Consider the following 57,671-nt stretch of genomic DNA (forward strand, 5'->3'; position numbering starts at 1 on the left):
TACTGATGCTATAATAAGTAATAATACAACACATATAGGTAGTTTTCTTAACAGGTTATTATGTAGAGATATTAACTATGTTTATAATATAATACTTAGAAAGTTACTGATGAATGTCAAATTGTTCAAAGTTTCTATTTGGGGTGAATCACTTCGAATAAATATTATGTTATTTATGATTTTACTAATAACAAAAAAAAATATTATGAAGAAGATTTTAATTAAAAATAAAAATATAGCTTTTGGCTTTAAATGTTCTATACTTAGTGCAATTTTTGGATTACTTTTAAATGATTCTGGAGTTGTTATAGCAGCTTTAATACTTTTATTAAATGTAACTGCATTAACGTACCTAACAATATTACAAATATATCAGAATTTGAGGACGTGACATAATGGAATATAGAAATCTTGGAAAAACTAATATTAAGGTATCAAGAATATGTTTTGGTTCTTTAACAATTGGACCACTTCAAGCTAATTTACCTATTGAAGAAGGTGCTAATATAATAAAATATGCCTATGAATGTGGGATTAATTTTCTAGATACAGCTGAATTATATAATAATTATGAATATATTAAAGAGGCTCTAAAAACTATACCAAGAGAAAAGTATATTATAGCAACAAAATCTTATTCCTATTCAAGAGAAACAGCAGAAAGAAGTCTTTTAAACGCACTAGAGAAATTAGAAACTGATTATATTGATATTTTTCTATTACATGAGCAAGAGAGTGAATATACAATTCGAGGTCATTATGAAGCAGTTGAATATTTTTTAAAAGCTAAAGAAAAGGGACTGATAAGAGCTTTTGGTATTTCAACACATAGAATAAGAGGGGTATTAGATTCATTGAAATTCGAAGAAATTGAAGTCATACACCCTATAATTAATAAGTTTGGTTTAGGAATACAAGATGGGAATTCAGAAGAAATGATTGATGCTATAAAGAAAGCATATGATAAAGGTGTTGGTATATATGGAATGAAACCTTTAGGTGGTGGACATTTGATAAATCGAGTAGAAGAAGCTTTTGAATACGTTAAAGATATACCATATCTTCATTCAATAGCTGTAGGTATGCAATCGATTGATGAAGTTGATGCAAATGTTAACTTATTAGAAGAAGGAAATATACCAAAGTTTTTAAAGGAGAGACTGAGTAAAAAGACTAGGAAACTTATAGTTCAGGATTGGTGTATAGGGTGTAAAAAATGCGTTGAAACATGTAGACATGGTGGAATTAAAATTTTAGATGGTAAAGCTAGTGCAGTTGCGAGTAAATGTATATTTTGTGGGTATTGTGCAGCAGTATGTCCAGAGTTTTGTATAAAAGTAATATGAATGGAGGTATATATGAAAAGGATACTAGGGCTTGATGTTGGTGATAAAACTATTGGAGTAGCAGTTAGTGACCTTTTGTGTTTAACTGCGCAAGGCATAAAAACAATTAGAAGGAAAAGTATTAAGAGTGATTTAAATGAATTAGAAGAAATTATTAATCATTACGGAGTTAGTGAGATAGTAATTGGCTTACCTAAAAATATGAATAATTCATTGGGCTCGCAAAGTGAAAAAGTTATTAAATTTGCAGAAAAAATAAAAGAAAGATTTAGAGTTAATATAATATTTGAAGATGAAAGGTTAACAACTGTAATTGCTGAAAAGACACTAATTAATGCTGATGTAAGCAGAAAAAAAAGAAAAAATGTTATAGATAAATTAGCTGCTGTTTTTATTCTTCAATCTTATTTAGATAAAATAAAATAGGAAGGTGATAATATGACAGATAAACACGAGACAATAATACTTATTGATGATGATGGCAATGAAATAGAATTTGAGGTAATAGCTACATTTGATATTGAAGATAGAGAATATGCTGTTTTGCTTCCTGTTAATGAAGAAGAGGAAGAAGCTTATATATTAAAAATTGAATATGACGAAGATGGCAATATGATTTTAGTAAATATAGAAGATAAAGCAGAGTTTGATGATGCTGCAGCTGTATATGAGGCTATTATAGATGAGATAATTTAAATTTATATTAAAATTATATTAAACTAGTGACATTTTTAATTAACATATTTGTTGACTTTTCCATAATATAGTTATAGACTAATATATAGAATAGGAAAAGCAGGTGAAGTGATGGAAAATTTGATAGAAAGTTTAAGAGAACAATTGAAGGAAAAAGGTTATAAATTAACAACCCAAAGAAGAATTATACTTGATGTAATTTTAGAAAACCAGGGAAAACATTTAAGTCCAGAGGAAATATATGAAAAAGTTAGAGGAAAATTTCCTGAGATAGGTTTAGCTACTGTTTACAGAACTTTACAATTGTTTGAGGAGTTAAATATAATTTATAAATTGAATTTTAATGATGGTTGTAGTAGATATGAACTAAATACTAATAGTGGTGATCACCAACATCATCATTTAATCTGTTTAAGCTGTGGTAAAGTTATAGAAGTTCAACTAGATCTTTTAGAAACATTAGAGGAAGAGATTGAAAAGAGTGGAGAGTTTAAAATCGTAGACCATAACTTGAAGTTTTTTGGGTACTGTAAAGATTGTAAAAAATAAATCCCATAAAGGGATTTATTTTTTCATTAAGATTGAAGAGTAATTAAAGTAAATATATTTTTTTTGGTTAAAATATCTATTGAACGTAATATGATTATTATAGCATATGAGTTAATGCTTTTATATAAGAAACATAAACGAGGAGTGTGATAAGGTGTCGAAAAAGACGTTAAACAAGTTAAAGATTATTCCATTGGGCGGACTTTTTGAAATAGGTAAGAATATAACAGTAATAGAGTATAATGATGATATTATAGTTATTGATTGTGGACTAATATTTCCAGAAGACGAAATGTTAGGAATAGATGTAGTAATACCTGACATAACTTATCTCTTGAAAAATAGAGAGAAAGTAAGAGGTATAGTTTTAACACATGGACATGAAGATCATATAGGAGCTTTACCTTATATATTAAAAAAGATTAACGTTCCTATTTATGGTACGAAATTAACTTTAGGACTTGTAGAGTACAAGTTAAGGGAGCATAATATAAAAAATGTAAAGTTAAACGTTGTAAAACCAGGTAAATCAGTAAAACTGGGATGTTTCAATATAGAATTTATAAGAAATAATCATAGTATTCCAGATTCAGTTTCTTTAGCAATACATACTCCTGTAGGAATTGTGGTACATACTGGAGATTTTAAAATAGACTATACACCTATAAATGGAGAGGTTATAGATTTACATAAATTTGCAGAGTTAGGACGAAAAGGTGTATTAGTTTTAATGGCTGAAAGCACGAATGTAGAAAGACCAGGTTATACGATGTCTGAAAAAACTGTTGGGGATACTTTTAATGATATTTTTATGAAAGCAAAACAAAGAATAATTGTAGCTACTTTTGCATCAAATATACATCGAATACAGCAGATTATCAATGCAGCAATTATGTTTAATAGAAAAGTAGCTGTATCTGGTAGGAGTATGGTTAATGTAGTTAATGTTGCAAAAGATCTTGGATATTTAGATTTACCAGATGGTGTATTAATAGATATTAATGAAATAGATAAGTATCCAGATAATGAGATAGTAGTTATAACAACAGGTAGCCAAGGAGAGCCGATGTCAGCTTTATCAAGAATAGCATCTTCTGAACATAAAAAAATGGAACTAATGCCTGGAGATTTAGTAATAATTTCAGCAACACCAATACCTGGTAATGAGAAAATGGTAGCAAAAGTAATAAATCAGCTTTTCAAAAAAGGTGCTGATGTGATCTATGAAGCACTAGCCGATGTTCATGTGTCAGGGCATGCTTGTCAAGAAGAGTTGAAATTAATACATACTTTATTGAAGCCAAAGTTTTTTATTCCAGTACATGGTGAATATAGACATCTTAAGCAGCATGCTCAATTAGCAGAAGAATTAGGAATGCCAAGAGAGAATATTTTTATTGCGGAAAACGGTTCAGTAATTGAATTTACAAAAGATAAAGGAAAATTTGGGCAGCAAGTAACTGCAGGAAATATTTTAGTTGATGGTCTTGGAATAGGTGATGTTGGTAATATAGTACTTAGAGATAGAAAACATCTATCTGAAGATGGATTGATCGTAGTAGTAGTAACAATTAGTAAAGAAAATGGTAAGGTAATAGCAGGCCCAGATATAGTTTCAAGAGGTTTTGTTTATGTAAGAGAATCTGAAGACTTGATGGAAGAAGCTAAAGAAAGAATTAGAGCTGTTCTAGCTGAATGTGAGAAAAATCATATTACTGACTGGGCTACTTTAAAAGCTAATATTAAAGATGAGTTAAGAAACTTTTTATATAGTAAAATTAAACGAAATCCTATGATTTTACCTATTATAATGGAAGTCTAATGTCGTGGCTTATTGCTGCGACATTTTGCTAATTTAGTATATAGGAGTGGGAACTTTGATTAGTAGATTTATTTTATATTTAGTTTTACTATTTATTGGTTTTATTATAGGTGCGAGAGGTTTTGTTAACAATAAAAACAAAATAGTTATACAGAAATTACAGTATGTAAGTCTGCTTTTACTATTGTTATTTATGGGAATAAGAATTGGAATGGATGAAAAAGTATTGAATAATTTATTCAGTTTAGGTATTAAAGCTTTTGTTCTATCATCACTATCTGTTATTTTTAGTATTATCTTTGTGAAATTGGTTAAAGGGTTTATTTATAATTCTATTACTAAAGGGGAATCAGAAAGTGAGCTATAGTATAATAGTAGTAATAGTATTGGGAATTTTTATCGGACGCTTTGGATTAACAAACAGTTTTTTTAGTTATACGGATTGGATAATAGATTTAGGATTGTGTTTATTGCTATTTTTAGTAGGTATAGAAATTGGCTTAAACAAGGAATCGTTAACAAGAGTAAAAAAAATTGGGTTTAAAATACTTTTAGTACCTATTATGATAATTCTAGGAAGTATATTAGGAAGTATATTAGGAGGTATAGTAATTGGAATGCCTTATAATGAAGCTGGGGCAGTAGGTGCGGGATTTGGATGGTATAGTTTATCATCTGTGTTACTATCTAGTTACTCGACTGAACTTGGAGCTTTAGCATTTATGTCTAATGTGATAAGAGAAATTATAGCATTTATATCAATACCTTTTATTGCAAAATATGTTGGGGATTTGGAAAGTATTGCACCTGCAGGTGCAACTGCTATGGACACATCACTACCAATAATCACAAAGTCAACTAATTCAAGTGTTTCAATAATTGCATTTGTTACAGGAGTGATTTTATCTTCGGCTGTACCAGCTTTAGTTCCAATACTAATAAACTTTTAGATATTTTAATTTTGTATAATAACAGATAATATTTTTATACATATAATGAATTGTATAGTAAAATTTACTTTCGAAGGAGTGGTTTTATGAATGTTTATGACGCAGCGCATAATTTAGCTAGAGCAATTAAAAATTCAGATGAATATAAAGAATATCTGAGAAAGCAAGAAAAAGTTTTTGCAAATGAAAAAACAAAAGAAATGGTTATAGATTTTAGAAAAAAAACTATGGAAATTCAAATGGAGCAGATGACAGGTAAAGAAGTGTCAAAAGAAAGATTAGAACAACTTAAAAGATTAGAAGAGATAATTATGAATAATCCTGTTATACATGAATTTTTTATGGCAGAAATGAGATTTGGGCAAATGATGAGTGATATTTATAAAATTTTAGGAGAATCTATAAATATAGATTTGGGAATTGAAAATAGCAAAAGATAACAAAGGAGGTTTCTGATGAATACAAGATTTTTAACTAAAGCAAGTGTAATTGCTGCTTTATATGTTATACTTGTAGCATTAGAAATACCATTTGGTACACTTGCTTTTGGACCTATACAAATAAGAATAGCAGAAGCGTTAGTATTATTACCGTTAGTAGAAACAGCTGCAATACCTGGAGTTTTTATTGGATGTTTAATTGCAAATTTAATACTAACTTTTACTTCAGGTTTTGGACTAATAGATATTATAGGTGGAAGTTTAGTTACATTAATTGCAGCGTTTTTAACGAGTAAAATGCCTAATAAATTTCTTGGAATTTTACCTCCAGTCGTTTTGAATGGGATAATTGTTTCGTTATGGGTTTCTTATTTTTTCAACGTACCTTATTGGCCTACTGTTGCAGCAATTGCTCTAGGAGAATTGATTGCTGTAGGATTGTTTGGAAACATTATTTTATATATTTATGAAAGAACAATAAAACAAAAATTTATATAAAGCGGTTTATCCGCTTTTTTTAGTAAATAAAAATAGAGATTTTTTAATAAATTACTATTACACCTTGTAAAAAGAAGCGTAAAATTATATAATTAAAAGAGCAAAATAAAGGGGGACAGGCTATGGCTAAAACCCTAATTAAAAGTAGAAATAAAGGGATTAAAATAGGTTTAGTATTATTTATTTTAGCTATTTTTATAACTACAATTGTGTTTTTTATTTATATTAAAGAACAAATGAGACCTGTAGGTATTGAAGGTGATTTTTATGATGTTACTATAAAAATTCCTTCAGGTAGTACTACTGCAAAAATTGCAGAAATACTAGAAGAAAATTCATTAATAAGAAATAAATATATTTTTAGAATTATTGTTAGAATGAAAAAAGTTGATGGAAAGTTAAAGGCTGGCGAATATTCACTAAATAATAAAATGGATTTGTATCAGATTATAGATGTTTTAGTTAAAGGTAATCCTAAAGAGACTATAACATTTACAATACCAGAAGGATATGAATTATCGTTGATTGCAGAAAAGCTTAGCAAATTAAATTTAGTTAATAAAGAAAGATTTTTAGAACTTTGTAATAATGTTTCATTATTTAAGAAGAAGTTTGATTTTCTTAATGAACTTCCAGAAGGGTCAAATTTAGAAGGTTATCTATTTCCTGATACATATGAAGTTTATAAAGATGCCAAAGAAGAAGAGATTATTAAAAAAATGTTAGCTAGATTTGACCAAGTTTATAATGATAAAATTAAAGATAAAGCGAAAAAACTAAATTTAACGATGAATGAAGTAATTACTTTAGCATCAATTATAGAAAGAGAAGCTAAATTGGATAGCGAAAGACCTTTAATATCAGCTGTGTTTCATAACAGATTAAAAAAAGGTTGGTTATTGCAATCATGTGCAACTGTTCAATATGCATTAGGGGAAAGAAAAGAAAAACTAACTTACGATGACCTAAAGATTGATTCTAAGTACAATACTTATTTGTATAAAGGTCTTCCACCAGGCCCTATTGCATCACCTGGTATAAAATCAATAGAAGCAGCTGTAGAACCAGCTAATGTTGATTATTTGTTTTTTGTAGTTAATAAAGATGGAAGTCATACTTTTTCTAGAAGTTTTAATGAACATATAAATGCTAAAAATAAAAATAAGTAATAAATTTTAAGATTGGAGAAAATAATACGTGGTATATTAACCACGTATTATTTGTGTAATATTAATGTAAGGGGAGATAGTTTTGTGCAGTATAAATATGGATTACATACAAGAATATATTAGAAGTGTTCTACCTAAAAGTTCAGAAATTTTAAAAACAATTGAGGATTATGCTAAGAAAAATAATGTACCAATAATACATCCTGAAGTTGCACAGTTTATTAGAGTAATAATACAGATAAAAAATCCTAGAAGAATCTTGGAAATTGGTACGGCTATAGGTTATTCTGCTATAGTGATGGCAGAAGCTTCTAAAAGAGATTGTGAAATAATAACAATTGAAAGAAGAGAGGATATGGTGAAGTTGGCAAAAGAGAACTTTGAAAGAGCTGATTTAAATAATAGAATAAGAATATTACATGGTGAAGCTCAGGAAATTTTACCTAGCATAAAAGATAAATTTGATTTAATTTTTCTAGATGCAGCTAAAGGTAAATATATGGAATTTCTACCTTATTGTATAGAAAATCTAAATTGTGGAGGAGTTATAATTTCAGATAATGTACTTTTTAAAGGAATGGTTGCTAATGACGATTTAGTAATAAGAAGGAAGAAAACAATTGTTAGAAGAATGAGAGAGTATTTAAAATACATATGTAATACTTCAATTTTAGAAACGAGTATTATACCTATTGGCGATGGTATTGCTTTGACAATTAAAAAAGATGGGAGGTAACGTAATGAAAAAGCCGGAATTACTAGCACCAGCTGGCGATTTAGAGAAACTTAAGATGGCAATAATTTATGGTGCAGATGCTGTTTATCTTGGAGGAGAAAGGTTTGGATTAAGGGCTGGAGCTAGAAATTTTAATATTGAACAATTGAAACAAGGCTTAGAATTTGCTCATAAGAGAGGAAAAAAAGTCTATGTAACATTAAATATAATACCACATAATGAAGATTTTAAAGGTTTAAAAGAATATATTAAAGATTTATACAAACTGGAAGTAGATGCAGTAATTGTATCAGATCCAGGTGTATTTAGTATTGTGAAGGATGTAGCTCCTGAACTTGAAATTCATTTAAGTACTCAAGCAAATACGACAAATTACCATACAGCAAATTACTGGTATAAGCAAGGAATTAAAAGAATTGTTGTAGCAAGAGAGCTATCTTTAAAGGAAATTAAAGAAATAATTAATGAAACACCTGATGACTTAGAAATAGAAGCTTTTGTTCATGGGGCTATGTGTATATCTTATTCTGGTAGATGTTTGTTAAGTAATTATATGATATTTAGAGATGCAAATAGAGGAGAGTGTGCTCATCCTTGTAGATGGAAATACTACATTATGGAAGAAAAGAGACCAGGTGAGTATTTTCCGGTTTTTGAAGATGAAAGAGGAACCTATATTTTTAATTCAAAAGATTTATGTATGCTAAAGCATATTCCTGAATTGATAAATGCTGGAATTACTAGTTTTAAGATAGAAGGGCGAATGAAGAGTGCTTATTATGTAGCAACTGTTGTAAGGTCTTATAGGATGGTTATTGATAAATATCTTGCTGATCCTAAAAATTATGTTTATAATGATAAATGGTTGGATGAAATTAAGAAGGCAAGTCATAGAGATTTTACAACAGGGTTCTATTTTGGAAAACCAACCAGTGAAGAACAAGTATATGGAAGTAGTTCATATATAAGAACTTATGATTTTACAGGATTGATTCTTGATTATGATAAAGACTTAGGAATTGCAACTGTCGAACAGCGAAATAGAATGTTTGTTGGTGATGAAATAGAAATTTTTGGTCCTAATAAGGAACATTTTACGCAAATAATTGAAAAAATGTGGGATGAGAATGGTGAGCAGATTGAAGTAGCACCACACCCACAACAAATAGTAAAAATAAAAATGAAACAACCAGTAGAGCCCTGGGATATAATAAGAAAATCAAGAAAGGAATGATAAATTTGAAAAGACCAATTTTGATAGGTATTACAGGTGGAACTGGCTCGGGCAAGAGTACAGTAGCTCAGGAGATTTTTAATTCTTTACCAGAAAAGAATATTGTGATTATTGAACAGGATTCATATTATAAGGATCAAAGCCATTTAACTTTTGAAGAAAGAATAAAAACAAATTATGATCATCCATTAGCTTTTGATAATGATTTGTTAATTAAACACTTAAATGATTTACTTGAGGGCAAATCAATTGAGAAACCAATTTATGATTTTGAGGCACACAATAGAAAAAAAGAGACAGTGAGAGTAGAACCTAAAGATATAATAATATTAGAAGGAATTCTAATACTAGATGATGAAAGAATAAGAAATCTACTAGATATAAAGATATTTGTTGATACAGATGCAGATATTAGAATTATTAGACGAATTACAAGGGATATAAAAGAACGAGGTAGAACGCTAGAATCTGTAATCGAACAATACTTAACAACAGTAAGACCAGCACATATGCAGTTTATTGAACCTAGTAAAAAATATGCTGATATAATTATACCTGAGGGAGGGTATAATAAAGTAGCTATAGATTTAATGGTTACAAAAATTAAATCAATAATAGCACAAAAACAAAAATTATAACTTATACCTCCAATAGATAATGGAAATACTTATATTAGTTATCTATTGGAGGTATTTTTATGAAGTGGAAAAGAAAATTAATATTTTTTTATTGTACTGTATTGTTTATTTTTGGATTAATTGTTGTCAGGTTATTTTATATTCAAATTATTAAAGGAGAAGAATATAAAAAAGCTGCAATAAGACAGAGAACTATGGAAGTTCAGATCAAACCTTCTAGAGGTATGATTTTTGATAGAAATTTAATACCTTTAACAAATAAAGATAAAATTAGAACTATGTTTATATTTAAAAATATATACAGTGAGAAAGAATTATCAAAAATATTAGAAACTTTAGTTGATAAAAATATTATTGAAAAATATACAATGTTAAGCAAGAGTGATGTAATTGAAATTCCACTAGATAGTGAAGTTAGTGAATTAAAAGATTTAAAAGGAATTTATATTGAAGATAAAATCAAAAGATACGATAAGACAAATATATTGTCACATGTTATTGGTTATATTAATAAGAGTGAAAATAAGGGAGAAAGTGGTATTGAAAGAGCTTTTGATAATATATTGAAATTAGATGATTCATATGGAAAAGTAGCTTTAGTTGTTGATGGGAAAAAGAAAGTAATACCGGGAATTGGGTTGATAGATACACTAAAGAAAACAAGTAAAAAAGCTACTAGTGTAAAACTAACAATTGATTATAATATTCAAAAAATTGTAGAGAAAGTGATGGATTCAGAAAATAAAAATGGAGCTGTAATAGTTGCTGATGTGAAAAGTGGAGATATTTTAGCTATGGTTAGCAGACCTAATTTTAATCAAGATAATGTTGCAAAATACTTTAATAGTAGCAATATGGAATTATATAATAAAGCAATACAAGTATCTTATCCTCCTGGTTCTCTATTTAAAATAATAGTACTTGCAGCAGCATTACAAAGTGGAAAGATTGATTTAAATAAAAAATATTTTTGCAAGGGTTATGAAGAAGTAGGCAATATCAAAATAGCTTGCCATTCATATAAAGAAGGTGGGCATGGGGAACTAAATTTAGAAGAAGCATTTTACAAATCGTGCAACTCTGTTTTTATTCAAATAGGAAAGACAGTAGGAGCTAAAAAGATAATTCAGACTGCAAGAAAATTTGGTTTCGGAGAGTTAGTTGATGTTGGACTTTTAGAAGAAGTAAAGGGCAATTTACCAGGAGGTGATGACATACTTGGACCGGCAATAGGAAATATATCAATAGGACAAGGGAGTATTGAAGTCACTCCACTTCAGATAACTAATATGATTATTACAATAGCTAATAATGGCATTATGAAAGATATGTCTATTGTAGATAGTTTAGTAACTGAGAATGGATATATTATAAAAAAAATGAAAAGGAATAAACCAAAAAGAGTTTTAGAACCTTACTACGCAAAACTCATACAGGAGTATATGGAAAAGGTGGTTACTTTAGGCACAGCTAAAAATATTTCGATGGATGAAATTGGAGGTGCTGCAGGTAAAACGGGTTCAGCTCAAGCTGTTTATAATAAAAAGAAAACTATACATGCCTGGTTTGCTGGTTATTTTCCAAAAAAGAATCCTAAATATGCAATTACTGTTTTAATAGAAAACGGTATTTCAGGAGGAAAAACTGCAGCTCCAATATTTGAAAAAATAGCTAAGGAAATACAAAAAATTGAATAGATGTACTAGCACACCTTCACTAAAAAAATCATATAATCTAGTAGGACCTTTTATGGAGGTGTGCTTTTTTGATGTTTACGACTTTATTGGCCGTTTTAGGAGTACTTCTTAAACCAGTTGCTTTATATGTTGGTTATATAACTAATACAAATTCTTTTCCGAATCCTTTAAGTCCTGAAGAAGAAGACAAGTATTTGAGATTATACGAACAAGGTGATGAGAAAGCTAAGAATATTTTGATAGAGAGAAATTTAAGATTAGTTGCTCATATAGTAAAAAAATATCATAATACAGGTAAGGAAATTGATGATTTAATATCGATAGGAACAATAGGTTTAATAAAAGCAATTACTACATTTGATAGAAAAAAAGGAACAAGATTAGCAACATATGCTGCAAAATGTATAGATAATGAAATATTGATGTGCATACGTTCATCAAAGAAAATTAAATCTGAGGTTTCGCTGCAAGATCCTATAGGAATGGATAAAGAAGGTAATGAAATTTCATTAATAGATATATTAGGTACTGATCCTGATGAAGTTGTTGATAAAGTAGATTTAAAAATGCAGGTAAATAAGCTTTATAAGAAAATGGATAAAATATTGAAAGCTAGAGAACGAAAAATTATTGAGTTAAGATATGGCTTATTAAATGGATGTTGTAAAACTCAAAGAGAAATTGCAAAAATGCTAGGGATATCAAGGTCATATGTATCAAGAATAGAAAAAAGAGCAATAAAAAAATTAAGTAGAGCATTTAATTATAATGAATAAACACTGTATGCAAAGATACAGTGTTTATTTACTTTCTAATAAATTTTTTCTAAAACATATTCAACTACTTTTGCAGGTAAGATTCGTTTCAGCAATGCTACACATTTATATTTGATTCCAACAACAATTCTAATAGGTGGATTTTTGCTATTTAAGATTTTTGAAAATGCTTTTACTACGATTTCTGGACCTGGACCATTTAATTCATCTCTTATCATAGTTTCAACAGCTTTTTTATGTCTTTCTTTATATGCTGGATTAATTAAAGCAGCTTTGGCTGTTTTTCTTGAAGAAGTAAAATTTGTTCTTATGTCACCTGGATCAATCATAGAAACTTTAATACCAAAAGGTTTAACTTCCATACGAAGACATTCGGTCATTGCTTCTACTGCATATTTAGTTGCACTATACATAGATTGAAAAGGAAGTGCAATAAACCCTGCTACAGAACTTATATTTACAATTAGACCTTTATTTTGCTTTCTCATTATAGGTAATACATGTCTTATAACTGACATCATTCCAAAAAAATTTGTATCAAATATTTCATGTGCTTCGTCGTTAGATATATCCTCGACAGCACCACCTAGAGCGTAGCCTGCACAGTTAAGAAGTATGTTTATTTGTCCTTCATTTTTTACTATGTAATCTATAGCTTCTTTAATAGATTTTTCTTGTGTTACATCTAAAGGTATCATTTGGATTGTTCCTTCTCTATTTTCAGGAAGTAAATCAGGGAATATAGCTTTTCTAGAAGTACCATAAACTATATACCCATGATTTTTTAAATATTCAGCACATGCTTTACCCATACCTGAAGAAGCCCCCACTATAAGTGCAACTTTTCCATATATGTATTTCACAAAACCCCCTCCTTTATTTTGTACACAATAAGTATTCTATAATTAGAAAAAAAATCCTTTTTTCTTCGTGCACAATTTTGTGCAAAAAATTTTACTAACTGGAAGGAAAAACTTACAATTTATAGAATATTATATTTAATAATTTTAGGAGGGATGGAAATGAGTGTAGTTGAAGAAAAAATAAGTAAGAAAGTAGATTCATCTTATTTAAGTTTAGCTGATTTTTATGACATACCAGATAAAGATATTATGGGGAGAGCTAGAGAGTTTAAGTTATTTCAGGAGGATATGTATAATAAAAGGCACTTAAACTATAGAAGAATATCATTAACTGGTTCGGGACCAGTGATGAAAATTATCGATCCATATACTGGCGAAGAAAGAGAAATGATATATTTAGCTTCAAATGATTATTTAAATTTAACAAAACATCCTAAAGTAGTTGAAGCGGGTAAGAAAGCGTTATTAAAATATGGAGCAGGTGCTGGAAGTGTACCATTATTAGGAGGAACTTTAGATTTACATATTGAACTTGAAAAAAAGGTAGCTAAATTTAAAGGTTGTGAAGCAGCTATACTTTATACTTCTGGTTTTGGTTCAAATGCAGGTACATTATTGTCCTTATTAGGAGAGAAGGATATTGCAATATTAGATTTGTATGTGCATGCAAGTATTATAGATGGTTGTAAGAATACTAATGTAAAATTCTTTAAACATAATGATATGAATTCACTTGAAAAGGTATTAAAACGAGTTAAAGATAAATATAGAACAAAGTTAGTAATAGTAGATGGTGTTTATTCTATGGACGGAGATATAGCACGTTTAGATCAAATTGTCGAAATTGCTCATACTTATGGTGCATATGTGATGGTTGATGAAGCTCATGCAACGGGTGTTATAGGTGAAAATGGTAGAGGTACTCCTGAATATTTTCATATAGAAGGTAAAGTGGATATAGTAGCAGGAACTTTTAGTAAGGCTTTAGGTGGTGTAGGTGGTTTTATTGCTAGTAATAAAGAATTAATTGAATTACTACATTATTATTCAAGAACTTATATGTTTTCAACAGCTCCTACACCTCAAGTAACAGGGTCATTAATAGCTGCTTTAGATGTAATTGAAAACGAACCATCTCTTAGAGAAAATTTGTGGAAAAATATCAGGTATATGAGAAAAAGTCTATTAGATTTAGGTTTTGATATTGGTAATGCCGAAACTGCTATATTTCCAATTATCATAGGAGATGACTACAAAGTAAAAGAAATGTGTAGAATGTGTCATGAGGCTGGAATATATGTAAATCCAGTTTTATATCCAGCAGTTCCTAAAAGGCTTGCAAGATTGAGAATAAGTATTATGGCTCAACATACAAAAGAACAATTAGATTATACTTTAGATGTATTAGAAACAGCAGGTAAGAAATTAGAAATAATTTAAGAGGGAAGTTTAACTTCTCCTCTTTTTTTATGTAAGTTTTTAAGGTCAATAGCTTTCTTTAAAAATATAAGTGAATATGTTATATTAGACTTAATGGAAAGAGGTGATTTAATGAGTAAGCTTTTACCAGACTTATATGTAAATACTATATTTGATATTGATTTAAAAACATTAAAAGCTAAAGGTATTGATTCAATTATAGTCGATATCGATAATACTCTTGTGTCATGGGAGACTGAATATGCATCAGAGGAAGTAGTTGATTGGTTTAAAAGAATAAAAGAACTAGGTTTCAAATGCTGCATTATTTCAAACAATACTAAAGATAGAGTTGTTAAATTTAATAGAAATTTAGAAGTTTATGCAATTCACAGAGCTGTTAAACCAAGAAAAAAACCATTTTTGAAAGCGATAAAACTGATGAATACCAAACCTAGTAAAACAGTTGTTATTGGAGACCAAATTTTTACTGATATTTTAGGGGGAAATAGATTAGGAGCTTATACAATTTTAGTAGTACCGATTAGCAAGAAGGAATTTTTTTGGACTAGAATTATTCGCAAGTTAGAGAGAAGAATCTTAAGGAAAATTGAGAAGGTGAGTTGATGATGAAAATTAATTCTCTAACAAGACTTTATTGTTTAATTGGAAATCCTATTAGTAAGAGCTTATCACCTAGCATACATAATTATTTATTTGATAAGGAGAAAGAAAATGCTGTTTATATGGCATTCAATATAGAAAAAAAAGATTTAGAAAATACAATTAATGGTTTTAAAGCAATAAATGTAAAAGGGTTTAATGTAACAATACCGTATAAAATAGATATTATAAATTTTCTTGATCAGTTAAGTTATGAATCTGAATTAATAGGTGCTGTAAATACTGTTAAAATTGATAATGGAAAATTAGTAGGATATAATACAGATGGATTAGGTTTTTTAAAGACATTAGAAGAAAGGAATATTTCATTAAAAGGTAAGAATGTTTTGATTTTAGGTGCAGGTGGTGCAGCTCAATCGATATCATTAACAGTTGCAAATGAAGGAGTTAAAAGCTTAACTATATTAAATAGAACAGTTAGTAAAAGTAAAAAACTTGTTGAGAAAATTAAGAATAGATTTCCTGAAATAGAAAGCAGTTACGGTAGTCTAAATGAAAAATATATAGATTTAAAAAAGTTTGATATACTAATAAATTGTACTTCAATAGGAATGTATCCAGAAGTTGATAAAATGCCAATAGAAATAAATAGATTTAATAAAAATGTTATTGTATATGATATAATATACAAACCATTAGAAACAAAACTTATTAAATCAGCGAAAAAAGAAGGTATGATTGCTATTGGTGGTTTAGATATGTTGATTTATCAAGCTCTACTAAGTGATGAGATATGGCTTGGTAGAAAGCTAGATATAGAAAAAACAAAAAATATACTTAAAAGAAGGATTTTGTTAGAAAATGTAGAAGATATATAGTAATTTTTGTGATAAAATACATCATAAGGATTTTAGCTACTAAAATAGAAGGTGAAATTAATGAGTAGAAGTAAATTTCGTTTAGGTGAATTGCTAATTTCAGCAAGGAAAATAACAGAAGAACAGTTGAAATATGTTTTAGAAGAACAAAAAAAAACAGGAAAAAAGTTAGGAGAATTGCTAGTTGAAAAGGGATATATAAAAGAGGAAGAAATAATAGAAGTACTTGAATACCAGCTTGGAATTCCTCATATGGATTTAGATAAATACTTTATAGATCCTGAAATACCTAAAATAATACCTGAAAAATTAGCTAGACGACATACTCTAATTCCTATAAGAAAAGATGGAAATAAACTTATAGTAGCGATGGCCGATCCACTAAATATTTTTGCTATTGATGATATAAAGATTGCAACTGGGTTAGATGTAGAGCCAGTTATTTCAACTAGAAAGAACATACTGAGTTCAATAGAACAATACTATGGTAAAGAAATAGCAGAAAAAGCTGTAGAAGATTTTAAGAAACAGTATAACGTTGATGATATTAATGGAATTGATGAGGAAATTATTAATCAAATAAATAACGCCCCAGTAGTTAGATTAATTAATTCAATAATTAAGCAAGCAGTTAATAGTCGAGCAAGTGATATACATATTGAACCATTTGAAAATAGATTAAGAATAAGATTCAGAATAGATGGCCAATTGCAAGAAATTATGTCACCATCGATATCTACACATTCTGCTATAGTAACAAGAATAAAAATTATGGGGAAAATGAATATTGCTGAAAAAAGGGTACCACAGGATGGTAGGGTAGAAATAAATATTGATGGAAGAGATATAGATTTACGAATTTCAACAATGCCAACAGTTTATGGAGAAAAAGTAGTAATAAGGCTTTTAGATAGAGGGAATTTTCTGCTTAATAAAGAACAATTGGGATTTATTAATGAGAATTTATTACGTTTTAATAAAATAGTTAAAAATCCAAACGGTATTATCTTAGTTACTGGACCTACAGGAAGCGGTAAGACGACAACATTATATGCTTTATTAAGAGAACTAAATTCGATGGATAAAAATATTATTACTTTAGAAGATCCTGTTGAATACAAGCTAGATGGAATAAATCAAGTTCAAATAAATAATAAAGCAGGACTTACATTTGCAACTGGATTACGCTCAATATTAAGGCAGGATCCAGATATTATTATGGTTGGGGAAATTAGAGATGAAGAGACAGCAAGGTTAGCAGTTAGAGCAGCAATAACAGGTCATTTAGTAATAAGTACAATGCATACTAATGATGCTCCGTCTACGATAGCAAGACTTATTGACATGGGTATAGAACCATATTTGATTTCTTCGTCGCTTGTTGGAGTTGTTTCTCAAAGATTGGTAAGAAAAATATGTGATAATTGCAAAATATCTTATACACCTGATCAGATTGAAATAAAAAGTCTTAATATAGACGAAAAGACTAGACTTTTTAAAGGAAAAGGGTGTAGTCAATGTTATAATACAGGATATAAAGGAAGAACTGCGATACATGAAATTATGATTATAGATAAGGAGATAAGAAAGCTTATTGATGAAAAAGCTAGTAATGATATTTTAAGGTTGAATTCATCAAAAAATGGTATGATCACACTTAGAGAAAATTGCAGATCATTAGTTTTAGATGGTATTACAACTTTTGAAGAATTAATGAGAGTAACATATACTATAGAATAGGTGATGATATGAATATTTCAGAGTTATAAAAAAAAACTATTGAATTAAGAGCTTCAGATTTACATATTACAGTAGGTTATCCACCTGTTATGAGGATTAATGGGAAACTTGTAAAATATGGAGAAGAGACATTAACTCCAGAAAAAAATCTTAGTCTTGTAAAACAGATTCTTGATGAAGAAAAATTTAAACAATTAGAAATAAAAGGGGAAATAGATACTTCTTACTCAGTAGCAGGTCTGGGAAGATTTAGAATTAATGTATATAAGCAAAGAGGTACATATGGAATGGCGATACGTGCTGTATCGCTAAAAATTCCTACAATTGAAGAGCTTGGGTTACCTACAATTGTAAAGGAATTATCGAGAAAACAAAGAGGATTAATATTAGTAACGGGACCTACTGGTAGTGGTAAGTCAACTACATTAGCTTCTATGATAGATTGTATAAACAGAGAAAGAAGTTGTCATATTTTGACATTAGAAGACCCTATTGAATATTTGCATAAACATAATAAAAGTATTATAAATCAAAGAGAAATTGGCAGCGATTCTAGAAGTTTTGCTAGCGCTTTAAGAGCTGCGTTAAGACAAGACCCCGATGTGATATTAGTAGGTGAAATGAGAGATTTAGAAACTATTTCGATTGCTATTACAGCTGCAGAAACAGGACATCTTGTACTGTCAACTTTACATACAATAGGAGCATCTAAAACTATTGACAGAATTATAGATGTTTTTCCTCCGCACCAGCAACAACAAATAAAAATACAGTTGTCTGCTGTATTGGAAGGTATAATATCACAACAATTAATACCTAGAATAGATAATGAAGGAAGAGTATTAGCATTAGAGATAATGATCGCGACGCCTGCGATAAGGAATTTGATTAGAGAAGGAAAAACATATCAGATACAAACAGCAATACAGACAGGAATGAAATTTGGTATGCAGACAATGGATAATTCACTTATAAACCTTTTTAGACAGGGGTTAATAAGTAAAAATACAGCGTTAGATTATGCAGTTGATAGGGAATTTATAAGTAGATTTATAGGATTTTGATAACATTTAGGTTAGGGGTGAATATATGCCCGTCTATAGATATAAAGCAGTGACCTTTGATGGTAAGAAGATACAAGGACAATATAATGCAAGTTCAAAGATAGAAGTTATTAATATGTTAAAATCAGATAACATTTATCCGATTGAGATTGATGAAGTAATAGGCAGTAAGGATATAAAAGATTTAAAAATATTTAATAGAATAAAAATCAAAGATATTGCTGTATTTTGTAGACAATTTTATACAATGTTAAATTCAGGGGTTACTATTGTAAATTGTTTAGAAGTGCTTAGAAATCAGGCTGAAAATAAAAAATTGAAAAAGACTTTAGGACAAGTTTTTGAGTCAGTTCAAAAAGGAATGACATTATCTGAGTCCTTAAAAAGTCATAAAGAAGTATTTCCAGAATTATTGATAAATATGGTTGAAGCAGGAGAAGTAAGTGGTAATCTAGATACGATAATGGATAGAATGGCTACCCATTATGAAAAAGAGAATAAAATTAGTAATAAAATAAAAAGCGCAATGATATATCCAATAATCTTAAGTATTGTAGCAACAGTAGTAGTAGTTTTTTTATTGACAGTAGTAATGCCTACATTTGTATCAATGTTTCAACAAAGTGGTGCAACGTTACCTGCTCCAACGCTTATTTTATTAGGGATTAGTGATATAATAAAAAACTATTGGTATCTAATTATAACATTAATTATAATTTTAATATATTTCTTTAAAAAGTATTATGAAACTGAAAAAGGAAGATTATATATTGATAATTTGAAACTTAAAATTCCTATTTTAAATAACCTAATAAGAAAAATTACTACAAGCAGGTTTACAAGGACATTATCAACATTATTAGCTAGTGGAGTTCCTTTAATAAAGGCTTTAGAAATAGTTTCAAAAATAGTTGGCAATAGAGTAGTAGAAGAAGGTCTAAATAGAGTTAAAGACGAAGTTAGAAGAGGATTGGATTTAGCATCACCTATAGAAAAAATGGGGATTTTTCCACCTATGGTTGTATCTATGATAAAAATTGGTGAAGAATCAGGTTCACTTGATGAAATTTTGGACAAGACTGCAAATTTTTATGATGATGAGGTAGAGGCTTCTCTACAGAAATTGACTTCACTAATAGAACCGATAATGATTATTATTATGGCCTTAATAGTAGGATTTATAGTAATTTCAATGGTACTACCTATGTTTGATATGATTAATACTGTAAGGTTTTAGTGAAAGGAGGTGAAATAAAATGATAAAAGCTATAAATAAAAGATTAAGAAATAAAAAGGGATTTACTTTGATAGAGTTAGTTGTAGTTGTAGCTGTACTAGGTATTATATCAGCTCTGGTAATACCAAGATTTACAAATATAACGGATAGTGCTAAAGCTAATGTAGATGAACAAAACAGAAAATTATTGCAAAATGCGATTGAGTTATATGCAGCAGAAAATGGGAACTATCCAAGTAGTGATGAAGATATTGATAAGCTTATCAGTGATTATCTAGATCAAGTACCTGAAGTACAATCAGCTGATAATAAAGCTTTCTTTTTTAACAAGAATACAAATAGAGTAGAAATTAAAGCTGATGATTTTAGTGATGATGATTATTTGAAAATTGAGTAAACTAACATGACAATTAAAAGATAGGTGTTATTATGATTGTAGTATTTGCAATTGGCCTAATTATAGGTTCATTTCTTAATGTATGCATATATAGAATACCAAAAGGAGAATCAATAGTTTATCCGCCTTCTCATTGTACAAGCTGTAATACAAGGCTAAAAGTGTTTGATTTGATACCTGTATTTAGTTATTTGTTAAATAAGGGTAGGTGTAGATACTGTGGGGAGTATATTTCCCTACAGTATCCATTTATAGAATTACTTAATGGACTAATTTATTTATTGCTATTTTATAAATTTGGGGTATGTTTTGATTTGATTAGATATTTATTTTTAACAAGTTTACTTATAATAATTGGTTTTATAGACTATAAACACAAAATCATTCCTGATAGTGTTTTATTGTTTGGCTTTTTTACTACACTTATTTTTAAATTATTATATTATTCTAAAGTGGAATTATTAAATAGTATTTTAGGACTATTGATTGGTGGTTTGATATTTTTAATTATTGCGATTGTATCTCATGGAGGAATGGGTGGCGGAGATATTAAACTTATTGCGTTATTAGGATTTTTCTTTGGTTGGGAACATTTACTTTTATTAATGTTCTTGTCTTTCGTAATTGGTGCATTTTTCTCGATCGTGCTGTTATTGCTAAGAATTAAAGATAGGAAAGATTTTATACCATTTGGACCGTTTATTTCTATTGCTGCTATTATTACTATATTTTATGGTGATATTTTAATTTCATATTATATAAATTACTTTTTAAATTATATGGGGTGAAAATATTGTTTACTAAAGAAGTTATTTCAATGGATATAGGAACAAGATATATTAAGATTGCTATAGGCAAAGAGAAAAATGGCTCCATTATTATTAAAAATGCTTTTAAACTTGATACACCTACAAATTCTATTAAAGATGGCAATATATTAGATTTAAATTCTATTAAGAGTTTAATAAGCAAAAAAATACTAGAAGAAAAGGTTAAAGCCAAAAGAGTAATTGTTACAGTGCAAAGTTCATCTATAATAAAAAGAGAATTAGTATTACCTAAAGTTAAAGAAGAAGAGCTTAATTCTATTGTCAATATTGAAATTGAACAATATTTACCTATTATGTTAAGTGATTATTTAATAGATTATAAAGTATTAGAGGAGTTTGAGGAAGATAATGTAAAGAAAGTTAGGATACTAGTTGTTATTGCCCCAAAAGCTTTAGTTGAAAGATATTTAAAACTTATAAAAGAACTGAATTTGAAACCATATGTTTTGGATGTTAATTCAAATGTAATTTCTAAGTTGTTTAGTTCAGATATGTTAATAAATAGCGAAAATTACAGTTTTGATAAGACTGTTGCAGTTATAGATTTAGGCAATGAGCAAATCAATGTAAATATTATATCAAGAGGAATTTTGTCGTTTAGTAGACTAATAAATAATGGTGGAAGAGAATTGGATATAAATATTGCAAATTCATTTAATTTAAATCTTATTGAAGCTGAGAAAAGAAAAATTGAAACAATAGATTTGTTTGAAAATGAAATAGATATGACGTCTACACAGGTTCTTAATAACGTCGCTAGAAATACTATAGATATTTGGATAGAAGAAATTGATAAAATATTTAATTACTATACAAGCAGAAGTTTAGGAAATAAAATAGATTGTATATATTTATATGGGGGTAGCTCTAATATAAAAGGTATAGAAGATTACTTTGCCAAAAAATTAAATATAATTACTAAAAAGATTTCAGATGTAGGCTTAGTGAATGTAAATAATGAGATAAATGATAAAGAAATTTCGATTTTCTTAAATAGTGTAAGTGCTATTATTAGAAGATAGTAGGTGAGTTAATGAAAGATATAAATTTATTTTCTTATTATGTTAATAATAAGTGGATTTACAAAAAAAGGTTCTTTTATATAAGTATAATTGCTGCAATAATATTTATCTTATTAACTACTACAACTTTAATTAATGTGTATAGAATTAAAAGCTTAAGAAACGAAATAAAAATGTTGGAAAGCTATTTGGAATCTGAAGACATTAAAGAAAAACTAGCTGAAATAGAAAAGAGAAACAATAGATTTAAAATCATGAAACAATATTATAATACTTTAGTCGATATCAACAAGAAATTAAAAGAGCAAGACATTATAAATACTGATTTTTTAGAAAAAATTACTTCTACGTTACCTAAGGATGTATATTTAAATGTTATGAATATAAGTTTAGATAATCTACAAATACAAGGAGTTGCAGATTCTAGAATTTCTATTGCCAAGTTACAACATAACTTAAGAGAACTTGGTTTATTTAGTAAAGTAGTGATAATAAATATAAATGAAGAAAGAGGACAAAATAGATATATTTTTTCGCTAAAATGTGTTTTAAAGGGAAGTGAAGGTTAATGAAACTAAGCAAAAGAGAAAAGCACCTTCTAATAATATTACTTTTTACTATTTTGATAGCTATATATTACAAAATAGTCATTAGTGATCAATTAAAGAAGATAAATGATTTAGAGCAAACTGCAAAAATTTATAGAACTAAAGTAAAAAATGTAAAAATAGAGCTGGAAAATGAAGTGAATCAGGATGTTGAATATAAAATACTCAATGAAAAAATTATAAATTTATCTAGTATGCTGTTACCTGAGATGTTTCAAGAAAAAATTATAATTAGCATTGATGAGATGATAAAAAAATCAAATATTAGTGGGAATATATTAAATTTTAGTGGTCCTAATATTGATACTGTTAGTGAAGAAAGAGAGAATAGAGAAGATGAAGAATATTTAATAAAGAAACTGGTAGAAGAATATTATGATTTAAGCAAAAAAATAAATAAAAATAGAAAAGAAGAAAATGAAAATACTAAAGCTGATGTTGAAACTAAAGAAAATAGAGTAGAAAAGATGACAATGGACATTTTTTATACTGGTAGATACGAAAACTTAGTAAAGTTTATTGATTTAATACAAAATTATGATAAAAAATTGCTTATTAAAAATTTGAATATTATAAGAAATTCAGACAATGAAATTTCAGGGAATATAAAAATTGACTTTTTTGCTGTACCTTTATTGAATCTAGTTTATGATGATTTTACAGTTTGGAATTTTGAAGATAACTATGGAAAGCAAAATCCTTTTTATTCAAGTAAAGTTAATACTGGAATAGGAAAAGCTAACGAATCTAATGAGATATCTTATGATTTTGCAATGAATGTTAAGCCATATAATTCAGATTTACCAACAGTTACATTAGGTAAAACTAATGATTCTCAAAGGAAAACTTATGTATATGCTGATAATCCTTTAGTTGAAGATGTAGAAATTTATTTTTCAGAATCAGAAGGAAAATATTTTTTCAAATATAAGACGAATAGAGACAAATATCCTAACGATTTTAATAAATGGGTTGAATTCATTCCATTGAGTAACTCAATAAATATTATTATATATACACATAAAAGAAATTCTGAAAATGATATGTCTGGAGTAAATATTAAATTATATAATGAGACGGATAAACGTGTTTTTATTAGAATTACTGGTGACGATCTATATAGACCAAGAGTCAATGTAGTAGGTGAATCTGGATTAGTAGATGTTGTGAGGGATTAATATGTGGCTTAAAAATGGGATAAATAAAGAAGCAGGTCTAACTTTAATAGAAGTGTTAATAACTATATCAATTCTTGGTATAATAATTATTCCATTATCTTCATTTTTCATAACTTCAGCAAAAATTAATAAAGAATCAGGAGATAAATTTAAAGCTACATTAATAGCCCAGAAATTTATGGAAGATATTAAATTATCAGATAGTATAATGGAAGGACAAACGCAATACAATATTGAAAATTATAATGTTATAGTAAATATAACTAATATTACAGATTTCTCAGAATATGAAAGCAGTAGTTTCTATGATACTATTGATTATGATATCAAAATCCAAATAGATAAAGATAATGAGAATTATATTTCAATATATGATAAGAATGATAACTTATTAGCAAAAGATTATATTAATGTACAAGCTAAAATAGATATTGAAATGATAGATTCATTTATAACTGTTAAAATTTTTGACAACAACACTTTATTAAGTACTATAAATTTGAATAATTATGGCAATGAAGGGGAGTTGATTCTGGAAATATTAGGAGAAATGAATTTTGTAATAAATAGTAAGAATCAAACAGAAAATGATTTGATTTTATATTTTTGTAAAAGTGATGATTTAACTTCAAATTATACTTTTTATAATTTGGGTGGGAAGGTAACTAGATATGAAAATATTTTAATATTAAATAATGAAAGTGAAAGTAACTTAAAAGGACTATATCAAGTTGATGTAGAAGTAAGAAAAGATGGATATACATTAGAAAGAATTAAAGGCTATAAGTTACTTGATAATTAGGAAGTGAAACTATGTTTAAATATATAGCTAACAACAAAGGTTCGACTTTAGTATTTTTAATGATAATTATGACGGTATTAATTCTACTTGGTGTTACTATACTGACTATTTCAGTAACTAATTTCAAATTTAAAATGACTAATAGTAAAGTAAAAAAGAATTTTTATATGACAGAAGCAGGATTAGATGAAGTTTACATTATAACAAAAAATTTAATTATAGAAGCTATTGGAGAAGGAAATAAATCAGTAGAGGATTTTATAAAAAATTTAGACCTAGGGGAAGGGAGTATATACATAAAAGAAGATGGAACGATTGATTTAGAAACTTTAAATCAAGCACAAAATGAGTTATTCAAGGATGCTTATAAAACATATGTATTAAACAATATTAAAAATAGATTAGAGAATTCTAATAATTATACACTTGAATCAGATGGTACTAAACCGCAAATTCGTATATTGAACGATATTTTTAGCTTTTCTGAGGACAAGCTTGAACTAGATATAGAATCTACTTTTATAAAGGATGAAATTGAGAAAAAAATAAAAATTTCATTGATTATAAATACACCAAATTACAATGAGCCTATTTATATTACATCAACAGTAAATGAAATACCTATTAATACAGTTTGGGAAAAAGTTATTTCTTCTGATGGTAATATGTTAATTGACAGTGGAAATGTAAAAATTAACGGAGATATATTTGTAAAGGGCATAAATAAAAGTGGTGGAATAACATTGGAAGGCTCTGATGTAACTCTTAATGTTAATGGGAATATAATTACAGATTACAACTTTAAAATAAATTCATCAAACAACAATATTGAGCTTAATGGTAATATTTTTGCAAAAAATTTTATAATTAGTGAAGATACCAATAATACAGTAGTAAGTCAGGATGAGGGCTCTTTTTATCTAATGGATGACTTGGAATTAAATGGTAACAATTGTATAGTAGATATTAAAGGTAATTTTTATGGTATATCTGACAGTTCAGATGCTTCAGATTCAGATCAATCAAGTAGCATTGTTATAAATACGAATGACATTGGAAATGGTTCAAGACTGAATATTAATGGTAACGTTATAATACATGGTTCATCTTTTATAAATACTTATGGTGGAAAGTATCAAACTGGAGAATCAATATCTATAAAAGGAAATTATATAGCTTATACATATCCTTTACAAGAGTTAGGAGATAGAGGGGAAGATAAAGAGAGTTTGAAAAGTAATAATGTAGTTTTTGAATATTATGACCCTTTAGTATTAGTAGATAGATTTGTAAATGGAGAAAAGTTATTAGTTCAGGATAAAAGTGACTATATTAAGTTCTATAATGATGAATATCAACAATCAAGTAGTTTAAATTTAGGAGAAGGTATAACATTAGATGAATCTAAAAGTTTAATTCATACAGGAGCTCTAGTATATGACGGTAAGATTATTCCTAGTAATATAAAAGTTGAAGATCAAGGAGTTATAAATGAAAAGCGTGCTACATTTGATTTGTATGTAAATAAAATGGGTGATGAATCCATCCAATTAGAAAAAATTACGGTGAATGATCAAATAGATTATACAAAGATAATAAATAAAATTGAATATAATTCAGAAAAAAAAGAGTTAATTATCCTAGATAAAGATAATGAGGATTTTGCAATAATAGGACCTAATGGAGATGAGTCTGTTTTACCAGAAAGTATAACTAAGGTTTTAATAGATAATGGTTCAGTTAAAGGAATAATAATAACCAATGGTGATCTTTATTTATTAGGTGAAATTGACTTTATAGGCTCAATTATAACAACTGATAATATTTATATTTATAATAATGGTATAAAAAAATTTAATCACAATACTAATATTGTTTCAAAGTTAATTTATGAAAATAATATTACAAATATATTTAAAAATAATTCAAACAATAAAATAGCTTTAGAGAGTGATATAAATATTAATAAAACAGAGAAGGGAAATGGTATACAAGTTGCAGATTTAATAGAAGTTAGCAATTGGAAACTTATAAGATAAATGATAGGTGATTAGTATATGAGACTGATAAATAGAAAAGGGTTTACAGTTTTAGAACTCTTGATTTCATTAGCGTTTGCTAGTTTATTAATACTAATGATATCTACATTATTTTTAACGAATATCAATTCTTATAATAAAGAGGATGTTATTTTAGAACTTCAATATCAAGGGCAAATAGTTTTAAATTATTTTTCAGATAGAGTTATGGAGGCTAAGGGGATTATAGAAATAGTAGATATAAATAATATTGATTCATTAAATAGAGATTCCGAAATTAACATCAAAAAAGTTATATTTAGAACTAATGATAATGGAGTTATTTTTGAAGTTAAGTCTAATAATAAGTTTTTTTACGGTGAAGGTCTTGCTGGTTCAGCAACAACAGAAATTGCTGATTATATAGAGTCAATTATTTTAAAACCTTTGCCAATAGGGAAAAAATTTTCAGAAGCTGATGGTACAGAAATAACAGTAAATTTAAGAAAAGGAAATATTATTGAAAGCTATAATACTAAAGTGTTTTTTAGAAATAAGAATTAACGGGTGGCGATAATATGTTTAAGAAATTAATTACATCTTTCTTAGTAATTACTGTGATTTTCAATTTAGTAATAGTTGATAAATATACATTTGCAGAATTTAAAGAAGAAGTAAAAGCACCAATCAATTTAATAAGAAATTTAGATAAAAATCAATATCAAATAGGAGAAGAATTTATTATTAGCTATACGATACAACCTCAAAATTTATCAATCGATAATGTGTATCCAGAATATTACCTCAAGGACAAAGAGATAGTTTTAGTCATGGATGTTTCGGGTAGTATGAAAGATAAGATTAATATGAATCAAAGTAAAGAAATAATAGAAATAAGAGAGCACATTGAAAAGATAACAAATATTTTAGAAACAAAAAGAATAGCAAGTATACCAGTTACTTTCATAAGAAGGAATGCAGTAGATATAGAAAATATGCTGAAAAGTATAGAAGAGAATTTAGAATCCATCAAAAGAAATGTAGGGAAAGTAAAAGTTAATAACAAAAAAATAAATAAAGAAATAGAGGACATAGATAATAATATTGCCAGCATAAGAAATAATTTAAAAGAAATAGAAGTTAATAAAAAAGTTATAAAAAATATAAGAAAGATAAGAAATAGTATAAGAAATATAATGGAAAGTATAAATAAAGTAAAAAAATTTTTAAAAATTAATAAAACAACAAGAATAGAAGCGATGAAGTTTGTAACAAAGCGTTTTTTAGAAAAATTAAAAGATGATGATAGAGTAAAAGTTAGTTTAATACCTTATGATACAAGAGCTTGGGATTCAAGTTATGAAGGTAAAGAATTTGCAGACTTATCTAATAATAAGCATTATAATGAATTAATTAAAGATATAGATAGTTTACAACCTTATGGCGGTACTAATATAGGTGACGGTTTAAGGAAAGCTTATTATAAACTAAAAAATTCAACTAACAAAAGTGCTAGAAAGTATTTAATACTGATGACTGATGGGGAGCCTACAGCTTATAGTTTTAAGAATCGTATGTATTATTTTGGTGATGGTAATAATTACTATACTTGGGGTGGCAGTATTGCTGATTATTGGGATTTAAAGTATGCAAAATTAGTTGGAGAAAAATTGATAAGAAAAGGCGGATTAGAGATCAAATCGTTTATGATAGGTTTTAGTAATGATACAAATCTAGTTAAGCTAAAACAAATAGCTGATAGTTCAGGTGGATACTTTAAAAAGGCAGAAGATGGAGATGTATTAGATGAAGTATATCAATCTTTAGCAGACGAAATTTGTAGTGACTTGCCAATACATAATGTATTTTTTAAAGAAACGATACCAGATGGGTTTGAGATATTAAGTGCATCAGAAGGATTAAAAGTTGAAGATAATACTGTAATTGGTAATATTGGAAGTATAACATATAAATTAGATAAAGAGCGAAAAGAGTTCATAGCTGAGCCAATATATTTTTGGATAAAAGTAAAAGCAAATAAAGTAGGAAAATATCAATTGGGAAATATAGAAGGTGAAAATAAATCATATGTTAGCTATAAAGATATAGATGGAAAGGAAAGAATTAGGTATTTTCCCGTAATTGATATATCAGTTTATGAGACAGAACCTCCTATTTTAGATGCAGAATTAATTTTTGAAACTGATTCTGTAAATAAAGTATTAAATATTTCAGTAAATGAGCCATCTTTTATTGAAGTATTGTACAATGATGAAGTCATAAATACTATTGATTGTAGAGAAGATTCTTTTGAAATTGATGAAATAAAAGAATTTATGATAAATTTACAACAAGATATTCAAAACAACAGTTTGATTATAACAGCTACAGATTTATCAGGAAATAAGGTTATAGAGACAGTGCCTTATTTATGTTTAGATTCAATAAATTTAGAGGAGTATGAGCATAATGATTTAGAAAGACCTGTTTGGCTAGGGTTATCAACAGAAGAGAATTCAATTATAGAAGAAATTCTAATAAATGGGGTTAAGGTTCAGGAAAATAAAGTTACTGATAAAGGGGTTTATGCAGCTAATGTTGTTTTAATAGATGGATTGAATGAGATTTTAGTGAAAGCGAGGAATCAATATAATAATATAATTTATAAAACTTTTAGAATAGATGTTGACGCAAAATCACCTCTAATAGATACTGAGTTAAAGGATTTCAAATTAATAACTAATTTTGATGAAAAAGTTGAAAAGGTATGGCTTGAATCCGATTTAAACAATGATGAAGTTATTTCTGAAGATGAGATTTTCGATAATAGTAACATCAATATCCTATATAATGAAATTAATACAAAAGCGGAGATTACATTGACTGAAAAATTTTCTAATAAGCAAATAAAAATAAAGGCTAAAGATTTAAATGGTAATATTGGATTTATAACTCTAAATTTACCTAAATTGAATAGAATTATAGGCCATGGGATTCTAGTAAATGGTGTTCAATTAAAGAAATATGAAGACAATAGTATTAATATTGTGAATGGTTATGAAGTTAAATTTGGTATTATTTTTAGGATAGATAGTGAAGCAGATACTTTAACTTTACATTTAAATAAAGATAGGATTAATAAAGTTAAGTTACTAGGGGAACTTAAATTTGATATATATATAATTAATGAAGGTTCTATTGTACGTAAAGTAACAATAAATCAACAGGATATAAATATACAATCTAGTGATAATGAAATAATTGTGAATATTGACTTGGGAAAGTATAGTGATATTTTTGAAAGTAAATTATTATTGGTATATACATTTAGACCTTTAGTTGAGAATTTAGATACAGAAGGCCTTAGTATTTTAAATAGATTTTCTATAAATGATAGTGTAAAAGATTTAGAGATTAATATAAAACCTTTACCTAAAATCGAGTAAAGTTAGGTAGGTGTAATAATTGATTTTTAACTCAAAAGAAATTAAAGGTTTAACTGTCATAGAATTGCTAGTTGTGCTTACTTTAATATCTTTAGTACTATTAATAGTTATTCCTAAAATAAAAATTAATGACTATGAATTATTGGAACAAGGTAAAATGTTATGTAATGACATTCGAAATATTAGAATGTTAAGAATGGCGGAAGGTGGAGCTTATAGAATATTACTAGAGGAAAAAAGTTATAGAGTATTAAAAGGTACAATCCAAATTAATAAAGTAGATTTAAAAGATAATTATAAATTAATTTATTCTCAAAGTGAGATTATGTTCAATCTAAATGGTGCTCCAACTTATGGAGGTACTACGATAAGGCTACTTGATTTAGAAACAAATAGATACTGTGAAATAACAATCGTACCTGCAAGTGGGAGGATACTAATGACAGATATAAAAGATTAATTGTAAGAGGTGATTAAATGAAGTTATACAATTATATGGAAGATGTTGTTGTTAGAATGATAGATTTAGTAATTGAAAAATATCCAAAAGTTTGTAAATGTAAAAAATGCAAGTTGGATATTGCGGCCATTGCATTAAATAATTTACCACCAAGATATATAGTTACTGAAAAAGGAGAACTATTTACAAAAGTAGATGGTATGGAAGTACAGTTTGATGTAGATGTTTTGAAAGAAGTTACAAAGGCGATTGAAATAGTTTCAAAAAAACCGAAACATGATAGTGATATATGGTGATAAAATGAAAAAAAAGAATATAGTTTTAATAGGATTTATGGGTACTGGTAAAACTTATATTGGTAAGCATATTTCGAAAAAACTAAATATGGAATTTTATGATACTGACAGTATAATTGAAAGAGATTGTGAATGTAGAATAAGTTATATATTCGAAAAATATGGTGAAAGTTATTTTAGAAAAATTGAAAGTAAAGTTATATCAAAAATATCTAAAAAGGAAAACATAGTGATTTCAACTGGTGGTGGAATAGTATTAAATAAAAGTAATATAGAAATACTTAAGGAAAAGGGGATTATATTTCTTTTAGATGGTAATTTTAATACAATTATTAATAATCTATATGGTAATATAGAAAAAAGACCTTTATTAAAAGGTACAGATTGGGAGAAAAAAGCTGTAGAGCTTTTTTTAAGAAGAAAAGAACTGTATTATAATAGTGCAGATTATATTATTAACATAGATAATAAAAATAGAGATGTCATTGCTGAAGAAATTATAAATATTTATAATTTGCAAAAGTAGTTATAAAGTTATTCTATTCAAAGAATTGGATTTATGGTAATATATAATAAGAATGTTTAAGGATGTGTTTTTCAAATATGAAGAAGATATTAGTTATACATGGACCAAACCTAAATATGCTTGGATTTAGAGATAAAAGAATATATGGAAATATTAATTTAGAAAATCTTAACGAAATGATTAAAAACAAAGGTAGAGATTTAGGTGTAGAAGTTGAAACTTTTCAATCAAATTATGAAGGAGATATTATTGATAAAATACATATTGCTAAAGATTATTACGATGGAATAATAATTAATCCTGGAGCGTATACACATTACAGTATTGCAATTAGAGATGCAATAGAAATATTGGATATTCCAACAATAGAAGTGCATTTGACAAACATTTATAAAAGAGAGGAATTTAGACATAAGTCAGTGATAGCTCCAGTTTGTACAGGTCAAATATGTGGACTAGGTTATTTAGGATATATTATAGCTATAGAAGCACTATATGAAATTATTGCTGGAGGTGATAAATCTGATAGTCAATAATGTAAGAATTGAAAAATTAAAGAAACACATGAAAGAAGTTAATATAGATTCTGTAATTATTTTCAAGCCAGAAAATAGAAGATATATAAGTGGGTTTACAGGAACTTCAGGATATGTAATAATAACTGGCGAAGAAAATTATGTAGCTACTGATTTTAGATATCTAGAACAGGTGAGTAAGCAATGTGAAGGATTCAAAGTAATTGAATTAAATTCAGTACATACAATTTTTGATGTATTAAACGAATTAAAAGTTAAAAGGCTAGGTATTGAGGATAATTTTGTAACTTTGCAATTTGTTAATAATTTAGAAGAAAAATGTAGCAATATAAACATAGTACCACTTAATGGAGCTTTAGAAAATATAAGAATGATAAAAGATAAAGAAGAAATTGAACTAATAAAAAGCGCAGCTGAAATTACAGATAAAGCATTTAATCATATATTAGATTTTATTAAGGTTGGAGTAAAAGAGTTAGATATAGCTATAGAGTTAGAATATTTTATGAAAAAACTAGGTGCAGAAGGACCTTCATTTAAATTTATAATAGCATCAGGAAAAAGGTCTGCAATGCCACATGGAGTAGCTTCTGATAAAATAATTGAAGAAGGTGATTTTGTAACTATTGATATAGGGTGTATTTATAAAGGATATTGTTCTGACATGACTAGAACTATTGTTATGGGGAAAGCTAATGAAAAGCAGAAAAAAATATATAATATTGTACTGGAAGCTCAAAAAGAGTCGCTTAAGGCAATAAAACCAGGTATAAAAGGTTTTGAAGTAGATAAAATAGCAAGAGATATTATTGATAGTTATGGTTATGGAGAATGTTTCGGGCATGGTTTAGGTCATGGAGTTGGTTTAGAGATCCATGAAAATCCGAGACTTGCACAAAATGAAATGGGTAAAATAGTTTTAAAACCAGGTATGATTATTACAGATGAACCTGGTATATACATACCTAACTTTGGAGGAGTTAGGATCGAGGATTTAGTTTTAGTTACAGAAGATGGCTATAAAGTGCTGTCTAAAACAACAAAAGAATTAATAGAAATAAGTTAATGGGAGGTATTGTAATGATTTCAGCAGGAGATTTTAGAAAAGGTCTAACTTTTGAAATGGACGGTGAAATTTATCAAGTTATTGACTTTCAACATGTTAAACCTGGAAAAGGTGCAGCTTTTGTTAGAACAAAAATTAAAAATTTAAAAACTGGTGCAATTAAAGATATTGCTTTCAATCCATCTGATAAGTTCCCTAAAGCTCATATTGAAACAAAAGAAATGCAATATCTTTATAATGATGGGGAATTATATTATTTTATGGATACTGAAACATATGAACAAATACCATTAAATTATGATAAAGTAGAGCATGCATTAAAGTATATTAAAGAAAATGATGTAGCAGTTATGAGATTCCATGAAGGTAAGCCGTTTGAGGTAGTACCTCCTAATTTTGTTGAGTTAGTTGTTACGCATACAGAACCAGGAGTTAAGGGAGATACTGCAACAGGTGGAACAAAGCCAGCTACTGTTGAAACTGGAGCTGTAGTACAAGTTCCATTATTCATAAATATTGGGGATAAAATAAAGATTGACACTAGAACAGGTGAGTATTTATCAAGAGTATAGGCAATAATAATTTTAAGATTAACAAATAAAATAGGAGGTGCATCTCATGGATTACTTATATGAGAAGATTGCTTATCTAAGAGGATTAGCTGAAGGACTTGATATTGATGAATCAACAAAAGAAGGCAGATTACTTATGCATATTATTGATACTTTAGAAGATTTTTCAGATGCGATTAGTGAGCTATATGAAGAACAAGAGGAATTAGAAGAGTATGTAGATGCAATTGATGAGGATTTAACTGAAGTAGAGGATGAATTGTTTGGTGAAATTGACGAAGATGATTTATTTGATGATGATTTTCTATATGATGAAGAAGATGATATAGATTATGTAGAAATACAATGCCCAAGTTGTAATGAAATGATATATTTTGAAAGAGACCTTTTAGATGAAGAAGATACAGAATGCCCAAATTGTCACGCAACAATAGAATTAAAAGATAAATAATTAAAGCCTGATGTCTAAGACATCAGGCTTTAATTATTTATCTAATATTTTAATATATTAATCATATTATTTAATATTATTCATACTTATTTATAAAGGGGGGACAGGTTATGAAAGAACAAATGATTAAAGTTTATGAAAATAATTTATATAAAAAAACAGATGGATTTGAACAGATATTAAGATATTTAGACCTTGACTTATCAAACATTTTGAAAAAGATACCTTTATTAACTAGAAAACGTGTTGAAGAAATAAGACTAAGAATAGGCAGACCTTTAGCTATTAATTATGATGGAAAAGATTTATTTATAAAAGATAATGGTGCTTTAACAGAAAATGTATATGATGCTTATATAGTAAATGAAAAGAATATTAAAAATACTTTTCAATTAATAAGTAATTATTCAATATATGCTTTTGAGGAAGAGATTCGAAATGGATTTATTACAATTAGTGGTGGGCATAGAATTGGTATTACTGGAAAAGTATTATATAGAAATAACAATATTTATACAATAAAAGAAATTTCATCTTTAAATATAAGAATAGCTCGTGAAAAAAAAGGTGTATCTGATAGAGTTATTAAATACGTAATTAAAAATAAAAACACAATATATAATACTTTGATTGTTTCTCCTCCACAATGTGGAAAAACAACATTACTCAGGGATTTGATTAGGAATTTGAGTAATGGCATTCCTAAATTAAATTTTCATGGTTTAAAAATAGGGGTTGTTGATGAAAGAACTGAAATAGCAGGTATTTATAAAGGTTATCCACAAAAGGATATTGGTCTTAGAACGGATGTATTGGATAGTTGCCGTAAACATGATGGTATGATGCTCTTATTAAGATCAATGTCTCCAAATGTAATTGCTACAGATGAATTAGGAGAAGAGAAAGATATTGTTGCTATTCACCAAGCTTTAAAAGCAGGGGTTAAGATTATTTCAACAGTACATGGTGAAAGTATTAATGATCTACTAACAAGACCTTATTTAAAACAGATTTTAAAAGAGAATATATTTGAGAGAATTATATTATTAAGTAATAGAAAAGGTGTAGGAACAATAGAGGATATCATAGATGGTAAGACTTATAAATCAATTATTAAGAAAGAGGTATAGGTTATGTTTATAATTAGAGTAATTACTAGTATAACAATAATACTTTCTTGTACTTTTATAGGCTATTATTTAGCAAATCGATATAATAAAAGATTTATAAATTTAGTAAAGTTACAGAATTGCATACAGTTATTAGAAACAGAAATTGTATATTGTTCCACACCATTACCAGAAGCATTGGAAAATGTATACAATAAATGTGACAAGAGTGTTTCTTTTATATTCAAAGATTTAAAAGATTCACTATTAGTTAATAAGCAAATGAATGTGTATGAAGCTTTTTTTCAACAGGCAGAAAATTTATCTAAAAAACTACATCTAAATTTTGAAGATATAGAAACCTTAATGTCATTAGGAAGAGTTTTAGGAATAAGCGATAGAGATGATCAACAAAAACATTTTAAACTTGTGTTAACACAACTGGAAAACTGTCAAAAAGATGCAGAAGAAAAAAAACAGGTAAATGAAAAACTTTACAAAAACTTAGGTATATTAACAGGATTAGCCATAGTAATTCTTTTATTTTAGATGAAGGGAGAGTTAATATGAATGTTGATTTAATTTTTAAAATAGCTGCTATTGGAATACTAGTGTCTGTATTGAATCAAGTTTTAATAAGAGCAGGTAGAGAAGAACAGGCTATGATGACTACATTAGTAGGATTAGTAGTTGTACTAATGATGGTTATAAATTTGATTAGTAAATTATTTGATAATGTAAAAACAATATTTAACTTATATTGATAGGATGATGCTTATGGAAATTGTACAGATTGTTGGAATAGGCATTATAGCTACTATTTTGGCTGTTTTATTAAAACAGGAGAAGCCAGAAATATCTTTACAAATTAGTATAATAACAGGTTTAATAATTTTTATTTTTGTTATTTCAAAGTTAAGTTATGTGATTAAGGTGCTAAGTAGTTTAGCTCAAAGAATTGATATAGATTTCATATATTTTTCTACAATACTTAAAATTATTGGTATTGCATATATAGCTGAATTTGGTGCTCAGATTTCAAGAGATGCAGGAGAAGAGACAATAGCATCTAAAATTGAATTAGCCGGGAAAATACTGATAATGGCTTTATCAATACCAATATTATTAGCAGTATTAGATTTAATTTTAAAAATAATGCCATAGGATTTAGGTGGTACTAATGAGTAATAAATTTCTACTATTATTAATAATAATTTTATGTTTTATACCAGAGTATGTTGTTGCAGTAGGAGATAATATTGGAGTAGATAATATTATAGAAGAACAACTTGAAAAATTAAATATAAAAGAATTACAAAGCATTATTGATAATATTACAAAAAATAATGAGCAATATTTAAATAAAATAGATATTTTAACTTATATAAAATCTTTACTAAAAGGTGAAAAAGTATTTTCTTTTGAAGAAGTATTAAAAAATTTTCTGACTTTAATATTTAAAGAAATAATAATTAATTCAAAACTATTGGGACAGATTTTGATATTAGCAATTCTTTGTGCAGTATTAACAAATATTCAAAGTGCGTTTGAAAGGAATACGGTTGGTGAATTAGCGTTTTATGTTTGTTATATGTTGTTAATTGCTATTGCAATGAAAAGTTTTGTAGTTTCAATGAGTTTAGCTAACAAAGCTATAGATGAAATGGTTTTATTTATGCAGGCTTTGTTGCCAATTTTAATAACTCTTTTATTGGCAGTAGGAGGAATTACAAGTGCAGCTATTTTTAAGCCAATTATTCTTAGTAGTGTGAGTATAATGAGCACATTTATGAAAAATATTATATTACCTTTGATTTTTTTTTCAGCAATAATAGGAATAATTAGTAAATTATCTGATAAAGTGCAGATTTCAAAATTATCTAGTGTTATTAGACAAATAACAACTACCATATTAGGTATGTTATTAACTATTTTCTTAGGTATTATGTCAATTCATGGAGTTGCAACCTCAAAATTAGACGGGGTTACTATTAAAACAGCAAAATTTGCAGTAGATTCTTTTATACCAATTGTAGGTGGTTTTCTATCTGAGGCTATTGATACTGTTATTAGTTGTTCTTTACTACTAAAAAATGCTATAGGTGTAATTGGGTTAATTTTAATATTTATGATTTGTGTTATTCCAATTGTTAAAATAATATCTTTAATTTTAATTTATAAATTTACAACTGTTGTAATTGAACCAATTTCAGATAGTAGAATAATTCAATGCTTAAACGAAATTTCGAAATCTCTTATGATGATATTCGCTGTAATTATTTCAGTAGGCATAATGTTTTTTATAGCTGTTACAATAATTGTTGGAGCTGGCAATATAACGACTATGTTAAGGTAGAGGTGGTAATTTTTGATAAGTTTACTGCGACAGTGGAGTATTACAATAGTGACATTGGTTGTACTTATAACTTTTCTTGAAATAATATTACCTAAGAGTGATCTGAAAAAATATATAAATATTACAACTGGTTTTCTTTTAATAATTACAATATTAAATCCATTCATAAAATTGTTAAGTAGCGATATAAATATAGAAAAAGAAGTATTTAAAAATATTATGTTGAATTCAGAAAAAAATTTTTACATAAATGATGATTATAGGAGAAATCAAGAAAATCAAACAATAAAATTGTATAAAGATAAAATTAAAAGACATATAAAAAAAACTATTGAAGATAATTTTAGATATAAAGTTATAGAAATAAATATCGATGTTGAAAAAAAAGAAACAGAAAATTTTGGGAAAATAAAAAAAATAAATTTAGTATTAAGTCAAGAATATACTGCTTTAGAAAATAAAAATACTTATGATAAGTGCTCCATAAATATTGAGCCAGTAGAAGAAATAGAAGTTAATTTAAAAAGTATCGAGACAGAAAAGATAGAAAATAGTGAGAGGATTGATTCTAAAGTAGATGAAATAAAAACACTAATTTCGAATAATTATAAGCTGCCAAAAGAAAGCATTTCAATTATATACCAGTGAAAGGTTAGGAGGATTTTTATGAAAATACTAGATTTATTAAAAGAAAAGTTTGATAATAATAATCTTATGACTACACTAATGATAATTATTATTTTAGGAGCAATTATTTTGATAGCTACAAGTTCTTTAGTGGAAGAAACCAGCAAAAAAAACGTACCTAAAACAGTTTTGTATAAAGAAAGTAGCATTTCACAAAAAAACAGTAAAATAATAGAAGATTATGCAAATACAATTGAAAAAAAATTAGAAGATATATTGAGTAAGATAAAGGGAGTTGGAGAGGTTAAAGTAATGGTAACACTAGAAGATACAGCCGAGAGGATACCAGCAATCAATACAACTAAAACGGAAGAAAAAACAAGTGAAAAAGATTCAAAGGGAGGTATTAGAGAAGTTTTTAAACAAGATTATTCAGAACAAGTAGTTACTAATGGCAACAATAATAATGCATTAGTAATAATTAAAGAAGTTAAACCAAAAGTAAAAGGAGTTATTGTAGTAGCAGAAGGGGCAGATGATTTATACATAAAGGAAAAACTTTATAATGCTGTAAAAACAGTATTGGGAATAAGTGGTAATAAAGTAGAAATATTTTCTAGTAATTAATAGGGGGGAGAGATGTATGGTTATTAAGAAAAGAACTTTATTATTAGTATCATTGATAATAGTTTTGACAATTATTGGTTATATTAATCATTCAATCACTAAACAGGCATTATTAGAAACTACAAGTGAATATGAGAGGTATGAAGATAAGAATTTAGAAGATGTATTTATGGAGGATAATAAAACTGTAGAAACTATTTCTACTGATTATATACAAAATGAAGATATAAATAAAGATGATAAAATTATTGATAGTAAAGATAGTGCTATATCCTCATTAACAAATAAAACTGAAAATGCAATAGAAGAAAGTATTACAAAAGAAGAAAATCGTAAGAGTAATAATTATTTTGTAGAATATAGACTTTCGAGAGATAAATTACGTGCAAGTTTAGTTGAAAGACTAAATAATATTATTAATAATGAAAAAACAGATGCAGAGATCAGGAAAAAAGCACAAGAAGAAATAATAAGAATTGGGAATATTTCAGAGAAAGAATTATTAATTGAAGGTTTAATAAAAGCTAAAGGGTTTGAAGACGCACTCGTTTTTTTAAAAGATGATAGTGTAAGAGTAATTGTTTCAGCAGATATACTTAGTGAGCAGGATGTAATGAAAATTCTGGAAATAGTCAAAAGTGAGACTGATTTTGAACCTTCAGCAATAAAAATAATGAAAAAGTATTAGTTGTATTTGTCAAATGTTGATGGGTTTGGTATAATATTTATGTGTTGTAGAGATTTTAGGGGGTGAAGTAAATGGCTGAGATAAATAATAAAGCTAGTGAATATGGACAAATTAAAATAGCAGATGAAGTTGTAGGTATTATTGCAGGGTTAGCTGCAACTGAAGTAAAAGGAGTTGCAGGTATGAGTGGCGGAATTGCTGGTGGTATTTCAGAAATGCTAGGAAGAAAAAATTTATCAAAAGGTGTAAAAGTAGAAGTAGGAGAGAAGGAAGCTGCAATAGATTTATACATAATTGTTGAATATGGAGCTAAGATACCTGAAGTAGCATGGGAGATACAAGAGAGCGTAAAAAACGCGGTACAGACTATGACAGGTTTAAATGTAGTAGAAGTAAATATACATGTTCAAGGTGTTCATATAGAAAAAGAAACTAAGGAAGAAGAACAACAGTTGCAACCAAGAGTACGATAATAGATTTAAACCCTCTGATTTTTCAGAGGGTTAATTTAAATATTTTTAAGGAAGGTGTTATAATGAATATATTTGATAGAATTGTTTTTGCGGTTTTCACTATATTTCTTGTATTAATTTCAATTGTTATAATTGTACTGCCTTTTAATATAATACAAAATAATATTATTGATGAGATAGTCATCTTTTTAAATAACCTAGAAGGGAAGTATTGGATAATATTAATAGGTTTAGCAGTATTGTTAATAAGTTTAAGACTTTTATTTTCTGGAGTTAAAAGAAATAAAAAGAGTAAATATATAATTAAATACACAAGTTTAGGAGAACTTAAGATATCAACTCAAACAATAGAAGGTTTAACTTATAGTGTTACAAATAGTTTTAATGAAATAAAAGATGTTAAGGCAAATGTTGAAATAATTGATGATGAACTAATAATATTGATTAATGTAAGAGTCAGTCCTAATGTTAATATACCTGAGATAATTTTCAAAATACAAGAAAAGGTAAAAGAACATGTTCAAAATTGTTCTGGAATTAAGGTTAGAGAAGTTAAGTTTAAGATTAGTGAAATTGCTTCTCAAGTTAGGACAATTAAGTAAATAAGAGGTGTTAAAAGTGTATAAAGATAAATTAATAGAATTATTCCAAAAACATCAAGGTAAAATAATTGGTAGTGTATTAGGTTTTTTAATTGCAATAATTGTTCTTTTGATTGGCTTATTTAAAACGTTGTTTATTTGTATGTGTGTTTATGCTGGTTACTATTTTGGTAATAAAATTGATAAGAGAGAAGATTTAAAGGAAATACTTGATAGAATTTTACCACCAGCTAAATATAGATAATACATACTTTTTAAAATATAAGGAAAAATAATACAACAAGAGATGAGGTGTATAAGTATGAGTAGAAAAATTGCAAGAGAAACAGCTGTAAAGTTATTATATCAAATGGAGATAAATGAAGATTTTACAGAACAAACAAAAGAGAATTTTTTAAAAAATAATCGTTTTAAAAAAGATGAAATAGAGTATCTAGATAGAGTTTTTAAACATATAATTGAAAAATTATCAATAATAGATTCAAAAATAGAAAAATATTCAGAAGGATGGAAAATAAATAGAATAGCAAAAGTAGATTTATCTATCTTAAGATTAGCGATATTTGAAATAATGTATATGGATGATATACCTGTTGAAGTTTCAATAAATGAAGCTCTTGAAATTAGCAAAAAATATAGTACAGAAGAATCTAGTAGATTTATTAACGGATTATTGGGTGGCTTTGTAAAAGAATGGAATGATATTAATGGGTAGTTATCATCTAGGAATAGATACGAGTGCATATACAACTTCTGTTGCAGTATTAAATGATGATGGCAAAATAATTATTGATTTGAGGAAATTATTAAAAGTAAAGAAAGGAAGCTTAGGATTAAGGCAACAAGAAGCAGTTTTTCAGCACATAAATAATCTACCTGAAATATTTAATCGCATAGCAAATGAAATTGAAGTAAATAAAATTAAAACTGTATCAGCTAGTGTAAAACCAAGAAGTATTACAGATTCTTATATGCCAGTTTTTAAGGTTGCACAAGGACATGCATTTATATTAGCAAAAGTTTTAGGCGCAGATTATAAAGAGTTCTCACATCAAGATGGACACATAGCAGCAGGTATTTTAAGTTGTACTATTCAACATTTAGAAAGATTCTTAGCCTTACATATTTCAGGAGGGACTACAGAGCTTTTACTCATAGAAAATAAAAATAATAATTTTTCAATAGAACAAATAGGTGGTACTTTAGATATTAGTGCTGGACAGTTAATAGATAGAATAGGAGTTGAGTTAGGATTACCTTTTCCTTGTGGTCCATATTTGGACGAACTATCAATTAGTGGTAGTTTTATAGAAAAGGATATTCCAGTTAGTACTAATACAACATGGATAAATTTTTCTGGTCCAGAGACTTTTTTCAAAAGGATTATAAAACAGCACATTGATAGACCAGAGAATGTAGCATTAGCACTATTTAATTGTATTGCTAGATCTTTAAGTAATATTATTGAAGAAGCAATTAGAGTATTTAAAATAAATAATATTTTAGTTGTAGGGGGTGTTGGATCTAATATTTATATAAGAAAGAAGTTGGAGGATGATATAGTTAATAAAGGTATTGGGAAATTGTTTTTTCCGGATAGAAAATTTTGTACTGACAATGCTATTGGAATAGCATATCTTGGATTAACTAAAGATGGATTATAGGATTATAGGAGGGGGAGTTTTATGAAAAACAATATTATTAATGGTAAAGAAATAGCTAAAAATATAAGAGCTAATCTAGCTAAAGAAATTGAAATGATTAAATCAAAATATGGAAAGGTTCCTGGTTTAGCAGTAATTTTAGTAGGAAATGATCCAGCTTCACATACTTATGTTTCGATGAAGGAAAAAGCATGTAAGAAAATAGGTATGTATTCAGAAGTTCATCGTTTAAGTGAAAATACTACTCAAGATCAAATAATTGATTTAATAGATAAATTAAATAAAGATGATAAGATAGATGGAATATTAGTACAATTGCCTTTACCAAAAGGAATTAATGAAAATATTGTTAATTATAGAATATCACCTGAAAAGGATGTAGATGGTTTTCATGCTGTAAACGCTGGTAATTTATTTTTAGGTGAAAAAGGGTTTATTCCTTGTACACCTAAAGGAATTATAAGATTAATTAAAGAAACTGGTATTGAGATCGAAGGCAAAAATGCGGTTGTTGTTGGAAGAAGTAACATTGTGGGTAAACCTACAGCTATTTTACTACTAAACGAAAATGCAACTGTTAAAATATGTCATTCGCGTACTAAAGATTTAGCTAAACATGTTAAAGAGGCTGACATTTTAGTTTCAGCAGTTGGTAAACCTGAAATAATAAAAGGGGAAATGATTAAAGAAGGAGCAGTAGTTATTGATGCAGGAACTACAAAAGTTAATGGGAAATTAGTTGGTGATGTGGAATTTGATTTAGCAAAAAATAGAGCTTCTTGGATAACTCCAGTTCCTGGCGGAGTAGGGCCAATGACTATAGCTATGCTTTTAGAAAATACATTGGAGGCATTTAAAAAGAGATGGAAATTAGAGCCTTAACAGTTAGTGAATTAAATAATTATTTGAAAAGGGTTCTAATTAATGATCCGATTTTAAATTCCATTAATGTTGAAGGTGAGATATCAAACCTAAAGCAACATAAAAGTGGACATTTATATTTCTCTCTAAAAGATCAAAAATCTAAAATTAATTGCGTTATGTTTAGTAACGAAGTACAAAAAATTAGGTTTAATATTGAAAATGGGTTGAATGTAATTATCTCTGGATATGTTTCAGTATATGAAAGAGATGGTTTATATCAGTTGTATGTAAGAAGTATTAAACCAGTTGGATTAGGAGAGTTGTATTTAGCATTTGAACAATTAAAGAGAAAACTGCAAGATGAAGGTTTGTTTGAAAAAGAAAAGAAAAAAAAGTTACCCTATTTACCAAAAAAAGTAGGGGTAGTGACTTCTTCATCAGGAGCTGCCATTAAGGATATAATTAAAGTTATGAAAAGAAGATTGCCTTCTGCTAACATAATTATTTATCCTGTATTAGTACAAGGAAATAAAGCAGCTGATGAAATAAGTAATGCTATAAAATTTTTTAATAAAAGATATGATATCGATGTGATAATTGTTGGCAGGGGCGGTGGGTCAATTGAAGAGTTATGGGCGTTTAACGAAGAAAAAGTTGCAAAAGCTATTTACGAATCTAAAGTACCTATTGTATCTGCAGTAGGACATGAAACAGATTTTACAATTTCAGATTACGTAGCTGATTTAAGAGCACCGACACCATCAGCTGCTGCTGAGTTAGTAGCTCCTAATATAATTGAATTAAAAGAAAAGATTTCTTTGCAATATAAAAGGTTAATAAAATCATATGAAAATTATATCAAAAACAAAGGGAATTTAATAAAAAATTATAGAATATCGATAACAAGTAATAGATTTACAGAAAAAATTATAGTTAAAAAGCAAAAATTAGAATATTGCTATAAGGAACTGTTAAACAGTTTTGATGGATACATTAGTAATAATTTGAATAAAATTACTTTTTTAAACGAAAAACTTAATAGTTTGAATCCTAAAAGAGCTTTGAATAGAGGATTTGCAGTACCTATAAAAGAAAATGGGAAAATAGTGAAAAGTATCGATGAAGTAATTAACGGTGAAATTTTGACACTAATATTAGGTAATGGATTGATAAAGGTAAAGGTTGTAGGAAAATCCAATCTACTAGGGGTTGATAGTAAGTGAAAGAAAAAACTGAAAATATTAAATTTGAAGAAGCATTAGAAAAATTTGAACAAACAGTAAGAAAAATAGAAAGTGGGCAACTTACTTTAGATGAAACTATAGAAGAATTTACGAAAGGTATTAAATTATATAATTACTGCTTAAAAAAGTTAAATGAAGCTGAAGGGAAAATTAAAATGATTGTAGAGAAAGAAAATGGAAAATATGATGAAATAGATTTTACAATATAGTATATAGGAGGATAGTATGGAATTAAAGCAAGAATTGGAAAAATATAAAAATATAGTAGATAAAGAACTAGATAAAATACTACCAAATTACAACACACCACAAAAAAGAATTTTTGAAGCAATGAGATATAGTATATTTGCAGGAGGTAAAAGATTAAGACCAATATTAACATTAAAAACATGTGAATTAGTTGGTGGAAACTATAAGGATGCTATAAAATTTGCTCTTTCAATAGAAATGATACATACATATTCGCTTATACATGATGATTTACCATCTATGGATAATGATGATTACAGGAGAGGGAAACTAACAAATCACAAAGTATTTGGCGAAGGGATCGCTGTACTTGCTGGTGATGGTTTGTTAAATCTAGCTTTTGAAATAATGATAAACGATATTATAAATGATATTGATAAATATAAAAAGAAAATTGAAGCATTAAAAGTGATAGCAGAAGCTGCTGGTGTTTTTGGAATGATTGGTGGACAGGTTGTGGATATAATTTCTGAAGGGAGAAATATAGACGAAGATACTTTATTGTATATACATGAGAAAAAAACTTCTGCATTAATAGAAGCATCAATACTTGCAGGAGCAATAATTGGTGGTGCATCGTCAGATGAATTAAAACGTTTAAGTACTTATGCTAGAGCAATAGGTATTGGATATCAGATAAGAGATGATATTTTAGATAAAATCGGTGATTCAGAAAAATTAGGCAAAAAAGTTGGAAGTGATGAGGAAAACAATAAGGTAACGTATTTAACTTTTTATGAAATTGAAGATGCCGTTAAAAAAACGGAACAATTGTGTAAAGACGCTATTATAGCACTAAATAGTTTTGATGAAGAAAAGGTGAAATTCTTTGAAGAACTAGCCCAATATTTAGTTTATAGAGAGAATTAATTCTATTTTGTCTATATTTAGTTTTTTAGTTTTTTTTAGTTCATATTACCATAAATAAGAGTTTGAATTAGTGAATTATTTATGCTATAATATCATCTACTTGGAGTGGTGCAGTATTCTAGTCAGACCAGCTAATTCTGAAGGCGGGGCTAAAAATCCGTCAAAGGGCATATCGATGAAGTTCCTGGTTACGGCTGCTGACGCCCAGTCGGGGGTCGTTTCTGGGAGTAAGGAGGATGGGGCGATCCACAATGGCATGTGGGCGTTGACCCTACCTCCGTGGAGACTCATGCTTATGCATGAGATACCCTGCATTGTGGTGTATAGCTACATGCAGCGTAGCCTGCCTTGAGTGAAATAGGTGGATAACAGTTAAACTTCGATTTCTAAGGGCCCTAGAATGAGAAGTATTGCTGTTGAAACCTATTTTGCAAAAGAGGCTAGGAATTAGTATGGCTGTAGAGGAAAACTCCTAGACTGTTCTTTATGAGGTATACTGAGGATTACAGTGCGGACTAAGTGGCAATCTAGCCTTACCTTTGGCGACAAGGTAAAGATGAGATTAAAGGGAAACCGCTGCTATGGCGACATGCAGTTCTCATCTGGGAAATCCTGCTAGACCTTAAGCCGCAAGATTTACTCAGTATACTACCACTCCAAGTTAGCTGATAGCTAAAGCTATCAGCTTTATTTCTATTGGTAATTGGGGGTATAGAATTGCCTAAAGCTGATCATCGTAGTAATATTAATAAAAAAAATAAAAGAAAAATTGGATATAATATAAAATGGATTCTAATGATATCAATTTGGACATTTTTATTAGCAATTTTTGTTAGCTTATTATCAGAGAATTTGATGAGAAGTTTAGGTTTATTAACTGCAACGATTGTTTTGAATTTAATAATATTATTAGGTGTTATTTTTGATATAATTGGAACAGCTGTTACTGCTGCTGATGAGAGGCCTTTTCATTCCATGGCTTCAAATAAAGTTGTAGAAGCAAAATATGCATTGAAATTAATTAGAAATGCAGGTATTGTATCTAATTTTTGTAATGATGTAATCGGCGATATAGCAGGTATAATTAGTGGGGCAGCTGGAACAATAATTGTAGTTAAGGTTATTTCATTGTATGATTTTAAAAATGTAGCTGCTATTAGTGTGATAGTTAGTAGTATTATTGCATCTATGACTGTTGGAGGTAAAGCTTTAGGTAAGGAATTTGCATTACAAAAAACTAATAAAATAATAGAATTCACATCTAAAATTTTAATGATTCTAGATAGAAAATTTGGAATAGATTTATTACCAAATTTAAAAAAGAAAAAAAAGAGGTAAAAGGCGGGATGACTAAATTGGCTGAATTATTAGATAAAGTAAACGATATTAATGATATAAAGCAACTTAAAATCGTAGATTTAGAAAAGTTAGCTGAAGAGATAAGAAGTTTTATTGTTGAAACAATTTCCCAGACTGGTGGTCATTTAGCTTCTAATTTAGGAGTTGTAGAATTAACTCTTGCTTTACATAAAGTATTTGATAGTCCTAAGGATAAAATAATCTGGGATGTTGGACATCAGTCATATATACATAAAATAATTACAGGTAGAAAAAAAGAATTTCATACAATTCGACAATTTAAAGGTCTTAGTGGATTTCCAAAGAGAAAAGAAAGTGTTCATGATGTTTTTGAAACAGGACATAGTTCTACCTCAATATCAGCAGGGTTGGGGTTTGCAATTAGTAGGGATATAAAAGGTGAAGATTATGATGTTATTTGTGTAATTGGAGACGGTGCTATGACTGCTGGTATGGCTTTCGAAGCTATGAATCATGCAGGCCATTTAGGAACAAGGTTGATTGTTATACTAAATGACAATGAGATGTCTATTTCTCAAAATGTAGGTGGTTTATCTTTATATTTAAATAGAATAAGAACAGCACCAACATACTTTAGAATGAAAGAAGATGTTGAGAATATTTTAAATAGCATTCCTGCGATTGGCAAAAAAGTATTCAAAACTGCTGAAAGAGCAAAGGATAGTTTAAAGTATTTTCTTTTACCAGGAATGATATTTGAGGAACTAGGTTTTAAGTATTTAGGACCTGTTGATGGTCATAATATAAGTTCTTTAATTAATGTGCTTAAAAGAGCTAAAAACGTCGATGGGCCTGTTTTGATTCATGTTATAACTAAAAAGGGTAAAGGATATAAACCAGCTGAAGAAGATCCAGATAAGTATCATAGTGCAAGTCCGTTTGAAATTGAAACTGGTAAGTTTAAGAAAAAAGTAGATAGACCTAAATATTCAGAAGTATTTGGGGAGACTCTTTTAGAGTTAGCTAAAAAGGATAAGAGAATAGTTGCTATTACAGCAGCTATGCCTAGTGGTACAGGACTTGATAAGTTTAAAAAGGAATTAAAAGATAGGTTTTTTGATGTAGGGATTGCAGAACAACATGGTGTTACATTAGCAGCTGGACTAGCAGAAAGTGGAATGAAACCATTTTTTGCAGTGTATTCAACATTCCTACAGAGAGGTTATGATCAAGTCCTTCATGACGTTTGTATACAACAATTACCGGTAGTTTTTGCTATTGACAGAGCTGGTATGGTTGGAAATGATGGTGAAACGCATCATGGTGTTTTTGATTATTCATATTTAAGTCATATTCCTAGCATAACTATAATGGCTCCTAAAGATTTACTAGAATTTAAAGAAATGATAAAATTCGCGGTTGATTTTGATAAACCTTTGGCAATAAGATATCCAAGAGGTTATTGTAGTGATTTGAGAGAAATTACAACATCATATAAAATAGAGTATGGAAAAGGAGAAGTTTTAATTAACGGCAGTGAAATTGCTATAATTGCAGTTGGGAAAATGGTACAATATGGTTATGAAGTTGTAAAACGTTTAAAAAATGATAATATTAATCCAACACTAATCAATGCAAGATTTGTCAAACCTTTAGATAGAAAATTAATTTCTAGTTTAGCTGAAAAACATAACATAGTAATAACTATGGAGGATAATGTAAAAATTGGTGGATTTGGTAGCTTAGTAAATAGCCTATTATTAGAGTTAAATTATAATGGTAAAGTATTAAATATTGGTGTACCTGATGCTTTTATAGAACATGGAAATGTGGAAGAGCTATATGACTTGTGTGATATGAGTGTGGAGAAGATGGTTAATACTATTAAAAGTTTATATAAGGAGGGTTAAATGAAAAGCAATAAAGAAAGAATAGATGTACTTTTAGTTAAAAAAGGTTTAGTAGAAACTAGAGAAAAAGCAAAAAAGTATATTATGGCAGGTATAGTATATGTAGAAGAGCAAAAAATTGATAAGCCAGGTACAAAAGTGGATGTAAATAGTAATATTGTTGTTAGAGGAAATCCTATACCTTATGTAAGTAGAGGTGGATTAAAACTTGAGAAAGCTTTAAATACATTTCCAATAAGCATTAACGGTAAAGTAGCTATGGATATTGGTGCTTCAACTGGTGGATTTACTGACTGTATGCTGCAAAATGGTGCTAGAAAGGTATATGCTATTGATGTTGGATATGGGCAATTAGCTTGGAAATTAAGAAATGATGAGAGAGTTATAGTTATGGAAAGGACAAATATTAGGTATGTTAAACCAGAGGATATAGGTGAATTAGTAGATTTTGTAACAATAGATGTCTCTTTTATTTCGCTTAAGTTAGTTTTGCCAGTTGTTTGCAAATTAGTAAAAGAAGATGTAGACATTATTACATTAATTAAGCCACAGTTTGAAGCAGGTAGAGAAAAGGTAGGAAAGAAAGGTGTAGTAAGAGATAAGAAAACGCATATTGAAGTTATAAGCAATATATTTGAATTTTGTAAAGAAATAGGTCTTAGCATGATCGGCCTTACTTATTCGCCTGTTAAGGGTGCAGAAGGAAATATTGAGTATTTGGCTCATATTGTAAAGGCAAAAAGAGAAATAACATTAGATAAAGATTTGTTTATAAAGAGGGTTGTAGATATGTCACACGCAAACCTTTAGTTAAACATATTAAAAATGTATTAAAGATAGTTTTTTCCAAAGAGTTCATTTCAGTAAATTAGCCTTGAGGGGGGCTTATTTTGAAGAAATACGCAAGACAAACTAAAATACTTGAAATTATAGAAGAAAATGAAATTGAAACTCAAGAAGAATTAGCAGATCTATTAAAAAAACAAGGGATCGAGGTTACACAAGCTACTATTTCTAGAGATATAAGAGAATTAGGAATAGTCAAGGTAATGACAAATAATGGGAAATACAAGTATGCTACTTTGAAACAAAAGCAAGATTGTGTAACGGAGAGGTTAATAACTATTTTTAAAAATTCTATCACAGCTATGGAAATCGCTGGGAATTTATTGGTGTTAAAAACATTACCTGGAGCTGCTCAGATTGCAGGTTCTGCAATTGACTCAATGAATATAAATAATATTGTGGGAACAATAGCAGGAGATGATACAATCTTCGTTGCAGTAAATGAGGCTGAAAAAACAATTGAGGTATTAGAATTCTTTCAAAACCTTATAGAGTAACAGGGGGAATAAAAATGCTCCTTGAATTAAATATTAGCAATTTTATTATAATTGAGAAGATGAAAATAACTTTAGATAAAGGATTCAACATAATTACAGGAGAAACTGGTTCTGGTAAATCGATAGTTATTGATGCACTTAATATACTTCTAGGAGGAAGAGCTAGTAAAGATTATATAAGAACTGGTTGTAATAAAGCTTTTATTGAAGGATTATTTTATATAGATAAACTTGAGAGTATTAAAAGTGTATTAGATGAATATGGTATAGAATTTGAACAAGATAATATGTTATTAATATCAAGAGAAATTTTTTCTTCAGGAAAAAGCATATCTAGAATAAATGGTAGAGTTGTTACTCTTAATATGTTAAATAAATTAACAAAAAAACTAGTAGATTTACACGGACAACATGAACATCAGTCGCTACTGTCAGTTGAAAACCATATAGAATTACTTGATTCGTTAGGTAAAGAAAATATAAAAAATTTAGTTATTAGTGTGAAAAAAGAGTTTGATAAATTAAAAAAGTTAAAGAATAGATTAAAAGAAATTGGAATAGATGAGATGGAAAAAGAAAGAAAAATAGATTTATTAAAATTCCAATTAAACGAAATAGATTCAGCTGAATTAAAATTCGATGAAGAAGAAAAAATAATAAGGGAATTAAATATGTTAGGCAATGCTGAGGAATTATTAAATACTGTAAATAACATAATAGAATGTATTAATTCGAATGATTATTATAAAACTTCATTACTTGACCAAATTAATAGTGTTTCAAAGAACTTAACTAAAATAGCTAAGTATAATAATGAATTCAAAGAGTATAATGATATAATTGAAACTATTTATTATCAATTAAAAGATATTTCAACAGAATTAAGGTTGTATCAAGAAAAAATTGAATATGATCCAGAAAAAATTAAGTTACTTGAAGAAAGATTAAATTTAATAAATAATCTAAAAAGAAAGTATGGTAATACTATTGAAGAAATATTAAATTATAGAGATAAAATAGCTTATGAATTAGAAGTTATCTTAAATAATGATAAGGAAATTGAAAGTATTAAGAAAGAAATTTTTTCAGTTGAAGAAAAATTAAAACTGATATGTGAAAAACTTTCAAAGGAAAGAAAATTAATAGGAAAGCAAATAGAAGAAGAAATTACTAAAGAACTTAAAGCACTGAATTTAAAAAATGTAAAATTTGAAGTTAATTTTGAAAAATTAGACTATTTTACTGAAAAAGGTTTAGATAAAGTAGAATTTTTAATAGCTACAAACCCAGGAGAACCTTTAAAACCTTTGAATAAAGTTGTATCAGGTGGAGAATTGTCTAGAATCATGTTGGCGATAAAAACAATTTTAGCAGATGTTGACGGTATTCCATGCTTAGTTTTTGATGAAATTGATACGGGAATCAGTGGTAAAACTGCTATGGTTGTTGGAGAAAAAATCAAAAATATTTCAGAATTTCACCAAGTAATATGCATAACTCATTTGCCACAGATTGCTGTACTTGGAGATGTACATTTTTACATAGAGAAAAAAGAAATAAAAGGTAAAGTGGTAGCAAAAATAAGTAAATTAAGTTATGAAGAAAGAGTTGATGAAATTTCAAGACTTCTAGGTGGTACTAAAATAACAGAAATGACGAAAAGATTAGCAGATGAAATGTTAATGGTGAACAAGAAGAAAAATAAAGTATCCTAATATTGGATACTTTTTTTTTATAATCCATAGGAAATTATATTCCTTACTAAATAATGGATAAATTAGAATATAATTTCCATAATGGATTTCAACAAAATCTTCCTAAACTTATTTGAATCGAAGATTTTGTTTTCCAATAAATCGGAAAAAAAGAATTTAGTTAACAAATTTCTTAATTATTATATAACATATTTATAAACAAAAAAGTTCAAATTAAATATACAGATATATTTTTGATATTGTATGCTAGATTATAGAGGTTTTATTCTTCTATATATTCTAATATATAGAAGAATATCTATATACATTAATTGAGTATTATTCATATAAGGGGAAATGGGAGTGTGATTTTTTTGTACAATTTAAGAAAAAGATTAATTGGGATATTTCTAATATTATTACTATTTATAATTATCTTTGAAAGTTATATGTACTACCATTTTCCCTCTCAAATAGAAATAATAGAAGGAGAAAAAAGTGACTTTAAAATATCATTTCCATTTACGATAGATAATATAGGAAAATTAGAAAAAATAATTATCTTAAAAAGAAAGTATGATAAGGATATATTAAAAAAACGGTATGAAATCCAGTCCTTAACAAAGGGCAAAAGTAATATAAAAATAAAGTTATTAGGCTTTCTACCATTAAAGAATATTGAAGTAAATGTTATAGATAAAGTTTACCTTATGCCAGGTGGACATTCAATAGGAGTTAAACTTGATACTAAAGGTGTAATTGTTGTAGCTTTTTCAGATATAATAGGACAGGATGGTAAAAAACATAATCCTGCAAAAGAAGCAGGAATTAAAAAAGGAGATGTTATTTTAGAAATTAATGGAGTGAAAGTAAAAGATTCAGACCATGTAATTGAGCTTTTAAATAACACAAAAAATGAAACTATAAACGTAAAGATTGAGAGAAAAGGTAAGATATTTACTACAGAAGTTAAACTAGTAAAAAATAAAGATGAGAAACAGTTCAAGTTAGGAGCATGGATAAGAGATAAAACTGCTGGAATTGGAACATTAACTTTTTTTGATCCAAAAACAAAAATTTTTGGAGCATTAGGACATGGAATTACAGATTTAGATACAGGATTTTTATTACCTGTAGAAAATGGACAAATAATGACAGCTAGAGTATCATCTGTTCAACAAGGTAAAAAAGGGTTGCCGGGAGAATTGAGAGGTATTTTCTTTGAATCTGAAGATAAAATAGGGGAAATAGAAAAAAATACTAAATTTGGTATATATGGAGTTTTACAAAAAGATATTAGTAACAATCTGTATAACAAACCTTTACCAATTGGTTTACAAAGTGAAGTTAGAGAAGGTAAGGCTTATATTTTAACAACAATAGAAGATGAAAAAATAAATAAATTTGAAGTAGAGATAATAAAAGCTCAAAGACAGTTGGTTCCAAGTCAAAAAAGTATGATAATTAAAGTAACAGATAAGAAATTGCTAAAAAAAACAGGCGGTATAGTACAGGGAATGAGTGGAAGCCCTATAATACAGGATGGGAAAATAATTGGTGCAGTTACACATGTTTTTATAAATGATCCTACAAAAGGTTATGGTCTTTACATTGAATGGATGTTAAAACAATCAGGTATAAAATATACAAATAATAAAGAATTTGCACAAGTAAATTAAGATATGGGTATGCCATATCTTTTTTTTACAAATTTTGATTTATACTAAATTTAGAAATATAGGAAGGATATATATAATTTTTGTCGAATAGTAAAAAGAAAATAAATAATTCAGGGGGAAATAAAGTGGAAAATCAAAAAATCAGAATAGCAATTGCTGATGATAATAAAGATTTTTGTAATATTTTACATGAATTTTTACTAACACAGAATGATGTAGAAGTTGTTGGTGTAGCAAAAGATGGTTTAGAAGCTTTAGAATTAATAGAGAATAAGTTGCCAGACGTATTAATTTTAGATATAATTATGCCACATCTTGATGGTTTAGGGGTACTAGAAAAGTTACATACTTTAGAATTAGATAAATTCCCTAAAATAATAGTTTTATCTGCAGTTGGACAGGATAAGATAACTCAAAGAGCAATAGCTTTGGGAGCAGATTATTATGTAGTAAAACCTTTTAACTTTGATGTATTTATAAAGAGAATAAGACAGTTAACAGGTTCAATACCAGCTATTGTAGAGAAAAGAAAACAAGTAGATTTGAAACCTAGTTTTATTAATCCTGTGAATAATGGTAAAAGTCTTGAAGCTAAAATCACAAATATAATTCATGAGATTGGGGTTCCAGCTCATATTAAAGGTTATTTGTATTTAAGAGATGCTATAGGTATGGTAGTAGAAAATGTAGAATTACTAAGTGCAGTTACAAAGCAATTATATCCTTCTATAGCTAAAAAATATAATACTACTCCTAGCAGAGTTGAAAGAGCCATAAGACATGCTATTGAAGTAGCTTGGAGTAGAGGTAAAATAGATACTATAAATAACTTATTTGGGTATACCGTACATAATGAAAAGGGAAAACCTACAAATAGCGAATTTATAGCAATGGTAGCTGATAAACTAAGATTAGAAGAAAAAATTTCATAAATTTAAAATATAAAAAACATAATTACACTTTCAGGTATTGTTGTAATTACAATACTTTGAAGGTGTTTTTTTTGTGTTTCTAAATAATGAAATTGGTATTATTTATTAAAAATGATAGATAATAATAATAAGATATGGAGGTAGAAAATGAGTATAAAAGGAATTGTAAAAAAAGACAAAAAAACTAAAAGACTTATATATAAATTAAGCCCTGGGGATATAGCATTATTATGTCATGAAGACATTGATGAAATAGCAGCTGAAGCATTAATAAAATCAAAAGTAAAATGTATTATAAATACAGAAAAAACTATAACAGGTTATTATCCTAATAGTGGCCCATTGAAATTACTTAGAAGTAAAATTCCTATATATGAAATAGAAGATAAAAACATATTTAACATAGTAGAAGATGGTGGGATTATAGAGATAAGGAACAACAAATTATTCTACTTAAATGAATGTATAGGTAAATGTAGATTGATTGAAAAAGATGAAATATTAAAATTATATGATTTAGGTTGCAAAAATTTTGATATGAAATTGAATGATTTTATAGATAATACTATTTTTTATGCAAAAAAAGAAAAAAATTGGATAACTAACAAAATTGATTTACCAGAAGTAGAAACATTGATAAAAAATAAACATGTACTAGTGGTTGTAAGAGGTAATGGTTATAAAGAAGATTTAAGAGCAATCTTTGATTATGTGAAAAGTAAGAAACCAGTATTAATTGGAGTTGATGGTGGAGGTGATGCTTTACTAGAATTTGGATTAATACCAGATATAGTTATTGGCGATTTAGATAGTGTTAGTGATAAATGTTTACGATTATGCAAAGAAATTATAGTTCATGCATATCCTAATGGATATGCACCAGGTTTGGCACGTATAAAAGAAAAGGGTTTAGAAGCGAAAATATTTTCTTCAGTAGGTACAAGTGAAGATATAGCAATGCTATTAGCTTATAATTATGGTGCAGAATTAATTGTTGCAGTAGGTACACATAATTGCATGATAGATTTTTTAGAAAAAGGTAGGAAAGGTATGGGAAGTACTTTTCTAGTTAGAACCAAAATTGGTTCTAAACTTGTTGATGCTAAAGGAATAAATAAATTATATGATGAAAAGTTAAATATAAAATATTATATTTATCTGGGTTTATCTGCTTTGCTACCAATTTATATATTAAGTATGTTATCTTTACCGATAAAAACGATGTTAAATCAAATAAGTATTCGTATTAAGATGCTTATAGGATTGTAAGGAGTGTTAAATTTGTATCAAAATATAAAAAATAATATTATAACAATAATATCAATATTCATATCTTTAAGCGTTGGTATATATATAGGGTATATAATAGATTTACAAAGCAGTGTGTTAGAGACTGATGAAAAACTAATTAACTTAATAGAGAAACAAATTTTATATTTAGAATCTGAGAACAAGTTGTTAAGAAAACAAGTATTAGGCCAAAATAATGTTGATTATTTAGCAAAGAATATATTCTCTAATATAAGTTTAAAAAAGTTAATTAATGTACATATTACTTTTATAAGTTATGAGGAAGAGTTTAGTTATGATGAATTATTTAAATATATTAAAGAATTAGAAGTTAATAATATAGATGTTATTACTTTGAAGAATATATTAATAAAAGAGATAAGTGAATCAGCTAACTTAAAAAAAATGTACAATAATAAGGATGTTTTTAAAGTATATATTAAGAAATGTTTAAAAGGTTTATTTAGCAATATATTATATAATTCAAATAATATTAGGTCTAAAGAATTATCTGTTAATGATAATAAGAAGTATAAAAATATTATTGTATTTATAAAAAATAGTGAATCTAATAAGATAGCTTTTGTAGAAGAAATAACTGAAGAAGTATTAATACAAATGTGTAAAGAAAGAGAATTACCTTTGATAATCATTCAAAAAGAAAGTCAAGATAGTACTAAACAAGTTTTTATAAAGAAATGAAATTAGATTTAAAGAAAAATCTGAAATTCTTTTAAAGAAATTTGGGGGTTAGAAATGTCTATTGAAAAAAAAATAATAGCTGTAATACCAGTTTACAATGAAGTAGATAAAATATACGATACTGTTATTAGTGTAAAAAAAATATCATTAATTAATAAGATTATTGTAGTTGATGATGGTTCAAATGATGGGACAATTGAAAAAATAAAAGATTTAGATATAGATATTATAGTACTTGATAAAAATTATGGTAAAGGGCATGCTATTAAAGTAGCTATTCAGAATTTAGATTTTGATTATCTTGTATTAGTAGATGGAGATTTGGGATTTTCTGCAATTGAGATTTCCAAATTAATAAATCCAGTAATTGAAAATAAAGCAGATTTTACAATAGCAAAGTTCAGTAGTAGTAAAAAGGGAGGAGTTGGATTAGTAAAAAATCTTGCAAAATTTGGGGTTTATTTTTTCACTGGTAAAATGATAAAAACTTCATTATCTGGACAGAGAGTATATAAAAAAGAAGTAATAAATGATATTTCATATATACCTGACAATTATGGGATTGAAGTAGCTATGACGATAAGCGCACTTAATAAAGGGTACAGATTGTTAGAAATAGATGTTGATATGTCACATAGAGAAACTGGTAGAAATTTAGGTGGATTTATTCATAGAGGAAAGCAGTTTATAGATATTTTATATACGTTATTTGTTTTGCTTACTAGAAGGTGAAATTATGTTTCAAGAAAGAATACTAATTTTAATATTAAGTGTTATCTTATCACATTTCTTAATAAAAATTTTTTATAATTTATTTAAAAAAAATAATTTCTTATTTAGTAAC

67 protein-coding genes (2 of these 67 only partly in view) are annotated in these 57,671 nt (G+C 27.6%); 66 read left to right on the plus strand and 1 reads right to left on the minus strand.

Annotation, left to right across the window (positions count from 1 at the left end; all coding sequences use genetic code 11):
* From BFN48_RS03335 to sigK, 16 genes are all read left to right on the plus strand, one after another.
* Positions 1-391 carry the 3' portion of an alkaline phosphatase family protein gene (locus BFN48_RS03335; RefSeq protein WP_069649441.1) on the plus strand. Its footprint begins 1,778 nt before the window's first position, so only the last 391 of its 2,169 coding nucleotides appear in the window; the start codon falls outside the window, past its left edge; the stop codon is at positions 389-391.
* A 4-nt stretch (positions 392-395) separates the two neighbouring features.
* Entirely contained in the window at positions 396-1,346 is a 951-nt protein-coding gene (locus tag BFN48_RS03340) for an aldo/keto reductase (RefSeq protein ID WP_069649442.1), read from the plus strand.
* Between the two features lie 12 nt (positions 1,347-1,358).
* Entirely contained in the window at positions 1,359-1,772 is a 414-nt protein-coding gene (gene ruvX, locus BFN48_RS03345) for a Holliday junction resolvase RuvX (protein WP_069649443.1), read from the plus strand.
* Positions 1,773-1,784: 12 nt separating this feature from the next.
* Positions 1,785-2,042: a DUF1292 domain-containing protein gene (locus BFN48_RS03350; protein WP_069649444.1), complete on the plus strand. Its 258-nt coding sequence runs from the start codon at positions 1,785-1,787 to the stop codon at positions 2,040-2,042.
* A gap of 111 nt (positions 2,043-2,153) precedes the next feature.
* Positions 2,154-2,591 (plus strand): Fur family transcriptional regulator, encoded by a 438-nt coding sequence (locus BFN48_RS03355; RefSeq protein WP_069649445.1) that lies wholly within the window; start codon positions 2,154-2,156, stop codon positions 2,589-2,591.
* A gap of 154 nt (positions 2,592-2,745) precedes the next feature.
* The gene (locus BFN48_RS03360) at positions 2,746-4,413 is read left to right on the plus strand and encodes a ribonuclease J (RefSeq protein WP_069649446.1); all 1,668 of its coding nucleotides are present in this window, start codon (positions 2,746-2,748) and stop codon (positions 4,411-4,413) included.
* A gap of 55 nt (positions 4,414-4,468) precedes the next feature.
* Complete coding sequence (locus tag BFN48_RS03365) at positions 4,469-4,780, plus strand: LysO family transporter (RefSeq protein ID WP_069649447.1); 312 nt, start codon at positions 4,469-4,471, stop codon at positions 4,778-4,780.
* A complete protein-coding gene (locus BFN48_RS03370; protein ID WP_069649448.1) occupies positions 4,770-5,363 on the plus strand; it encodes a LysO family transporter in 594 nt (197 codons plus the stop codon). The genes BFN48_RS03365 and BFN48_RS03370 overlap by 11 nt, the downstream gene beginning before the upstream one ends.
* Positions 5,364-5,449: 86 nt before the next feature.
* Entirely contained in the window at positions 5,450-5,803 is a 354-nt protein-coding gene (locus tag BFN48_RS03375; protein ID WP_069649449.1) for a YlbF/YmcA family competence regulator, read from the plus strand.
* A 15-nt stretch (positions 5,804-5,818) separates the two neighbouring features.
* A complete protein-coding gene (locus BFN48_RS03380; RefSeq protein WP_069649450.1) occupies positions 5,819-6,301 on the plus strand; it encodes a QueT transporter family protein in 483 nt (160 codons plus the stop codon).
* A gap of 122 nt (positions 6,302-6,423) precedes the next feature.
* Positions 6,424-7,470 carry an endolytic transglycosylase MltG gene (gene mltG / locus BFN48_RS03385; RefSeq protein ID WP_069649451.1) on the plus strand — a complete coding sequence of 349 codons (1,047 nt, stop codon included), beginning with the start codon at positions 6,424-6,426 and terminating at the stop codon, positions 7,468-7,470.
* 82 nt (positions 7,471-7,552) lie between these two features.
* On the plus strand, positions 7,553-8,206 hold the full coding sequence (locus BFN48_RS03390; RefSeq protein WP_278287289.1) for an O-methyltransferase: 654 nt from the start codon (positions 7,553-7,555) through the stop codon (positions 8,204-8,206).
* 4 nt (positions 8,207-8,210) lie between these two features.
* Positions 8,211-9,440: a peptidase U32 family protein gene (locus BFN48_RS03395; protein ID WP_069649452.1), complete on the plus strand. Its 1,230-nt coding sequence runs from the start codon at positions 8,211-8,213 to the stop codon at positions 9,438-9,440.
* Entirely contained in the window at positions 9,437-10,078 is a 642-nt protein-coding gene (gene udk / locus BFN48_RS03400; RefSeq protein WP_083238762.1) for a uridine kinase, read from the plus strand. Before BFN48_RS03395 ends, udk begins: the two co-directional genes overlap by 4 nt.
* 59 nt (positions 10,079-10,137) lie before the next feature.
* Positions 10,138-11,775, plus strand: a complete 1,638-nt coding sequence (locus tag BFN48_RS03405) for a peptidoglycan D,D-transpeptidase FtsI family protein (RefSeq protein WP_069649454.1) — start codon at positions 10,138-10,140, stop codon at positions 11,773-11,775.
* Between the two features lie 71 nt (positions 11,776-11,846).
* Positions 11,847-12,551 (plus strand): RNA polymerase sporulation sigma factor SigK, encoded by a 705-nt coding sequence (sigK, locus tag BFN48_RS03410; RefSeq protein ID WP_069649736.1) that lies wholly within the window; start codon positions 11,847-11,849, stop codon positions 12,549-12,551.
* Positions 12,552-12,586: 35 nt separating this feature from the next.
* On the opposite strand, the gene BFN48_RS03415 is transcribed toward sigK, so the two are convergent.
* Positions 12,587-13,414, minus strand: a complete 828-nt coding sequence (locus BFN48_RS03415; protein ID WP_083238763.1) for an SDR family oxidoreductase — start codon at positions 13,412-13,414, stop codon at positions 12,587-12,589.
* A 159-nt stretch (positions 13,415-13,573) separates the two neighbouring features.
* Here BFN48_RS03415 and BFN48_RS03420 point away from each other — a divergent pair, with 159 nt between their 5' ends.
* The 50 genes from BFN48_RS03420 to BFN48_RS03670 all read left to right on the plus strand — a co-directional run.
* A complete protein-coding gene (locus BFN48_RS03420; RefSeq protein ID WP_069649455.1) occupies positions 13,574-14,854 on the plus strand; it encodes an aminotransferase class I/II-fold pyridoxal phosphate-dependent enzyme in 1,281 nt (426 codons plus the stop codon).
* A 111-nt stretch (positions 14,855-14,965) separates the two neighbouring features.
* Entirely contained in the window at positions 14,966-15,460 is a 495-nt protein-coding gene (locus BFN48_RS03425) for a YqeG family HAD IIIA-type phosphatase (RefSeq protein ID WP_069649456.1), read from the plus strand.
* Complete coding sequence (gene aroE / locus BFN48_RS03430; RefSeq protein ID WP_207644684.1) at positions 15,460-16,335, plus strand: shikimate dehydrogenase; 876 nt, start codon at positions 15,460-15,462, stop codon at positions 16,333-16,335. The genes BFN48_RS03425 and aroE overlap by 1 nt, the downstream gene beginning before the upstream one ends.
* A gap of 60 nt (positions 16,336-16,395) precedes the next feature.
* Positions 16,396-18,075: a type II secretion system ATPase GspE gene (gene gspE, locus BFN48_RS03435; RefSeq protein WP_069649458.1), complete on the plus strand. Its 1,680-nt coding sequence runs from the start codon at positions 16,396-16,398 to the stop codon at positions 18,073-18,075.
* Between the two features lie 38 nt (positions 18,076-18,113).
* Complete coding sequence (locus BFN48_RS03440) at positions 18,114-19,139, plus strand: type IV pilus twitching motility protein PilT (RefSeq protein ID WP_141706106.1); 1,026 nt, start codon at positions 18,114-18,116, stop codon at positions 19,137-19,139.
* A 25-nt stretch (positions 19,140-19,164) separates the two neighbouring features.
* A complete protein-coding gene (locus BFN48_RS03445; protein ID WP_069649459.1) occupies positions 19,165-20,376 on the plus strand; it encodes a type II secretion system F family protein in 1,212 nt (403 codons plus the stop codon).
* A gap of 19 nt (positions 20,377-20,395) precedes the next feature.
* Positions 20,396-20,773, plus strand: coding sequence for a type II secretion system protein (locus BFN48_RS12755; protein ID WP_069649460.1), 378 nt, complete (start codon positions 20,396-20,398; stop codon positions 20,771-20,773).
* Positions 20,774-20,805: 32 nt separating this feature from the next.
* Positions 20,806-21,561, plus strand: a complete 756-nt coding sequence (locus BFN48_RS03455) for a prepilin peptidase (protein ID WP_176718805.1) — start codon at positions 20,806-20,808, stop codon at positions 21,559-21,561.
* A 5-nt stretch (positions 21,562-21,566) separates the two neighbouring features.
* Positions 21,567-22,625 (plus strand): type IV pilus assembly protein PilM, encoded by a 1,059-nt coding sequence (pilM, locus tag BFN48_RS03460; RefSeq protein WP_069649462.1) that lies wholly within the window; start codon positions 21,567-21,569, stop codon positions 22,623-22,625.
* Positions 22,626-22,636: 11 nt separating this feature from the next.
* Entirely contained in the window at positions 22,637-23,194 is a 558-nt protein-coding gene (locus tag BFN48_RS03465) for a PilN domain-containing protein (protein WP_069649463.1), read from the plus strand.
* A complete protein-coding gene (locus tag BFN48_RS03470) occupies positions 23,194-24,411 on the plus strand; it encodes a hypothetical protein (RefSeq protein ID WP_069649464.1) in 1,218 nt (405 codons plus the stop codon). The genes BFN48_RS03465 and BFN48_RS03470 overlap by 1 nt, the downstream gene beginning before the upstream one ends.
* Before the next feature lies 1 nt (position 24,412).
* A complete protein-coding gene (locus BFN48_RS03475) occupies positions 24,413-25,213 on the plus strand; it encodes a prepilin-type N-terminal cleavage/methylation domain-containing protein (protein WP_069649465.1) in 801 nt (266 codons plus the stop codon).
* An 11-nt stretch (positions 25,214-25,224) separates the two neighbouring features.
* Positions 25,225-27,252: a pilus assembly PilX N-terminal domain-containing protein gene (locus tag BFN48_RS03480; protein WP_069649466.1), complete on the plus strand. Its 2,028-nt coding sequence runs from the start codon at positions 25,225-25,227 to the stop codon at positions 27,250-27,252.
* Between the two features lie 18 nt (positions 27,253-27,270).
* A complete protein-coding gene (locus tag BFN48_RS03485; protein ID WP_069649467.1) occupies positions 27,271-27,795 on the plus strand; it encodes a PilW family protein in 525 nt (174 codons plus the stop codon).
* A gap of 14 nt (positions 27,796-27,809) precedes the next feature.
* Positions 27,810-30,677 (plus strand): vWA domain-containing protein, encoded by a 2,868-nt coding sequence (locus BFN48_RS03490; protein ID WP_069649468.1) that lies wholly within the window; start codon positions 27,810-27,812, stop codon positions 30,675-30,677.
* Between the two features lie 19 nt (positions 30,678-30,696).
* Positions 30,697-31,137, plus strand: a complete 441-nt coding sequence (locus BFN48_RS03495) for a pilus assembly FimT family protein (protein ID WP_069649469.1) — start codon at positions 30,697-30,699, stop codon at positions 31,135-31,137.
* A gap of 17 nt (positions 31,138-31,154) precedes the next feature.
* Positions 31,155-31,433: a late competence development ComFB family protein gene (locus BFN48_RS03500; RefSeq protein ID WP_069649470.1), complete on the plus strand. Its 279-nt coding sequence runs from the start codon at positions 31,155-31,157 to the stop codon at positions 31,431-31,433.
* Between the two features lie 4 nt (positions 31,434-31,437).
* Positions 31,438-31,959 (plus strand): shikimate kinase, encoded by a 522-nt coding sequence (locus tag BFN48_RS03505; protein WP_069649471.1) that lies wholly within the window; start codon positions 31,438-31,440, stop codon positions 31,957-31,959.
* Between the two features lie 77 nt (positions 31,960-32,036).
* Entirely contained in the window at positions 32,037-32,495 is a 459-nt protein-coding gene (aroQ, locus tag BFN48_RS03510; RefSeq protein WP_069649472.1) for a type II 3-dehydroquinate dehydratase, read from the plus strand.
* Positions 32,455-33,561 carry a M24 family metallopeptidase gene (locus tag BFN48_RS03515; protein WP_069649473.1) on the plus strand — a complete coding sequence of 369 codons (1,107 nt, stop codon included), beginning with the start codon at positions 32,455-32,457 and terminating at the stop codon, positions 33,559-33,561. The genes aroQ and BFN48_RS03515 overlap by 41 nt, the downstream gene beginning before the upstream one ends.
* Before the next feature lie 14 nt (positions 33,562-33,575).
* Positions 33,576-34,133, plus strand: coding sequence for an elongation factor P (gene efp / locus BFN48_RS03520; RefSeq protein WP_054870146.1), 558 nt, complete (start codon positions 33,576-33,578; stop codon positions 34,131-34,133).
* Between the two features lie 46 nt (positions 34,134-34,179).
* A complete protein-coding gene (locus BFN48_RS03525; RefSeq protein ID WP_069649474.1) occupies positions 34,180-34,584 on the plus strand; it encodes a CD1247 N-terminal domain-containing protein in 405 nt (134 codons plus the stop codon).
* Positions 34,585-34,694: 110 nt separating this feature from the next.
* Complete coding sequence (gene spoIIIAA, locus BFN48_RS03530) at positions 34,695-35,714, plus strand: stage III sporulation protein AA (RefSeq protein ID WP_083238765.1); 1,020 nt, start codon at positions 34,695-34,697, stop codon at positions 35,712-35,714.
* A 3-nt stretch (positions 35,715-35,717) separates the two neighbouring features.
* On the plus strand, positions 35,718-36,242 hold the full coding sequence (gene spoIIIAB / locus BFN48_RS03535; protein ID WP_083238766.1) for a stage III sporulation protein SpoIIIAB: 525 nt from the start codon (positions 35,718-35,720) through the stop codon (positions 36,240-36,242).
* Positions 36,243-36,259: 17 nt separating this feature from the next.
* A complete protein-coding gene (spoIIIAC, locus tag BFN48_RS03540; protein ID WP_035161176.1) occupies positions 36,260-36,457 on the plus strand; it encodes a stage III sporulation protein AC in 198 nt (65 codons plus the stop codon).
* A 13-nt stretch (positions 36,458-36,470) separates the two neighbouring features.
* The gene (spoIIIAD, locus tag BFN48_RS03545) at positions 36,471-36,857 is read left to right on the plus strand and encodes a stage III sporulation protein AD (RefSeq protein WP_069649475.1); all 387 of its coding nucleotides are present in this window, start codon (positions 36,471-36,473) and stop codon (positions 36,855-36,857) included.
* 16 nt (positions 36,858-36,873) lie between these two features.
* A complete protein-coding gene (gene spoIIIAE / locus BFN48_RS03550) occupies positions 36,874-38,049 on the plus strand; it encodes a stage III sporulation protein AE (RefSeq protein WP_069649476.1) in 1,176 nt (391 codons plus the stop codon).
* Positions 38,050-38,061: 12 nt separating this feature from the next.
* A complete protein-coding gene (gene spoIIIAF, locus BFN48_RS03555; RefSeq protein ID WP_069649477.1) occupies positions 38,062-38,697 on the plus strand; it encodes a stage III sporulation protein AF in 636 nt (211 codons plus the stop codon).
* A gap of 18 nt (positions 38,698-38,715) precedes the next feature.
* Positions 38,716-39,303, plus strand: a complete 588-nt coding sequence (locus BFN48_RS03560) for a hypothetical protein (RefSeq protein WP_069649478.1) — start codon at positions 38,716-38,718, stop codon at positions 39,301-39,303.
* A 16-nt stretch (positions 39,304-39,319) separates the two neighbouring features.
* Positions 39,320-39,991 (plus strand): SpoIIIAH-like family protein, encoded by a 672-nt coding sequence (locus BFN48_RS03565; protein WP_069649479.1) that lies wholly within the window; start codon positions 39,320-39,322, stop codon positions 39,989-39,991.
* Positions 39,992-40,062: 71 nt separating this feature from the next.
* Complete coding sequence (locus tag BFN48_RS03570; RefSeq protein WP_069649480.1) at positions 40,063-40,464, plus strand: Asp23/Gls24 family envelope stress response protein; 402 nt, start codon at positions 40,063-40,065, stop codon at positions 40,462-40,464.
* A 62-nt stretch (positions 40,465-40,526) separates the two neighbouring features.
* Positions 40,527-41,066: an alkaline shock response membrane anchor protein AmaP gene (gene amaP / locus BFN48_RS03575; protein WP_069649481.1), complete on the plus strand. Its 540-nt coding sequence runs from the start codon at positions 40,527-40,529 to the stop codon at positions 41,064-41,066.
* A 16-nt stretch (positions 41,067-41,082) separates the two neighbouring features.
* On the plus strand, positions 41,083-41,310 hold the full coding sequence (locus tag BFN48_RS03580; RefSeq protein ID WP_069649482.1) for a DUF2273 domain-containing protein: 228 nt from the start codon (positions 41,083-41,085) through the stop codon (positions 41,308-41,310).
* Between the two features lie 57 nt (positions 41,311-41,367).
* Entirely contained in the window at positions 41,368-41,781 is a 414-nt protein-coding gene (gene nusB, locus BFN48_RS03585; RefSeq protein ID WP_069649483.1) for a transcription antitermination factor NusB, read from the plus strand.
* Positions 41,774-42,730, plus strand: a complete 957-nt coding sequence (locus BFN48_RS03590) for a tRNA (adenosine(37)-N6)-threonylcarbamoyltransferase complex transferase subunit TsaD (RefSeq protein ID WP_069649740.1) — start codon at positions 41,774-41,776, stop codon at positions 42,728-42,730. The genes nusB and BFN48_RS03590 overlap by 8 nt, the downstream gene beginning before the upstream one ends.
* A 21-nt stretch (positions 42,731-42,751) precedes the next feature.
* On the plus strand, positions 42,752-43,612 hold the full coding sequence (gene folD, locus BFN48_RS03595; RefSeq protein ID WP_069649484.1) for a bifunctional methylenetetrahydrofolate dehydrogenase/methenyltetrahydrofolate cyclohydrolase FolD: 861 nt from the start codon (positions 42,752-42,754) through the stop codon (positions 43,610-43,612).
* A complete protein-coding gene (gene xseA, locus BFN48_RS03600) occupies positions 43,594-44,817 on the plus strand; it encodes an exodeoxyribonuclease VII large subunit (protein ID WP_069649485.1) in 1,224 nt (407 codons plus the stop codon). The genes folD and xseA overlap by 19 nt, the downstream gene beginning before the upstream one ends.
* Positions 44,814-45,047: an exodeoxyribonuclease VII small subunit gene (xseB, locus tag BFN48_RS03605; RefSeq protein ID WP_083238768.1), complete on the plus strand. Its 234-nt coding sequence runs from the start codon at positions 44,814-44,816 to the stop codon at positions 45,045-45,047. The genes xseA and xseB overlap by 4 nt, the downstream gene beginning before the upstream one ends.
* 16 nt (positions 45,048-45,063) lie before the next feature.
* The gene (locus tag BFN48_RS03610; protein WP_069649486.1) at positions 45,064-45,957 is read left to right on the plus strand and encodes a polyprenyl synthetase family protein; all 894 of its coding nucleotides are present in this window, start codon (positions 45,064-45,066) and stop codon (positions 45,955-45,957) included.
* A 717-nt stretch (positions 45,958-46,674) separates the two neighbouring features.
* A complete protein-coding gene (locus BFN48_RS03620; RefSeq protein ID WP_083238769.1) occupies positions 46,675-47,295 on the plus strand; it encodes a hypothetical protein in 621 nt (206 codons plus the stop codon).
* Positions 47,296-47,303: 8 nt separating this feature from the next.
* A complete protein-coding gene (gene dxs / locus BFN48_RS03625) occupies positions 47,304-49,187 on the plus strand; it encodes a 1-deoxy-D-xylulose-5-phosphate synthase (protein WP_069649487.1) in 1,884 nt (627 codons plus the stop codon).
* Positions 49,188-49,997 (plus strand): TlyA family rRNA (cytidine-2'-O)-methyltransferase, encoded by an 810-nt coding sequence (locus tag BFN48_RS03630; RefSeq protein ID WP_069649488.1) that lies wholly within the window; start codon positions 49,188-49,190, stop codon positions 49,995-49,997.
* Between the two features lie 80 nt (positions 49,998-50,077).
* Positions 50,078-50,530 carry an arginine repressor gene (locus BFN48_RS03635; RefSeq protein WP_069649489.1) on the plus strand — a complete coding sequence of 151 codons (453 nt, stop codon included), beginning with the start codon at positions 50,078-50,080 and terminating at the stop codon, positions 50,528-50,530.
* A 14-nt stretch (positions 50,531-50,544) separates the two neighbouring features.
* Positions 50,545-52,245 (plus strand): DNA repair protein RecN, encoded by a 1,701-nt coding sequence (recN, locus tag BFN48_RS03640; protein ID WP_069649490.1) that lies wholly within the window; start codon positions 50,545-50,547, stop codon positions 52,243-52,245.
* A gap of 353 nt (positions 52,246-52,598) precedes the next feature.
* Positions 52,599-53,903, plus strand: a complete 1,305-nt coding sequence (spoIVB, locus tag BFN48_RS03645) for a SpoIVB peptidase (protein ID WP_069649743.1) — start codon at positions 52,599-52,601, stop codon at positions 53,901-53,903.
* A gap of 125 nt (positions 53,904-54,028) precedes the next feature.
* Positions 54,029-54,835: a sporulation transcription factor Spo0A gene (spo0A, locus tag BFN48_RS03650; RefSeq protein WP_069649491.1), complete on the plus strand. Its 807-nt coding sequence runs from the start codon at positions 54,029-54,031 to the stop codon at positions 54,833-54,835.
* Positions 54,836-54,982: 147 nt separating this feature from the next.
* Positions 54,983-56,104, plus strand: coding sequence for a putative cytokinetic ring protein SteA (steA, locus tag BFN48_RS03655; RefSeq protein ID WP_069649492.1), 1,122 nt, complete (start codon positions 54,983-54,985; stop codon positions 56,102-56,104).
* Between the two features lie 12 nt (positions 56,105-56,116).
* Entirely contained in the window at positions 56,117-56,827 is a 711-nt protein-coding gene (locus BFN48_RS03660; protein WP_069649493.1) for a hypothetical protein, read from the plus strand.
* 54 nt (positions 56,828-56,881) lie between these two features.
* On the plus strand, positions 56,882-57,559 hold the full coding sequence (locus tag BFN48_RS03665) for a glycosyltransferase family 2 protein (RefSeq protein WP_083238770.1): 678 nt from the start codon (positions 56,882-56,884) through the stop codon (positions 57,557-57,559).
* 4 nt (positions 57,560-57,563) lie between these two features.
* A protein-coding gene (locus BFN48_RS03670) for a hypothetical protein (protein ID WP_069649494.1) crosses the window boundary here: on the plus strand, positions 57,564-57,671 show its 5' portion. 705 nt of this gene lie beyond the right edge of the window; 108 of the gene's 813 nt are visible here — the first part of the coding sequence; it begins with the start codon at positions 57,564-57,566; its stop codon lies beyond the right edge, outside the window.

It is taken from the genome of Caloranaerobacter ferrireducens, assembly GCF_001730685.1.
GTDB classification, from domain to species: Bacteria; Bacillota; Clostridia; order Tissierellales; family Thermohalobacteraceae; genus Caloranaerobacter; species Caloranaerobacter ferrireducens.

What these genes read in the sequence shown, in the direction of transcription:
- folD (WP_069649484.1), top strand. Translation starts at nt 42,752, where the DNA reads ATGAAAAACAATATTATTAATGGTAAAGAAATAGCTAAAAATATAAGA.
- spoIIIAC (WP_035161176.1), top strand. Translation starts at nt 36,260, where the DNA reads ATGAATGTTGATTTAATTTTTAAAATAGCTGCTATTGGAATACTAGTG.
- BFN48_RS03395 (WP_069649452.1), top strand. Translation starts at nt 8,211, where the DNA reads ATGAAAAAGCCGGAATTACTAGCACCAGCTGGCGATTTAGAGAAACTT.
- BFN48_RS03470 (WP_069649464.1), top strand. Translation starts at nt 23,194, where the DNA reads ATGAAACTAAGCAAAAGAGAAAAGCACCTTCTAATAATATTACTTTTT.
- spoIIIAB (WP_083238766.1), top strand. Translation starts at nt 35,718, where the DNA reads ATGTTTATAATTAGAGTAATTACTAGTATAACAATAATACTTTCTTGT.
- BFN48_RS03505 (WP_069649471.1), top strand. Translation starts at nt 31,438, where the DNA reads ATGAAAAAAAAGAATATAGTTTTAATAGGATTTATGGGTACTGGTAAA.
- BFN48_RS03380 (WP_069649450.1), top strand. Translation starts at nt 5,819, where the DNA reads ATGAATACAAGATTTTTAACTAAAGCAAGTGTAATTGCTGCTTTATAT.
- BFN48_RS03525 (WP_069649474.1), top strand. Translation starts at nt 34,180, where the DNA reads ATGGATTACTTATATGAGAAGATTGCTTATCTAAGAGGATTAGCTGAA.
- BFN48_RS03405 (WP_069649454.1), top strand. Translation starts at nt 10,138, where the DNA reads ATGAAGTGGAAAAGAAAATTAATATTTTTTTATTGTACTGTATTGTTT.
- ruvX (WP_069649443.1), top strand. Translation starts at nt 1,359, where the DNA reads ATGAAAAGGATACTAGGGCTTGATGTTGGTGATAAAACTATTGGAGTA.
- BFN48_RS03340 (WP_069649442.1), top strand. Translation starts at nt 396, where the DNA reads ATGGAATATAGAAATCTTGGAAAAACTAATATTAAGGTATCAAGAATA.
- BFN48_RS03570 (WP_069649480.1), top strand. Translation starts at nt 40,063, where the DNA reads ATGGCTGAGATAAATAATAAAGCTAGTGAATATGGACAAATTAAAATA.
- BFN48_RS03350 (WP_069649444.1), top strand. Translation starts at nt 1,785, where the DNA reads ATGACAGATAAACACGAGACAATAATACTTATTGATGATGATGGCAAT.
- BFN48_RS03610 (WP_069649486.1), top strand. Translation starts at nt 45,064, where the DNA reads ATGGAATTAAAGCAAGAATTGGAAAAATATAAAAATATAGTAGATAAA.
- aroE (WP_207644684.1), top strand. Translation starts at nt 15,460, where the DNA reads ATGATGAAAATTAATTCTCTAACAAGACTTTATTGTTTAATTGGAAAT.
- recN (WP_069649490.1), top strand. Translation starts at nt 50,545, where the DNA reads ATGCTCCTTGAATTAAATATTAGCAATTTTATTATAATTGAGAAGATG.
- BFN48_RS03515 (WP_069649473.1), top strand. Translation starts at nt 32,455, where the DNA reads ATGAAATTATTGCTGGAGGTGATAAATCTGATAGTCAATAATGTAAGA.
- BFN48_RS03375 (WP_069649449.1), top strand. Translation starts at nt 5,450, where the DNA reads ATGAATGTTTATGACGCAGCGCATAATTTAGCTAGAGCAATTAAAAAT.
- BFN48_RS03665 (WP_083238770.1), top strand. Translation starts at nt 56,882, where the DNA reads ATGTCTATTGAAAAAAAAATAATAGCTGTAATACCAGTTTACAATGAA.
- BFN48_RS03475 (WP_069649465.1), top strand. Translation starts at nt 24,413, where the DNA reads ATGTGGCTTAAAAATGGGATAAATAAAGAAGCAGGTCTAACTTTAATA.
- sigK (WP_069649736.1), top strand. Translation starts at nt 11,847, where the DNA reads ATGTTTACGACTTTATTGGCCGTTTTAGGAGTACTTCTTAAACCAGTT.
- BFN48_RS03630 (WP_069649488.1), top strand. Translation starts at nt 49,188, where the DNA reads ATGAAAAGCAATAAAGAAAGAATAGATGTACTTTTAGTTAAAAAAGGT.
- BFN48_RS03355 (WP_069649445.1), top strand. Translation starts at nt 2,154, where the DNA reads ATGGAAAATTTGATAGAAAGTTTAAGAGAACAATTGAAGGAAAAAGGT.
- BFN48_RS03445 (WP_069649459.1), top strand. Translation starts at nt 19,165, where the DNA reads ATGCCCGTCTATAGATATAAAGCAGTGACCTTTGATGGTAAGAAGATA.
- udk (WP_083238762.1), top strand. Translation starts at nt 9,437, where the DNA reads ATGATAAATTTGAAAAGACCAATTTTGATAGGTATTACAGGTGGAACT.
- BFN48_RS03500 (WP_069649470.1), top strand. Translation starts at nt 31,155, where the DNA reads ATGAAGTTATACAATTATATGGAAGATGTTGTTGTTAGAATGATAGAT.
- dxs (WP_069649487.1), top strand. Translation starts at nt 47,304, where the DNA reads ATGACTAAATTGGCTGAATTATTAGATAAAGTAAACGATATTAATGAT.
- spoIIIAA (WP_083238765.1), top strand. Translation starts at nt 34,695, where the DNA reads ATGAAAGAACAAATGATTAAAGTTTATGAAAATAATTTATATAAAAAA.
- BFN48_RS03455 (WP_176718805.1), top strand. Translation starts at nt 20,806, where the DNA reads ATGATTGTAGTATTTGCAATTGGCCTAATTATAGGTTCATTTCTTAAT.
- aroQ (WP_069649472.1), top strand. Translation starts at nt 32,037, where the DNA reads ATGAAGAAGATATTAGTTATACATGGACCAAACCTAAATATGCTTGGA.
- xseA (WP_069649485.1), top strand. Translation starts at nt 43,594, where the DNA reads ATGGAAATTAGAGCCTTAACAGTTAGTGAATTAAATAATTATTTGAAA.
- efp (WP_054870146.1), top strand. Translation starts at nt 33,576, where the DNA reads ATGATTTCAGCAGGAGATTTTAGAAAAGGTCTAACTTTTGAAATGGAC.
- BFN48_RS03565 (WP_069649479.1), top strand. Translation starts at nt 39,320, where the DNA reads ATGGTTATTAAGAAAAGAACTTTATTATTAGTATCATTGATAATAGTT.
- BFN48_RS12755 (WP_069649460.1), top strand. Translation starts at nt 20,396, where the DNA reads ATGATAAAAGCTATAAATAAAAGATTAAGAAATAAAAAGGGATTTACT.
- BFN48_RS03420 (WP_069649455.1), top strand. Translation starts at nt 13,574, where the DNA reads ATGAGTGTAGTTGAAGAAAAAATAAGTAAGAAAGTAGATTCATCTTAT.
- spoIIIAD (WP_069649475.1), top strand. Translation starts at nt 36,471, where the DNA reads ATGGAAATTGTACAGATTGTTGGAATAGGCATTATAGCTACTATTTTG.
- nusB (WP_069649483.1), top strand. Translation starts at nt 41,368, where the DNA reads ATGAGTAGAAAAATTGCAAGAGAAACAGCTGTAAAGTTATTATATCAA.
- BFN48_RS03480 (WP_069649466.1), top strand. Translation starts at nt 25,225, where the DNA reads ATGTTTAAATATATAGCTAACAACAAAGGTTCGACTTTAGTATTTTTA.
- amaP (WP_069649481.1), top strand. Translation starts at nt 40,527, where the DNA reads ATGAATATATTTGATAGAATTGTTTTTGCGGTTTTCACTATATTTCTT.
- BFN48_RS03485 (WP_069649467.1), top strand. Translation starts at nt 27,271, where the DNA reads ATGAGACTGATAAATAGAAAAGGGTTTACAGTTTTAGAACTCTTGATT.
- BFN48_RS03425 (WP_069649456.1), top strand. Translation starts at nt 14,966, where the DNA reads ATGAGTAAGCTTTTACCAGACTTATATGTAAATACTATATTTGATATT.
- steA (WP_069649492.1), top strand. Translation starts at nt 54,983, where the DNA reads ATGAGTATAAAAGGAATTGTAAAAAAAGACAAAAAAACTAAAAGACTT.
- spoIIIAE (WP_069649476.1), top strand. Translation starts at nt 36,874, where the DNA reads ATGAGTAATAAATTTCTACTATTATTAATAATAATTTTATGTTTTATA.
- BFN48_RS03560 (WP_069649478.1), top strand. Translation starts at nt 38,716, where the DNA reads ATGAAAATACTAGATTTATTAAAAGAAAAGTTTGATAATAATAATCTT.
- BFN48_RS03490 (WP_069649468.1), top strand. Translation starts at nt 27,810, where the DNA reads ATGTTTAAGAAATTAATTACATCTTTCTTAGTAATTACTGTGATTTTC.
- BFN48_RS03465 (WP_069649463.1), top strand. Translation starts at nt 22,637, where the DNA reads ATGAAAGATATAAATTTATTTTCTTATTATGTTAATAATAAGTGGATT.
- BFN48_RS03590 (WP_069649740.1), top strand. Translation starts at nt 41,774, where the DNA reads ATGGGTAGTTATCATCTAGGAATAGATACGAGTGCATATACAACTTCT.
- gspE (WP_069649458.1), top strand. Translation starts at nt 16,396, where the DNA reads ATGAGTAGAAGTAAATTTCGTTTAGGTGAATTGCTAATTTCAGCAAGG.
- mltG (WP_069649451.1), top strand. Translation starts at nt 6,424, where the DNA reads ATGGCTAAAACCCTAATTAAAAGTAGAAATAAAGGGATTAAAATAGGT.